Annotated in this window: 51 protein-coding genes and 1 pseudogene (1 of these 52 cut by a window edge); 24 read left to right on the top strand and 28 right to left on the bottom strand. The window is 61.5% G+C overall.

From position 1 onward, the window contains the following. Both OKW98_RS05060 and OKW98_RS05055 read right to left on the bottom strand, forming a co-directional pair. On the bottom strand, positions 1-16 hold the 5' portion of the coding sequence (locus OKW98_RS05060) for an NYN domain-containing protein (protein WP_108121635.1). The gene continues 464 nt to the left of window position 1, outside the view; 16 of the gene's 480 nt are visible here — the first part of the coding sequence; its start codon is at positions 14-16; its stop codon lies off the left edge, out of view. 290 nt (positions 17-306) lie between these two features. Further along, positions 307-1,116, bottom strand: coding sequence for a DUF2076 domain-containing protein (locus tag OKW98_RS05055; protein ID WP_265388205.1), 810 nt, complete (start codon positions 1,114-1,116; stop codon positions 307-309). 189 nt (positions 1,117-1,305) lie between these two features. Between OKW98_RS05055 and OKW98_RS05050 the strand changes: the two genes are divergently transcribed. Together OKW98_RS05050 and OKW98_RS05045 are read left to right on the top strand one after the other, a co-directional pair. Then, positions 1,306-1,959 (top strand): YciC family protein, encoded by a 654-nt coding sequence (locus OKW98_RS05050; protein ID WP_265388204.1) that lies wholly within the window; start codon positions 1,306-1,308, stop codon positions 1,957-1,959. Between the two features lie 4 nt (positions 1,960-1,963). Beyond that, positions 1,964-3,058: an endonuclease/exonuclease/phosphatase family protein gene (locus OKW98_RS05045; RefSeq protein ID WP_265388203.1), complete on the top strand. Its 1,095-nt coding sequence runs from the start codon at positions 1,964-1,966 to the stop codon at positions 3,056-3,058. 309 nt (positions 3,059-3,367) lie between these two features. Here the strand turns inward: OKW98_RS05045 and OKW98_RS05040 are convergent, their stop codons facing one another. Together OKW98_RS05040 and hrpB are read right to left on the bottom strand one after the other, a co-directional pair. Further along, a complete protein-coding gene (locus OKW98_RS05040) occupies positions 3,368-4,354 on the bottom strand; it encodes a hypothetical protein (protein ID WP_265388202.1) in 987 nt (328 codons plus the stop codon). 592 nt (positions 4,355-4,946) lie between these two features. Continuing rightward, a complete protein-coding gene (gene hrpB / locus OKW98_RS05035) occupies positions 4,947-7,478 on the bottom strand; it encodes an ATP-dependent helicase HrpB (protein WP_265388201.1) in 2,532 nt (843 codons plus the stop codon). A gap of 146 nt (positions 7,479-7,624) precedes the next feature. On the opposite strand from hrpB, the gene OKW98_RS05030 reads away from it, so the two are divergent. Further along, positions 7,625-8,050: a polyribonucleotide nucleotidyltransferase gene (locus OKW98_RS05030; protein ID WP_265388200.1), complete on the top strand. Its 426-nt coding sequence runs from the start codon at positions 7,625-7,627 to the stop codon at positions 8,048-8,050. Between the two features lie 24 nt (positions 8,051-8,074). Beyond that, positions 8,075-8,980 (top strand): cation diffusion facilitator family transporter, encoded by a 906-nt coding sequence (locus OKW98_RS05025; RefSeq protein WP_265388199.1) that lies wholly within the window; start codon positions 8,075-8,077, stop codon positions 8,978-8,980. A gap of 773 nt (positions 8,981-9,753) precedes the next feature. Here the strand turns inward: OKW98_RS05025 and OKW98_RS27315 are convergent. Further along, positions 9,754-10,437 carry a DUF6515 family protein gene (locus OKW98_RS27315; protein WP_322114166.1) on the bottom strand — a complete coding sequence of 228 codons (684 nt, stop codon included), beginning with the start codon at positions 10,435-10,437 and terminating at the stop codon, positions 9,754-9,756. 57 nt (positions 10,438-10,494) lie between these two features. Here OKW98_RS27315 and OKW98_RS27310 point away from each other — a divergent pair, with 57 nt between their 5' ends. Continuing rightward, positions 10,495-11,007: a hypothetical protein gene (locus tag OKW98_RS27310; protein ID WP_416148424.1), complete on the top strand. Its 513-nt coding sequence runs from the start codon at positions 10,495-10,497 to the stop codon at positions 11,005-11,007. A gap of 409 nt (positions 11,008-11,416) precedes the next feature. Further along, complete coding sequence (locus OKW98_RS05015) at positions 11,417-11,896, top strand: Lrp/AsnC family transcriptional regulator (protein ID WP_265388197.1); 480 nt, start codon at positions 11,417-11,419, stop codon at positions 11,894-11,896. Positions 11,897-12,062: 166 nt separating this feature from the next. Here the strand turns inward: OKW98_RS05015 and OKW98_RS05010 are convergent, their stop codons facing one another. The 4 genes from OKW98_RS05010 to OKW98_RS04995 form a co-directional block, all read right to left on the bottom strand. Next, positions 12,063-12,695, bottom strand: coding sequence for a pseudouridine synthase (locus OKW98_RS05010; RefSeq protein WP_265388196.1), 633 nt, complete (start codon positions 12,693-12,695; stop codon positions 12,063-12,065). Positions 12,696-12,783: 88 nt separating this feature from the next. Then, complete coding sequence (amn, locus tag OKW98_RS05005; protein ID WP_265388195.1) at positions 12,784-14,247, bottom strand: AMP nucleosidase; 1,464 nt, start codon at positions 14,245-14,247, stop codon at positions 12,784-12,786. A gap of 182 nt (positions 14,248-14,429) precedes the next feature. Further along, entirely contained in the window at positions 14,430-16,079 is a 1,650-nt protein-coding gene (locus OKW98_RS05000; protein WP_265389654.1) for an acyl-CoA dehydrogenase family protein, read from the bottom strand. A 1,202-nt stretch (positions 16,080-17,281) separates the two neighbouring features. Continuing rightward, positions 17,282-19,237, bottom strand: a complete 1,956-nt coding sequence (locus OKW98_RS04995; protein ID WP_416148040.1) for a 7TM diverse intracellular signaling domain-containing protein — start codon at positions 19,235-19,237, stop codon at positions 17,282-17,284. A gap of 434 nt (positions 19,238-19,671) precedes the next feature. Between OKW98_RS04995 and OKW98_RS04990 the strand changes: the two genes are divergently transcribed. From OKW98_RS04990 to OKW98_RS04975, 4 genes are all read left to right on the top strand, one after another. Next, positions 19,672-20,469 (top strand): hydroxymethylpyrimidine/phosphomethylpyrimidine kinase, encoded by a 798-nt coding sequence (locus OKW98_RS04990; RefSeq protein ID WP_265388194.1) that lies wholly within the window; start codon positions 19,672-19,674, stop codon positions 20,467-20,469. A gap of 23 nt (positions 20,470-20,492) precedes the next feature. Beyond that, positions 20,493-21,119, top strand: coding sequence for a thiamine phosphate synthase (thiE, locus tag OKW98_RS04985; protein ID WP_265388193.1), 627 nt, complete (start codon positions 20,493-20,495; stop codon positions 21,117-21,119). Between the two features lie 57 nt (positions 21,120-21,176). Further along, positions 21,177-22,460 carry a glutamate-1-semialdehyde 2,1-aminomutase gene (gene hemL, locus OKW98_RS04980; protein WP_265388192.1) on the top strand — a complete coding sequence of 428 codons (1,284 nt, stop codon included), beginning with the start codon at positions 21,177-21,179 and terminating at the stop codon, positions 22,458-22,460. 400 nt (positions 22,461-22,860) lie between these two features. Then, positions 22,861-23,427 carry a tetratricopeptide repeat protein gene (locus OKW98_RS04975; protein ID WP_265388191.1) on the top strand — a complete coding sequence of 189 codons (567 nt, stop codon included), beginning with the start codon at positions 22,861-22,863 and terminating at the stop codon, positions 23,425-23,427. A gap of 42 nt (positions 23,428-23,469) precedes the next feature. Here OKW98_RS04975 and OKW98_RS04970 read toward each other — a convergent pair whose 3' ends face one another. Then, complete coding sequence (locus tag OKW98_RS04970; protein WP_065988358.1) at positions 23,470-23,796, bottom strand: DUF1820 family protein; 327 nt, start codon at positions 23,794-23,796, stop codon at positions 23,470-23,472. Between the two features lie 131 nt (positions 23,797-23,927). On the opposite strand from OKW98_RS04970, the gene miaB reads away from it, so the two are divergent. The 5 genes from miaB to lnt all read left to right on the top strand — a co-directional run bounded on the left by miaB (position 23,928) and on the right by lnt (position 29,453). Continuing rightward, positions 23,928-25,256: a tRNA (N6-isopentenyl adenosine(37)-C2)-methylthiotransferase MiaB gene (miaB, locus tag OKW98_RS04965; protein ID WP_265388190.1), complete on the top strand. Its 1,329-nt coding sequence runs from the start codon at positions 23,928-23,930 to the stop codon at positions 25,254-25,256. A 262-nt stretch (positions 25,257-25,518) separates the two neighbouring features. Continuing rightward, positions 25,519-26,535, top strand: coding sequence for a PhoH family protein (locus tag OKW98_RS04960; RefSeq protein WP_265388189.1), 1,017 nt, complete (start codon positions 25,519-25,521; stop codon positions 26,533-26,535). Next, positions 26,528-27,058: an rRNA maturation RNase YbeY gene (gene ybeY / locus OKW98_RS04955; RefSeq protein WP_265388188.1), complete on the top strand. Its 531-nt coding sequence runs from the start codon at positions 26,528-26,530 to the stop codon at positions 27,056-27,058. The genes OKW98_RS04960 and ybeY overlap by 8 nt, the downstream gene beginning before the upstream one ends. Positions 27,059-27,063: 5 nt before the next feature. Then, positions 27,064-27,906, top strand: a complete 843-nt coding sequence (locus OKW98_RS04950) for an HlyC/CorC family transporter (RefSeq protein ID WP_265388187.1) — start codon at positions 27,064-27,066, stop codon at positions 27,904-27,906. A gap of 26 nt (positions 27,907-27,932) precedes the next feature. Then, positions 27,933-29,453 carry an apolipoprotein N-acyltransferase gene (gene lnt, locus OKW98_RS04945; protein ID WP_265388186.1) on the top strand — a complete coding sequence of 507 codons (1,521 nt, stop codon included), beginning with the start codon at positions 27,933-27,935 and terminating at the stop codon, positions 29,451-29,453. 129 nt (positions 29,454-29,582) lie between these two features. Here lnt and OKW98_RS04940 read toward each other — a convergent pair. From OKW98_RS04940 to OKW98_RS04930, 3 genes and pseudogenes are all read right to left on the bottom strand, one after another. Continuing rightward, positions 29,583-30,059: pseudogene (locus tag OKW98_RS04940) on the bottom strand (REP-associated tyrosine transposase). Between the two features lie 439 nt (positions 30,060-30,498). Then, positions 30,499-31,260, bottom strand: coding sequence for a YdcF family protein (locus OKW98_RS04935; RefSeq protein ID WP_265388185.1), 762 nt, complete (start codon positions 31,258-31,260; stop codon positions 30,499-30,501). A gap of 85 nt (positions 31,261-31,345) precedes the next feature. Then, positions 31,346-31,717, bottom strand: a complete 372-nt coding sequence (locus tag OKW98_RS04930) for a hypothetical protein (RefSeq protein WP_265389653.1) — start codon at positions 31,715-31,717, stop codon at positions 31,346-31,348. Between the two features lie 300 nt (positions 31,718-32,017). Between OKW98_RS04930 and leuS the strand changes: the two genes are divergently transcribed. The 5 genes from leuS to OKW98_RS04905 all read left to right on the top strand — a co-directional run bounded on the left by leuS (position 32,018) and on the right by OKW98_RS04905 (position 38,073). Next, positions 32,018-34,624 carry a leucine--tRNA ligase gene (gene leuS, locus OKW98_RS04925; RefSeq protein WP_265388184.1) on the top strand — a complete coding sequence of 869 codons (2,607 nt, stop codon included), beginning with the start codon at positions 32,018-32,020 and terminating at the stop codon, positions 34,622-34,624. A gap of 85 nt (positions 34,625-34,709) precedes the next feature. Beyond that, positions 34,710-35,315 (top strand): LPS assembly lipoprotein LptE, encoded by a 606-nt coding sequence (gene lptE / locus OKW98_RS04920; RefSeq protein WP_265388183.1) that lies wholly within the window; start codon positions 34,710-34,712, stop codon positions 35,313-35,315. Positions 35,316-35,357: 42 nt separating this feature from the next. Next, a complete protein-coding gene (holA, locus tag OKW98_RS04915; RefSeq protein WP_265388182.1) occupies positions 35,358-36,395 on the top strand; it encodes a DNA polymerase III subunit delta in 1,038 nt (345 codons plus the stop codon). Positions 36,396-36,490: 95 nt separating this feature from the next. Further along, complete coding sequence (arfA, locus tag OKW98_RS04910; protein ID WP_265388181.1) at positions 36,491-36,649, top strand: alternative ribosome rescue factor ArfA; 159 nt, start codon at positions 36,491-36,493, stop codon at positions 36,647-36,649. Positions 36,650-36,735: 86 nt separating this feature from the next. Continuing rightward, positions 36,736-38,073 carry a lytic murein transglycosylase gene (locus OKW98_RS04905; RefSeq protein WP_265388180.1) on the top strand — a complete coding sequence of 446 codons (1,338 nt, stop codon included), beginning with the start codon at positions 36,736-36,738 and terminating at the stop codon, positions 38,071-38,073. A gap of 255 nt (positions 38,074-38,328) precedes the next feature. On the opposite strand, the gene lipA is transcribed toward OKW98_RS04905, so the two are convergent. The 12 genes from lipA to OKW98_RS04845 form a co-directional block, all read right to left on the bottom strand. Then, entirely contained in the window at positions 38,329-39,390 is a 1,062-nt protein-coding gene (gene lipA / locus OKW98_RS04900; protein ID WP_265388179.1) for a lipoyl synthase, read from the bottom strand. A 1-nt stretch (position 39,391) separates the two neighbouring features. Further along, positions 39,392-40,039 carry a lipoyl(octanoyl) transferase LipB gene (gene lipB / locus OKW98_RS04895; protein WP_265388178.1) on the bottom strand — a complete coding sequence of 216 codons (648 nt, stop codon included), beginning with the start codon at positions 40,037-40,039 and terminating at the stop codon, positions 39,392-39,394. Continuing rightward, entirely contained in the window at positions 40,039-40,314 is a 276-nt protein-coding gene (locus OKW98_RS04890; protein ID WP_265388177.1) for a DUF493 domain-containing protein, read from the bottom strand. Before OKW98_RS04890 ends, lipB begins: the two co-directional genes overlap by 1 nt. 98 nt (positions 40,315-40,412) lie before the next feature. Beyond that, positions 40,413-41,573, bottom strand: a complete 1,161-nt coding sequence (locus OKW98_RS04885; RefSeq protein ID WP_265388176.1) for a D-alanyl-D-alanine carboxypeptidase family protein — start codon at positions 41,571-41,573, stop codon at positions 40,413-40,415. A 204-nt stretch (positions 41,574-41,777) separates the two neighbouring features. Further along, a complete protein-coding gene (locus OKW98_RS04880; protein ID WP_265388175.1) occupies positions 41,778-42,824 on the bottom strand; it encodes a septal ring lytic transglycosylase RlpA family protein in 1,047 nt (348 codons plus the stop codon). Beyond that, positions 42,824-43,834 carry a lytic murein transglycosylase B gene (gene mltB, locus OKW98_RS04875; RefSeq protein WP_265388174.1) on the bottom strand — a complete coding sequence of 337 codons (1,011 nt, stop codon included), beginning with the start codon at positions 43,832-43,834 and terminating at the stop codon, positions 42,824-42,826. Before mltB ends, OKW98_RS04880 begins: the two co-directional genes overlap by 1 nt. 17 nt (positions 43,835-43,851) lie before the next feature. Continuing rightward, complete coding sequence (gene rodA, locus OKW98_RS04870) at positions 43,852-44,955, bottom strand: rod shape-determining protein RodA (RefSeq protein ID WP_265389652.1); 1,104 nt, start codon at positions 44,953-44,955, stop codon at positions 43,852-43,854. 31 nt (positions 44,956-44,986) lie between these two features. Beyond that, positions 44,987-46,885, bottom strand: a complete 1,899-nt coding sequence (gene mrdA / locus OKW98_RS04865) for a penicillin-binding protein 2 (protein WP_265388173.1) — start codon at positions 46,883-46,885, stop codon at positions 44,987-44,989. A 31-nt stretch (positions 46,886-46,916) separates the two neighbouring features. Continuing rightward, on the bottom strand, positions 46,917-47,384 hold the full coding sequence (gene rlmH, locus OKW98_RS04860) for a 23S rRNA (pseudouridine(1915)-N(3))-methyltransferase RlmH (protein ID WP_037017961.1): 468 nt from the start codon (positions 47,382-47,384) through the stop codon (positions 46,917-46,919). Between the two features lie 9 nt (positions 47,385-47,393). Continuing rightward, positions 47,394-47,813, bottom strand: a complete 420-nt coding sequence (gene rsfS / locus OKW98_RS04855; protein ID WP_237255042.1) for a ribosome silencing factor — start codon at positions 47,811-47,813, stop codon at positions 47,394-47,396. Between the two features lie 66 nt (positions 47,814-47,879). After that, positions 47,880-48,524 carry a nicotinate-nucleotide adenylyltransferase gene (gene nadD / locus OKW98_RS04850; protein WP_265389651.1) on the bottom strand — a complete coding sequence of 215 codons (645 nt, stop codon included), beginning with the start codon at positions 48,522-48,524 and terminating at the stop codon, positions 47,880-47,882. An 82-nt stretch (positions 48,525-48,606) separates the two neighbouring features. Further along, positions 48,607-49,881, bottom strand: a complete 1,275-nt coding sequence (locus OKW98_RS04845; protein ID WP_265388172.1) for a glutamate-5-semialdehyde dehydrogenase — start codon at positions 49,879-49,881, stop codon at positions 48,607-48,609. 671 nt (positions 49,882-50,552) lie between these two features. On the opposite strand from OKW98_RS04845, the gene OKW98_RS04840 reads away from it, so the two are divergent. After that, a complete protein-coding gene (locus OKW98_RS04840; RefSeq protein WP_265388171.1) occupies positions 50,553-51,236 on the top strand; it encodes a DNA-3-methyladenine glycosylase in 684 nt (227 codons plus the stop codon). A 4-nt stretch (positions 51,237-51,240) separates the two neighbouring features. Continuing rightward, entirely contained in the window at positions 51,241-52,557 is a 1,317-nt protein-coding gene (locus OKW98_RS04835) for a bifunctional DedA family/phosphatase PAP2 family protein (RefSeq protein WP_265388170.1), read from the top strand. A 66-nt stretch (positions 52,558-52,623) separates the two neighbouring features. Here OKW98_RS04835 and OKW98_RS04830 read toward each other — a convergent pair whose 3' ends face one another. Genes OKW98_RS04830 through OKW98_RS04820 form a run of 3 tightly spaced genes read right to left on the bottom strand, consistent with a single transcriptional unit; the run spans position 52,624 to position 54,300 of the window. Then, positions 52,624-53,214 carry an LON peptidase substrate-binding domain-containing protein gene (locus OKW98_RS04830; RefSeq protein ID WP_265388169.1) on the bottom strand — a complete coding sequence of 197 codons (591 nt, stop codon included), beginning with the start codon at positions 53,212-53,214 and terminating at the stop codon, positions 52,624-52,626. Between the two features lie 10 nt (positions 53,215-53,224). Further along, positions 53,225-53,935, bottom strand: a complete 711-nt coding sequence (locus OKW98_RS04825) for an LrgB family protein (protein WP_265389650.1) — start codon at positions 53,933-53,935, stop codon at positions 53,225-53,227. 2 nt (positions 53,936-53,937) lie between these two features. After that, entirely contained in the window at positions 53,938-54,300 is a 363-nt protein-coding gene (locus OKW98_RS04820) for a CidA/LrgA family protein (RefSeq protein WP_065988384.1), read from the bottom strand. A gap of 196 nt (positions 54,301-54,496) precedes the next feature. Between OKW98_RS04820 and OKW98_RS04815 the strand changes: the two genes are divergently transcribed. Both OKW98_RS04815 and OKW98_RS04810 read left to right on the top strand, forming a co-directional pair. Beyond that, positions 54,497-54,952: a MaoC family dehydratase gene (locus tag OKW98_RS04815; RefSeq protein ID WP_265388168.1), complete on the top strand. Its 456-nt coding sequence runs from the start codon at positions 54,497-54,499 to the stop codon at positions 54,950-54,952. A 160-nt stretch (positions 54,953-55,112) separates the two neighbouring features. After that, on the top strand, positions 55,113-56,807 hold the full coding sequence (locus OKW98_RS04810) for a C13 family peptidase (protein ID WP_265388167.1): 1,695 nt from the start codon (positions 55,113-55,115) through the stop codon (positions 56,805-56,807). Positions 56,808-57,042: the final 235 nt, after the last annotated feature.

Genomic DNA, 57,042 nt, shown 5'->3' with positions numbered 1-57,042 from the left:
CCGCGATTCTTCTCACCCAAATTCCTCGATGCGCTGACAAGCGACAAGGGCCCGAAAACCGGACCGGCGCTCAGTATGCCAGTTTGGGGAGGGGATTGAAGGATTGGGTTGGAAGGCGATTGCGGGACGCGGTCTGTATTCCTGACACACCGCAGTCGCGACCCATCACACAACGGTGTAGGAGCGACCGGGGTGGCGCTCCACCTTGCCCGCGAAAAATAGTTCAGACGATAGAGATGTATCGTGTGTACCGACGTCTTCGCGGGCAAGCGCGCTCCTACAGGTATGAGGCTTGTACTTGCGATATCAGACGAACGAATCGTCATCGTCAAACATGCCGCCACCGGTGTCGCTGCCGTAATCGGTGTCGGCAAAGCCATTCGAATCACTGCCCCAGTTGTCATTGCCGGTACTGTCATTACCAGTGACGCGCTGCTGGTCATCACCCCAACCGCCGTTGCCGCCCTGATCATGTTCGGCGGCAGGCTGGGCCGGCTCCTCCTTGATGATCTCGACGACTTCCTGCGGCTGGCTGTTTTGGTGAAACAGGCTGCTGATGCCTTCCGCCAGCATCACGCCGCCGGCCACACCCGCTGCGGTTTTCAGCGCGCCGCCGAGGAAGCCACTGCCGACGGGTGCCGCCGGTGCCTGTTGCGGTTGGGCATAGTTCTGCTGTGGCTGAGCATAGTTTTGCTGCGGTGCGCTCGCAGGACCACTTTCACGCCAGCCGCCCGAGGAAGGCTGCGGATTGGAAGGACGGGAGAACGACGAAGCCGGCTGCTGAGCCTGTGGCTCGCGCGAACCGCCGCCGAAGATGCTCGACAGAAACCCGCCGCCGCTGCCGGACGGGGCAGGCGCCGCTGATTTGCCCCGCTCCAGTTCAGCCTGGAGCTGCTGAATCTGTTCGTCGCGCTGACGGCTCTGGGCCTCCAGCTGCTTGATCGCGACTTCCTGCACCAGGATCGACTGCGCCATGTAGTAAGGCGCAGCAGGCTGGCGAGTCAGGTGCTCCTTGATCAGCGCTTCGGCCTGCGCATCACGGGGGGCCGATTCGGTTTCTGCCTGCTTGAGTTTGCCAAACAAGCCGTCGATCAGGGTTTGTTCTTCGCTGTTCATGGCGACCTCGTTAGATTGCCGTAGGAATTCTGTTCTGAGCCATTGCTCGGACATATCCAGTAATGGGGCTGTTCAAGGGCGTTTCAATAGGATGTAAAAAAAGTTAAGAAGGCCGTTCTGCCGCCGCCGGTTGGCCGGTTCTGCGGCGCTACGTTACAGTGTCGGCCTGCTTATACCTGTGATCCGTTCATGAATCCGCTGACCCTTCTGCAAGACTCGTTTTACTTCTTCCGACGCAACTTCGGCAGCATTCTGACGCTTTGCCTGCCGCTGGTGGTGCTGGAGGCCCTGACCAAACAGCTCATCGGCCTCGGGCAAGGCACCGGGGTCTCGCAACTGTTGATCAGTCTGCTTTTCTACCCGCTGTACACCGGCGCGCTGATCCTTTTTATGGACGCCAAAACCCGGGGCGAAGAACCGGTCAAATCCAACCTGTGGACCGTCGCGTTGCGTATGTGGCCTACCTTTGCGGTGCTGACGGCGCTGAGCATGCTGCTGATCATGGCCGGCATGTCGCTGTTCATCCTGCCGGGCGTGTGGGTGATGATCAAACTGCAGCTGTCGGAATACTTGCTGGTGTTGCGCGGGATGGGGCCGCTGGAGGCGATGCGCGAAAGCTTCAGAATGACCCAGGGCCATGTGGTGCGGATATTCGTCTGCGTGGTGTGCGTTTATATCCCGCTCTCGCTGCTTGAGGCGCTGAGTTATTACGTGCTGCCAGACCAGCAAAGCCCAATGCTGTCGATCGCCGTGGACAGTGTATCCAGCTTCTTGCAGCTGCTTATCAGCGTGACGATGTTCCGGTTGTTCATGCTCATCGACCCACCCGCGCGGTCGGTCTAAGAAGATGACACGTCCGACGCGGTATCTGCTTTACCTCGCGGTAGGTGCCGGGCTGTTCGTGATACTGCTTTATGACATGACCTGGCACCCCGCCCGACACGAGAATGCGGCCGTGTCCTGCAATGCGATGGACGCAAAGCCACCGGTATTGGCGCCGGGTCAGACGCTCAAAGTGATGACCTGGAACATTCAGTACCTGGCCGGCAAACGCTATGTCTTCTGGTACGACCTGCCCGACGGCAGCGGCCCTGACGAGCGCCCGACCCCGGAAGACCTGGCGTACAACCTTGATGAAGTGGCGCGGGTCATTCGCGACGAGCAGCCAGACATCGTCTTGCTACAGGAAGTCGACGACGGCGCGAAGAACACCGACTACGGCAATCAACTCGCGCTGCTCCAGGCGCGCGTCGCCGATCTGTACCCCTGCAGCAGCGAGGCGTTTTACTGGAAGTCCGACTTCGTGCCGGATCGCCACATCTTCGGCAGCGTCGGCCGCAAACTGGCGACACTCAGCCGCTACCAAATGGACAGCGCCGAACGCCTGCACCTGCCCTCGCCGTCCGGCCATTTCATCAGCCGCCTGTTTCAACCTCAGCCGGCGCTGCTCGTCAGCTATCTGCCGCTAAAAGATGGCGGGCGCCTGGCAGTGACGAATACGCATCTAAGCGACGCTGAGTCGGGCAGCGACGTGCAACAGCGGCAAGTGACGGCGGTTCGTCAATTGCAACAAACCTTCGAACAGAACGGCACGCTGTGGATAAGTGGCGGCGATTTCAATCTGCTGCCGCAGGGGCAATATCAGCGGCTGCCCGCTGGACAGCGCGCGCCGTATTCGGCGCAGAGCGAGCTTCGGGGCTTGTGGGAAAGCTTCCCGATGATCCCGAGCAATGAAGACGTGACCGGTGAGGATCGTCGAAAGTGGTACACCCGTTTCCCCAATGACCCGAGCATCAGCGGTCCGGACCGGACGCAGGATTTTCTGTTCTACAGCCCAAAGCTGCAGCGGATCGAAGCGAGGGTGAGGCAGGCGGACACGTTGTTGATTTCTGATCACATGCCGGTGATAGCGCGGTTTTCGGTGCCGGTGCAGGGTAAGTGAGTCGCGCGTCAGTAGTGCTGGCAAATCTCCCAGACGCTATACCCGCTAAGGGCATGGATGCTGCGGAATGCGGAGTGCGGAGTGCGGTATCGGTAGGAGCGTGGCTTGTCCCGCGATCTGGCGCGAAGCGGCAGCCATTCGGTTGATGGTCGCGCGGGTTCTGAATGATGTCCCGATGCGGAGGTCGGTTGCTCCCGAGCGCAGATCGTCGGCAGGTTACACAATGGGCGACCGGGAATACGGCAGATACATCAATAGACTTCCATTGCGCCAAAGAACCCCGCCGGTACATCGGCGGGGTAAGGCATCTTAATGCTGGTAGATCGTGGCCACGTTGCCGCCGCCCGTCTGGCTGACGTTGGCGACCATGTTGTTACCGGCCTGAGTGACACCAACCAGGTTAGTGCTGCCTAACAAACCGCCGCCGACGCCGGTCTGGCTGACCACAGCGCGGTTGTTGTTGCCGGTCTGTAGCAGGGTTTCTTCGTTAAAGGCGCCGGTCTGGGTGCTGGACGAAAAGTTGTTGTTACCGCGCTGTTGGAATTCACCTTTCATCCCGTAGCCGGTCTGATACAGGGTGGCGGTGTTGAAGTCACCGCTCTGCAGCATGCTGGCGGAGCTCACTTGAGTGTTGGTTTGCTGAATGGAGCCGGTGTTGCTGTTGCCGTTCTGCTGCAGAATGGCCGACACCCGATTCGAGTTGTGCTGCTGCGAAACCGTACCGGTGTTGCCGTTGCCCGACTGTGTAACAGAGCCGGTCACCGTGTTGTTGTTGTTTTGTTGTGTAAGGTTGCCAACGTTATAGCTGCCCGACTGGGTAATGCCGCCCCCGACGATGGTGCTGTTACTTGCCTGGTAAAGACTCGCTGCGTTATAGCTCCCTCCGCCTTGAGTAATGCTGGCGCTTGTGCGGTTATTATTATCCTGGGCGATAGTGGCGGTACTGTAGCTGCCGGACTGGTCTAGCTCCGCGACTTGAGGCAGCGAACTACCGCCGCCCTTTTGCGTCACGGTTGCCGTATTGTTGTTTCCGGCCTGCTTGGCCGACGTGAAGTTGGAGAAACCATCCTGCTTGATTCTCAGAGTGCTGTAAGTCGCACTCTGAAGAGCGCCTGCGCCGTTCCGGGTTCCCGTCTGATTAATGTTGACCATCGACTGGGTCGCGCCTTGCTGCTCGGCATTCAGACTGTTACTTGTACCGTCCTGGGTGGTATTCACGGTGCTGGAGTCTGCCATGGCGGATCCAGACAGTGCAGCCAGGACTGCGAGGGACAGAAGTGCTTTACGTGCGTGCATGGAAAATCATCCTTTTTTAAAAGAACGGTGGGCATTGATCATCGAGAGTGGCCCGAAAACATTTGTGCTGCGGCATCAGATTCAATATCAGGGATGAATGTGCGGTACGTATGCCGTTGCAGCAACGAATGGTCGTCGGGCACTGCGGCCAAGGGCGCGAAGGCTGCCTTTTATTAGCCCCAACAGATTGGAGCCCTTGTTAGTTATATACGGGTTATCGCGCTTTGCCAGTCGACATGGGAAATAAACGTTCTCTTTTTATTGGCGCCAACTATCAACACCCATTCGTCCGACCGCCTTTAAAACAAACAACATGACCACCGACCTGAAACATGACGCCATTTTTCTGCCTGGAGCCATTGACCACATTCACAACGTTAATAGAGAAGCATCGAAAGCCTTTGCATCGGCGTCAGGAAATAAAACAATAAGTTATTGATCCGTTAATAAAGATGAGCTTTGTTGTTAACACGCTAAAGCATTAAACATTGATAAGGGCGGGCGACCCGCTGCTCGCTCCTGACTGAGAGTGAACAGCCGCCGGAGAAAATACCTCTTGGTGATAATCAATTCACGCAGCAGCGGGGCAGAATCACTTCCTCGGCTTCACACGCGCAGTCGGTTCAGCAATCAACGGATCGTCCGGCCAATAGTGCTTCGGGTACCGACCCTTCAAATCCTTCTTCACCTCGGCGTAGGTGCTGCGCCAGAAGTTGGCGAGGTCTTGGGTGACTTGCACCGGGCGGCGTGCGGGAGAAAGCAGGTGCAGCTTGACGATCTGCCGGCCGTTGGCGATGCGCGGGGTGTCGGCCAGGCCGAAGAGTTCCTGCAGGCGCACCGCCAGAATGGGTGGGGACTCGCTGTAATCCAGGCGTACCGATGAACCCGACGGCACGGTCAGGTGGTGCGGCGCCAACTCGTCCAGCCGCTGGGGCAAGGGCCATGGCAGCAGGTTGTGCAGGATCGATGACAGGTCCAGATTGCCGAAGTGGCTCAGTCGCGTGACCTTGCCCAGATACGGCAGCAGCCAGTGTTCCAGCGTCGCCAGCAACCCATCGTTGCTCACATCCGGCCACTCGCTTTCGCTGAGCTTTTGCAGATCCATCTGACGCAGCAGACCGACGCGCGCCTGCCACTGGCGCAGTTCCGGTGTCCAAGGCAGCAGCTCCAAGCCCTTGCGCCGGACCAGCGCCAGCAGCGCCTGCCCCCTTGCTGAATCGTCCAGCCCGGTGAGCGGCTCGCGGCTGATGATCAGCTCCCCGGCCTTACGCTGACGCTCCGCACGGAACACGCCCTCGCGCTCGTCCCAGTCCAGCTGATCGAACTGCGTCACCTGTTCGGCGAGCACTGTGTCGAACAGGTCGGGCTCGAACTCGGCGGCCAGATAGATGCGCTCCTCGCGCTGGCCCTGTCGGCTGCCCAGGTCGGCCACCACCAGCCACGGCTGTTTCATCAATGCGTCTGGCTCGGCGAACAAGGCGGCGCGGCCGTTGGCGAGTCGATACTCCGCGCCGCCGGCACGGCGTTGTTGTGCAACGCGATCGGGATAGGCCAGCGCCAGCAGCGCGCCAAGCCAGCGCGGGTGATCAGGATCGACGACCGACTTCCGCGCTGCGCCCCTCAGATACCCGCGATATTGCCGCGACAATTGCCGCGCTCGCTGCACGCCGCCCTGCGCGCCTTTCGCTGCGCGTTCTGCGCCCGCCAGCAACGTCAGCCGGCTGTGCAGATCGGCACCGCCGCCGCGCAGAATGTCGCGTTCCCCGAGCAACGCTGCGACGTCGCACGCCAGCGGCCCCAGGCCCAGTTCATGACCGCGCAGCAGCAAATGGGCGATGCGCGGGTGCGCGGGCACCTCCGCCATCGACTGGCCGTGGGTCGTGAGTGTCCAGTCTTCGCCCGGCTTGCGCGTCAGCGCGCCGAGCCGTGCCAGCAAGTCTTGCGCCTGGGCATAAGCGGCGGCAGGCGGCAGGTCCAGCCATGTGAGTTGCGCAGGTTCCACACCCCAGCGCGCCAGTTGCAATGCAAGGCCCGCAAGGTCGGCCTGAAGGATTTCCGCTGCCCCGTAGGCCGCCAACTGGTCGTGCTGCGCTTCGGACCACAGTCGATAACACACGCCCGGCTCAAGCCGCCCTGCCCGACCCGCCCGTTGAGTGGCGCTGGCCCGGGAGATGCGCTGCGTGTCGAGGCGGGTCATGCCGCTGCCGGGATCGAAACGCGGCACCCGCGCCAGCCCCGCGTCGATGACCACCCGCACGCCATCGATGGTCAGGCTGGTCTCGGCAATGTTGGTGGCCAGTACGACTTTGCGTTTGCCCTTGGGTGCTGGCTCGATCGCCGCACGCTGGGCGCTCAGGTCGAGCTCGCCATGCAACGGGCACAGCAGCACGTCGCTGCGATCGCCGACGGCCTCGGTCAGCTGTTGATTGACCCGACGAATTTCGGCCTGCCCCGGCAGGAATACCAGCACGCTGCCGGACTCGGTGCCCAGCGCGTCGAGCACGGTCTGCACCACCCGCGGCTCGATGAACTCCCCCGGCTGAAACGGCCGCCCCCACTGCATCGACACCGGGAACATGCGCCCTTCGCTGCTGATCACCGGCGCATCGTTGAGCAAGCTCGACAGCCGCGCGCCTTCAAGCGTCGCCGACATCAGCAAGATCTTCAGCGGCTGCTCGTCACGAAACAGCGCGCGACCGTTGAGGCTCAGGGCCAGTGCGAGGTCAGCGTCGAGGCTCCGTTCATGAAATTCGTCGAAGATCAGGAGACCGACACCTTCCAGCGAAGGGTCGTCCTGCAAGCGCCGGGTGAGGATGCCTTCGGTGACCACCTCGATGCGGGTGTTGGGGCCAACCTTGCTATCCAGGCGAATCCGGTAACCCACCGTCTCGCCGACGCCCTCGCCCAACTCCGACGCCAATCTTTCAGCAGCAGCACGAGCAGCCAGACGCCGGGGCTCCAGCATCAGGATCGTCTGCCCGGCCAACCACGACTCCCCCAAAAGCGCCAGCGGCACACGGGTGGTCTTGCCCGCGCCCGGCGGTGCTTCGAGCACGGCCTCGTCCCGGTCGGCAAGGGCCTGGCGCAAGGCGGGCAGAACGGCATCGATGGGCAAAGAATTCATGTGACCTCCAGAAACAGGGCGACGATTATACGGCGAGCCGATGCGGCTTTTGCTCATGCCTTCAACGAACTGTCTTCCCCCACGGATACTCTTATTGATTAGGCATTTGCCTTGTATAGTTGCGACTTCTTATGAGGAGATCCCCCATGCGCATTCCATCCCGATTGATTGGCGGTGTTCTGGTTGCCACGCTGCTGACGCAACTCACTGCATGCGGCAGTATTTTTTACCCGGATCGTCGCGGCCAGATTCAGGGCAGCGGCCGAATGGACCCGGCCATCGTGATACTCGACGCCATCGGCCTGTTGTTCTACATCATCCCGGGCGTGATCGCGTTCGGTGTGGACTTCGCCACTGGCGCAATCTACCTGCCAGGCGGCACTCACGCCCAGATCGATCCGCAAAAGCTCGAACCTGCCGTGCGCACTGACGGCACAATCGACAACGCCAAGCTGCAAGCCATCATTCAAACCGAGCTTGGCCGCACGCTGCCGCTGGATGACCCTCGTCTGATCCAGCACAAAGGCAGCACGCAGCAACTTGCCTCCCTGGGCCTTGTACCGTCCGCTTGAGCTTTATGATTTGAAGGAGGCGCCATGAGCACCAGTCCCGAGCACGCCCGCTTATTGCGTCTGGCAACCCGCGCCTCGCTTGCCGTGGCGAGCATTCTGATCGTCGCCAAAGCGGTGGCCTGGTGGTTCAGCGGCTCGGTCAGTCTGCTGGCCGGCCTCACGGACTCGATGCTCGATGGCGCCGCCTCATTCCTCAATCTACTGGCCGTGCATTACGCGTTGCGCCCGGCCGATGACGATCATCGGTATGGGCATGGCAAGGCAGAAGCGCTGTCGGGCATGGCTCAGGCGCTGTTCATCGCGGTGAGTGCGTTTTTGATCGGGTTTCAGGCGGTCGACCGCATCCAGCACCCGCAACCCCTCGGTGATCCGGGTTTGGGCTTGCTGGTGATGGTGTTGTCTATTGGCCTGACGATCGCGTTGCTGATGTTGCAGCACCGCGTGGTGAAGGCCACCGGTTCAGCGGCGATACGCGCGGACTCCCTGCACTATCGCTCTGACCTGCTGCTCAACTTCAGCATCATGCTGGCGCTGGGTCTGGCCTATTTCGGCTACTCCCAGCTGGACGCTTATTTTGGTCTGGCGATCTCTTTCTACATTTTGTGGAGCGCGATTTCCATTGCCCGGGAGACGGTGTCGGTGCTGATGGACGCTGAGCTGCCTGTGGATGTCAGCGCCAAAATGCTCGAACTGGCCGAGGCCGTGCCGGGCGTACTGGGCGCCCACGACCTACGCACGCGGATTTCGGGCAATCACTGGTTTGTGCAGTTGCACCTGGAGTTGCCGGGCACGCTGACGCTGTCGGTGGCGCACGATTTGTGCGAGCGGGTGGAAGCGGCGATTCAGGACGAATTCCCCAAAGCCGAAGTGCTGGTGCACGCGGATCCGCAGGAAGTGGTGGGTCGCGGGGATGGACCGGTTTTGAATTGAAGGCGTCAGGCGTCACACCTCGAATCTGATGGCGATCAAACCGGCCTCTTCCCGGCTGAAGCCGGTCCCACTGACTGACCGCATGCGCCTGGTGGGACCGGCTTTAGCCGGGAAGGCGTCAGGCTTCACACCACAAATCTGATGGCGATCAAACCGACCTCTTCCCGGCTGAAGCCGGTCCCACTGACTGACGGCGTTCACCTAGTGGGACTGGCTTTAGCCGGGAAGGCGTCGGGCGTCACGCCGCAAATCTGATGGCATTCACACCGGCCTCTTCCCGGCTGAAGCCGGTCCCACTGACTGACCGCGTCCACTTAGTGGGACTGGCTTTAGCCGGGAAGGCGTCGGGCGTCACGCCGCAAATCTGATGGCATTCACACCGGCCTCTTCCCGGCTGAAGCCGGTCCTACTTAAAAACCTCGCGCACGTGCTGGCGGACTGGCTTCACTGGCGATGTTCGGTCTTACGCGGGCTATTGTAGGAGCGCGCTTGCCCGCGAAACCGGTTAATCAGGCATTACAGTTGTCGCAGTTCAAACGCCTTCGCGGGCAAGCTCCTACAGGATGCGCGTCAGCCAGCATTATTTTGTCTCCCGCACTGCCCCTTAGGCTGGCCCCGCGGCAGTACTTAGTGGGACCGGCTTTAGCCGGGAAGGCGCCGGGCGTCACGCCGCAAATCTGATGGCATTCACACCGGCCTCTTCCCGGCTGAAGCCGGTCCTACAAAAACAGTGAGGCGCTGCGCATCCTGCATCCCAAGCTACAAGCCCGCATTCACTGCTGAATGCTATACCCCCGCTGTGCATAACAACTGGCCATCGCCTGTCGGTAAACGCCCAGCACTTCCGGTGCTGGTTGATAGGCTGCGCCCGCCGGGTCGAAGTTGCTTTGCTGCACAGCGTAGCGGTAGCAGTCGTAGCGGTCCTGTTCGATTTCCTGTTGCGGCTTGCCTTCAGGCGGATAGGCGACAACATCGTACGGGTTCGCTGCCTGCTGAACGGGCTGCGGCTGCTGAGGCGAATACACCGGCTCGACGTTCTGCGGAGGCTCGGCGACTACGTATTCCTGGGTGCTCTGCTCGTAGGTGTAATAGGTGCCGGCAGCGACGAAGAACAAGGCGCTGCCGAGCCAAACCTGTTGCGCGTAGTCCGGCAGGTAGCGCACGCGAACGCCGCGGGGAGGCTCGACGACCACATAGCGCGGACCTTGCGGGCGATACCAGTAACCGCCTGAGTAGAAGTAATCGCCACCGCGATACGGCACGCGGGAATACCCGCCCGGCATGCGGTCGATCTGGTAACCGGGGCGGTAACGCGGGCCCGATCCCCAGCCGTCCCCACGACCGCCGGGGCGGCCGGCCTGCCAGTTACCGTTGTCGGGGCGACGGTCGCCGCCGCGCCAGCGGTTGTCCTGGGGCTGATCGCGGTAGAAGCCCTGACGAGGCTCCTGGGTCTGCACTACCGTGTCCGGCCGTCCCTGAATCGAAAGGTTGCCCTGACGGTCCTGCAACTGACGCTGTTGTTGCTGCTGGTCTTGCTGGCGTCGTTGCTGATCCTGCTGTTGCTGGCGTTGTTGTTGTTGCTGCTGCTGCTGCTGCTGCTGGCGCTGATCGTCACGCTGCTGATTGCGTTCACGGTCCTGCTGCTGGCGCTGCTGATTGGCGCGCTCTTGCTGGTTCTGCTGAATCTGGCGCTGCTGCTGCACCTGTTCCTGCTGGCGCTGCTGTTGCTGTTGCTGTTGCTGCTGATTCTGCTGTTGCTGGCGTTGTTGCTGCTGCTCACGCTGCTGGTTGTCGCTGAAGCCGCGCTGGTTCTCCTGCTGCTGGCGCTGCATCTCGAAACCGCGCTGTTGCTGTTGGTGCTGCTGCTCGTTGCGCTGCTGCTGCTGCTGCTGTTGTTGCTGCTGTTGATTGTTGTCGTCGGCCAACACCTGAGCACTGATGCTCAAGGCCAAGAGACTGACACCTGCCAAACGCCAGATGCGCGTGTTCATGCTTTCCTCACTAAGGCGCGGATACCTATGGGATAGGACTGCGAGTCGGGTGCGCCGTTCGCCGCACTCTATCAGCGTGGCGGATGAAACTATAGAAGCGCGCGCTGCGGTCCAGGCCAAAAGCCGGGCACAAAAAAAGAGGGCTCGATGGCCCTCTCTGGAATGCTTCGTCCTGGCTCGACGCTTTTGACGTCGGCTCACCTCGCATCGTCTTCTGGACAGTGCGTAGCCCGGTGGCCTGGTCAACCCTGTCGGGCTGGAGGCCGCGGCTGGCCTGATTCGGCGGGCCGCGCTGGACGCTGTGTCCGGGCAGTGATTCTGGTTAAAAGAATAGGCTTTGGCGGACGGCACAGGATTGCGAATATTGCCGAGATAAACATCACTTGCGCAATAATTCACTTCAGATCAATAATCCTGCGCAATCCATTCAATAAAGGCGCTTATCGTGAGCAAGCTCGACAGATATGACTTGAGTATTTTGGCCGAACTGCAAAAGGATGCGCGCATCTCCAATCAGGAGCTGGCCGAGCGCATTGGCCTGTCGCCCTCGCCCTGCTCCCGTCGCGTCAAACAGCTGGAAGACGACGGTTATATCGTCGGCCAGGTCGCGCTGCTGGACCGCAAGAAGCTGGGCCTTAGCCTGACGGCCTACGTGCTGATCGGCATGGATCGCCACACGCCCGACCGCTTCGAGAACTTCGAGCAGCAAATCCGTAACCTGCCGCAGGTTCTGGAGTGCAGCCTGGTGACCGGTATCGACGCCGATTACCAACTGAAGGTGGTCGTCCCGGACATGGATCACTATCAGAAGTTTCTGCTTGGCCATCTGACACGCATCGACGGCGTGACGAGCGTGCGCTCCAGCTTCGTGCTCAATCAGGTACTGGCGAGCACCGAATTGCCGCTGGTGCATTTGCGCGGCTGAACCGCCAATGCAGATTGTAGGAGCGCGCTTGGTCCGGTCCGCATCCGGACGTAAGCGGTGGGTCAGCAACACATTGGCTGACTGACGGAACACATTCGCGGGCAAGCGCGCTCCTACAGTGGATTCAGGTGGCATTCCGAATGGTGTCTGGTAGCGAGCCCATCAACTAGAGCTTCGCCGGCACTTCCCGCCATTGCCCTTGATTCAGCCCTTCAAGGCTCCAGTCGCCGATCCGCACGCGCACCAGTCGCAACGTTGGCAGCCCGACCGCCGCGGTCATCCTGCGCACCTGCCGGTTGCGTCCTTCCTTGATGACCAGTTCCAGCCAACTGGTCGGCACGCTTTTGCGAAAGCGCACCGGCGGGTCGCGCGGCCACAGTTCCGGTTCGTCCAGCTGCCGGGCCTGTGCAGGAAGCGTCGGGCCGTCGTTCAGCTCGACGCCGTCACGCAGCGTCTGCAGCTGCTCTTCGGTCGGCTCGCCCTCCACCTGCACCCAATAGGTTTTCGCCAGTTTGTGCTTGGGGTCGGCGATACGCGCTTGCAGTTGGCCGTCGTTGGTCAGCAGCAGCAGGCCTTCGCTGTCGCGATCCAGACGGCCGGCCGGGTAGATGCCGGGGACGTCGATGAAATCCTTGAGCGTCGCCCGGCCTTCGCCATCACTGAACTGAGTCAGCACGTCGAAGGGTTTGTTAAACAGAATCAGCCGAGGTTCGGCGGGTGGTGCTTTGGCGACACGCCGGGGGGCGCCCGTGCGATCAGGCGAAGGACGGCGGGAATCGGGACGTTGGTTGCGGGGCATGGGGAACCGGTAAAAAATGACGGAAACGGAAAGGACCACGAAACAGAAAGGGCCACTTTAGTGGCCCTTTCGTTGAACGCCTAGCGCCTTAACGGAACGGCGGCTCATCGAAGCTACGCAGTTTGCGCGAATGCAGCGAGTTGAGCTGCGTGCGCATCAGGTCCAGCGCGGCGATGCCGATCTTCAAGTGCTGGGTGACCGCACGCTCATAAAACGCGTTGGCCGAGCCCGGCAGCTTGATCTCGCTGTGCAGCGGTTTGTCCGAGACGCAGAGCAAGGTCCCGTAAGGCACCCGCAGGCGATAACCCTGGGCCGCGATGGTGCCGCTTTCCATGTCCACCGCCACGGCGCGGGACAGGTTGATCAGCGGTCGTTCCTGGGCCCAGCGCAGCTCCCAGTTGCGATCGTCGTAGGTCAGGACCGTGCCGGTGCGCAGACGCTTCTTCAGGTCGTCGCCGCGTTCGCCTGTGACCTGGGCCGCCGACTCCTGCAACGCCATTTGCACCTCGGCCAGCGCCGGGATCGGGATGTTCGGCGGCAGCACGCGGTCAAGAATACCGTCGCGACGCATGTAGGCGTGGGCGAGCACATAGTCACCGATGGTCTGCGACTGACGCAGGCCGCCGCAGTGACCAATCATCAGCCAGCAATGCGGACGCAATACCGCGAGGTGGTCGGTGATGTTTTTGGCGTTGGACGGGCCGACGCCGATGTTGACCAATGTCACGCCATGGCCGTCTTCGGCGATCAGGTGGTACGCCGGCATCTGGTAACGGTGCCAGACCACGCCGGAGACGATGGCCTGGGCTTCGCCGTAATCCATGCTCTTGTCGACGATGACGTTGCCCGGCAAAACCATCTTCACGAAGCGCGGGTCGTCGCGCAGTTTTTCCAGGCCATGCACGATGAACTGGTCGACGTAGCGGTGGTAGTTGGTCAGCAGGATCCACGGCTGAACATGACGCCAGTCGCTGCCGGTGTAATGCACCAGACGGCGCAGCGAGAAATCCACACGGGCGGCGTCGAACAGCGCGAGCGGCAGCGGATCGGTGTTGGCCCAGTCGTACAGACCGTCAGCGATGCCATCGGTGGCCGCCGACAAATCGGTGCTCGGGAAGACGCGGGCCAGGGTCGCGGCGGTGACGCCGGTACCGGCCAGTTCATCGCCCTGCTCGACCACGTAGGGGTACGGAATGTTCTGTTCGCTGACGCCCACTTCCACCGTCACGGTGAAGTCGTTCATCAGCGGCACAAGCTGTTCGAGCAGGTATTTGCGGAACGCCGCCGGGTGGGTGACGGTGACGCTGTAGGTGCCGGGCAGCTGAACCTTGGCGTAGGCGCGCGTGGTCAACGGCACTTCGCCCTGGCAGTGGTAGGTCAGGCGCAGCTCGGGGTAGCGGAACGTCAGACGCTCGGCAGCAGTTGGTTCGACGCGGTCTTTCAGGTAGCGCTTGAGCGCCTGGCTCAAGGCGGTGGTTGCCCGTGCGTGCAGCTCAGCGAGCCGGTCAACGGCGTGTTCGGCAGTTTCTACGACAATGAAAGCTTCGGTCACGATGCATATCCTTCTGATCTTGCAAGCGCATATCTTGCCTGCAACAGATGACGAAGGCACGAGTTGTGTCAGAGAGGCCTGCTCCGGATATCCCGTGTGGGAGCGCGCTTGCCCGCGAAAAATGTGGCATTGACTGAATGTGTGCCTGACACACCCCATTTCACAGGCGGCGCACACACAGATCATCCGATTTGCGGCGATGACCTCGCGACCAACGCCTGAACATCCACCCCGCGTGGCAAGGCACCGTAGACGCGCCCCGGCCGTTCCAGGCGTCCGGCAATAAACCCGTCGCTGACCACGGCATTGCCCGCTTCCAGCAGCAATTTCGCCTGCAACGCCACGGCGATGTCTTCGGTCAGTTGCCGGGCGCGGTACTGGACGTCGCCGGTGTCCTGAAACGCTTCCTTCAAACCATGAATATGCGCGGCCAGACGCTTGTCACCATGACCGTCGCCAAGCTCATCGAACAGCGCATCCAGCACGCCGGGCTCTTTGGACAACGCGCGCAGGACGTCCAGGCACTGCACATTGCCGGAACCCTCCCACGTCGAATTGACCGGCGCCTCACGGTAAAGTCGCGGCAGAATGGTGTCCTCTACATACCCTGCACCGCCCATGCATTCCGCCGCTTCGTTGATCATTGCCGGCGCGCGTTTGCAGATCCAGTACTTGCCCACCGCCGTCACCAGCCTCGCGAAACGGGCTTCGTGGCCGCCATCCAGGCGCTCCAGCGAGCGTCCCATGCGCAGGGTCAGTGCGAGGGCCGCTTCGCTTTCCAGCGCCAGATCGGCGAGCACGTTTTGCATGAGCGGCTGCTCGCTGAGCACACGACCGCTGACGCTGCGGTGGGCGCAGTGGTGCGCGGCCTGGGTCAGGGCCTGACGCATCAGTGCGCTGGAACCGGTCATGCAGTCGAATCGGGTCATCGCCACCATTTCGATGATGGTCGGCACGCCACGCCCCTCTTCGCCCACCATCCAGGCCAGGGCGCCGCGCAATTCCACTTCGCTGGACGCGTTGGACCAGTTGCCCAGTTTGTTCTTCAGCCGCTGTATGTAGAACTGGTTGCGGGTGTCGTCCGGGCGATGGCGCGGCAGCAGGAAACAGGTCAGGCCTTTGTCGGTCTGCGCCAGGGTGAGAAAGGCGTCGCACATGGGCGCCGAGCAAAACCATTTGTGCCCGACCAGTTCATAGGCCTGACCGGGCCCGGGCTGGCCGACCGGATAGGCCCGCGTGGTGTTGGCGCGCACGTCGGTGCCACCCTGTTTCTCGGTCATGGCCATGCCGATGGTCGCGCCAGCCTTGTGCGCGATGCCTACGTTGCGCGGGTCGTAGTGGGTGGCGAGGATCTTCGGCAGCCAGGTCTCGGCCAGATCCGGTTGAAGGCGCAGGGCCGGCACGCTGGCGAAGGTCATGGTGAGCGGACAACCGCTGCCTGCCTCGGCCTGGGTGTGCAAATAGCTCATCGCCGCGCGGGCGACGTGGGCGCCTTCGCGGGGATCGGTCCACGGCAGCGACGGAATACCGTGCTCGACCGCCGTTTGCATCAGTTGGTGGTACGCGGGATGAAACTCCACGAGATCGATGCGATGGCCGTAGCGGTCATGGCTGGCGAATACCGGTTTGTTCTGATTGGCGAGGAAACCTGCTTCCATCAACGGGCCACCGGCCAGCGCGCCATAGGCGTGGATTCGGTCCTGCGCCCAACCCGCGCCGAAGCGCTGCGACCACTCTTGCAGCGGCAGGTCGATTCGATACAGGTTGGTGCCGTCCAGAGAAGGCGGCTGATTGGTGACCTCGTGGGTCTCGGCGAACTGATGCAGGTTGATGCGCTGGTCCATGAGGCGACTCCGGTCCGGGCAGCACGCGGCGGTCGTGCAGGTGACTCAGTGAATCACGCACCCCGCCCCGGCGACAGCGCCATAGAAGACGAAATCACGGCGGTTTTGCCTTGTCGATGGCTGGCAACAGAGTTGATGCACATCGCGCGGGATGCACGGCCCATGTAGGAGTGACCGGGGTGGCGCTCCACCTTGCTCGCGATTGCGGTGGGTCAATTGGCATACCCGTCACAGACACACCGCAATTCGCGGGCAAGCGCGCTCCTACACCGATCTATGTCAGGCGCGGGATGTCCGGCGTATGAAAATATCTGTAGGAGCGCGGCTTGTCCCGCGATCTGGCGCACAGCGGCAGCACACCTGCCATCGATTTCTCCCTGACCGCCGCATGCACCGATTCGACGACCGGTTCCCGGCCGATCGCGGGACAAGCCACGCTCCTACACTGGGGACGCGGCGATCTGTACGTCCAGGCTCAAGTCTGACGCACCGCCTTCGCGGGCAAGCGCGCTCCTACACCGATCTATGTCAGGCGCGGGACGTCCGGCGTATGAAAATACCTGTAGGAGCGTGGCTTGTCCCGCGATCTGGCGCGCAGCGGCAGCACACCTGCCATCGATTTCTCCCTGATCCACCGCATGCACCGATTCGACGACCGGTTCCCGGCCGATCGCGGGACAAGCCACGCTCCTACACTGGGGACGCGGCGATCTGTACGTCCAGGCTCAAGTCTGACGCACCGCCTTCGCGGGCAAGCGCGCTCCTACACCGATCTACGTCAGGCGCGGGATGTCCGGGGTATGAAAATATCTGTAGGAGCGTGGCTTGTCCCGCGATCTGGCGCGCAGCGGCAGCACACCTGCCATCGATTTCTGCCTGATCGACCGCATGCACCGATTCAACGACCGGTTCCCGGCCGATCGCGGGACAAGCCACGCTCCTACACTGGGGACGCGGCGATCTGTACGTCCAGGCTCAAGTCTGACGCACCGCCTTCGCGGGCAAGCGCGCTCCTACACCGATCTACGTCAGGCGCGGGACGTCCGGCGTATGAAAATATCTGTAGGAGCGTGGCTTGTCCCGCGATCTGGCGCGCAGCGGCAGCACACCTGCCATCGATTTCTGCCTAATCGACCGCATGCACCGATTCAACGACCGGTTCCCGGCCGATCGCGGGACAAGCCACGCTCCTACGCCGATTGCGTGGCGATCTTCACGTCCAGGCTCAAACGGAACTGGCTGCCATTGCCCGGTTCGGACTGATGGCTCAGGCGCCCGCCCTGCAATTCAATCAGCTGTCGGCAGATCGCAAGACCGATGCCCAGCCCGCCGTATTCCCGCGTCGTCGATCCATCCACCTGGAAGAAGTTGGCGTACAGCGTCTCCTCATCAAGGCGGCTGAAGCCGATGCCTGTGTCGATGACGTCGATCACCAGCCGCACGTGTTCGGCGTCTGCGCGCTGGCCGTTGACGCGGACTCTGATCGAACCGGTTTTGGTGAACTTGATCGCGTTGTCCAGCAGGCACTCCAGGCACTGACGCAACTTGACGCCGTCACCCTCGAGGCTGTCCGGCAGTGTCTCGTCCAGCCCCACACTCAGCGCCAGCGCCTTGCTACGGGCCAGCGGCTCGAAGCCACTGCGCAGTTGAAACAGCACATGACGCAGGCTGAACGGCTCGTTGCGCACGATGACCCGGCCGGCTTGCAGTTCGGTCAGCGTGAGGATGCCGTTGACGATGCCCATCATGTTTTGCGCCGAGTCGGCAGCGGTCTGGCGATACAGCTCGATCTCGCTGTCGGCCACGTCCATCTGCATCAGCTCCAGCGAACCGATGACGCCGTTCATGGGCGTGCGCAATTCATGGGTGAGCGTGGCCAGAAACTCATCCTTCAATCGATTACTAACCGCCAATTGCTGGTTGAGGGTTTCAAGCCCCTGCTGCGATTGCGCCATGATCTGCGCTTCGCGCTCGCGCATGGCGTTGATGCGGTCGGCCAGCGCAAGCGACAATAACGCCACTTCGATCACCGAACCGATCTGGCTGGCGTACATGGTCCAGAAGTTGTTGGGCAGATGCCCGAGGAGCATGGTCGCGTTGATCATCCCGCCGATCAGGAACGCCGACCAGCCGATGATGAAGTACCGCGCGACCCGCCGGCCCTTGAACCACGCTGCCAGCCCGATCACCAGCACCACGGGCGTAAACAGCAATACCAGCCCGGTCACCAGGCGCAGCGCAACGCCGTAATCCATGCTCAACGCGAGCGCCATGATCATCGCCGCGCAGACCATCATCAGCAGCAACGGCACGTCCACCCAGCGGCCCAGGGTTGCCGTCTGCAGGAATTTGCGGGTGAACTGGCTGGCAAACAGGATCGCCGCGGCGATAAGGAAGGTGGTTGAGGTATTGGCCCACCACGGGTTGTCCGGCCAGAAATACTCGATCGCCGCGCCGTTGACCGACACCTGATACAGGCCGAAGCAGGTGATGTAGAGGATGTAATACAGGTACGCGGTGTCGCGAACGCTGAGGTAGATGAACAGGTTGTAGACCAGCATTACCGCCAGCACGCCGTAGATCATGCCGAGGATGTACAGGCGCGACGGCTGCTCTTCGATATAGGCGTGACTGGCCCACAGATTGAGCGGCGCCTGCACCGAGCCGTGGCTGGCGACGCGCAGGTAAACGGTCTTGGTCTCGTGGGCGTTCAGGTTGAGATCGAATACGTAGTTGTTCTGCTTAATCTGCCGGCTGGCAAACGGCAGCATGTCGCCGGTTTGCCAGGCCAGACGGGGACGCGCGTCGCCGTCACCGAGGTACAGATCGACGTGGTCCATCGGCGGGTAGGCCAGTTCCAGCAACCAGTCGGCGGACGCCAGTGGGTTGGCCGGACGATAGGTCAGACGCACCTTCAGCCAGAAGGCGGAGCGCGAGTAGCCGGCGTTGAGCGACTGACCGACAAGCGGTTGAAAGCGTGTGGCGCCCTCGGGGGACGAGACTTGCTGGATGGTCGCATCGCCGGTGGGGTCTTCGAACACTTGGGTGTCGCGCCCCAACTCCAGGCTGCGGGTGTTCTCATCGAAATCGACGGCGCTGGCGATCATCGGCAACAGGCAGAGCAGAGCGATCAGAACCAGACGCATGGGACACCGCCTTGGCACTGATGACGGGCGCGAGCCGCCTTGGAGTCGTGGGACGACTTCGCATTTCTGCGAGCGATCGCTGTATCGGTCGAAGGGGTCAGCGGGCAACGCACTTGCATTCACTCTTGTGGCGGAACAGATGAAGCGCCACAGGATAGCGACTGATAGCTAGATGACACCATCTAAATCTCCGGTCCCATTGGATGTGCGCGATTTCACCGTAGGAGCCGGCTTGCTGGCGAACGCATTGTGTCAGGCGCTATAGCAGCGACAGGTCAACCGGGTTCGCCAGCAAGCCGGCTCCTGCAGACTGGTCAATGCTGCAAAATTGATGGTGTGTGAACTGGCCCCTTCCCGGCTGAAGCCGGTCCTACCAAAAGCACGGCGCGCACTCAGGGGGACCGGGAAAAACTTTAGTGGTAAGCTCGCGCACCATGAATATCTATAGCTCCCGCCCTGTTGTCCTCTGTCTCTCCGGCCACGACCCCAGTGGCGGCGCCGGCTTGCAGGCAGATATCGAAGCCCTGCTCGCTCAGGGTTGCCACGCCGCTCCCGCAGTCACCGCCCTGACCATTCAGGACACCGTGAACGTCACTGATTTTCGCGTGCTGGATCGCGAGTGGGTGCTGGCGCAAGCCAATGCCGTGCTCAACGATTCCACCTTGGCCGCAGTGAAGCTGGGCATGTTGGGTTCGCTGGAGATGGTCGACACGATTGTCGAACTGCTGGCCGCTCATCCGCATCTGCCTATGGTCTGCGATCCGGTATTGCGCGCGGGTGGCGGCGGTCGACTGGGCAAGGATGAGGTGGGTTATGCGATGCGCGAGCGTCTGCTGCCACTCGCCACCATTGCCACGCCGAACCTGCCGGAAGCACGCATCCTCGCCGAGCTGCCCGAAGGCACGGCCGATGAATGTGCCGAAAAGCTGCTGCCGTTTTGTGAGCACTTGCTGATCACCGGCGGCCATGGCGATGAGCACGAAGTTCACAACCGCCTGTACATCCGCGGCGGGCAGTCACGCACCTTTACCTGTCAGCGTCTGCCGGGCAGCTACCACGGCTCCGGCTGCACACTGGCCAGCGCCCTGGCGGGAAGACTGGCGCTGGGTCAGGACCTGATTGGCGCTGTGCAAATCGCGCTGGACTACACTTGGCGCACGCTGCGCGATGCCGAACAGCTGGGCCGGGGACAGTTTGTCCCGCGCCGCCTGCCGCTGGATTTCTGCTCGTAACGCCACGAAAAAGAGGCACCTTGATGAGATTACGTGGCTTGTATGCCGTGACCGACAGCCAGCTGTTGGCCGGCAAATTCCTGTCCTACGTCGAAGCCGCCCTCGATGGCGGCGTGACCCTTCTGCAATACCGCGACAAATCCGGTGACGAGAGCCGCCGCCTGCGCGAGGCCTCGGCGCTGCTCAAGCTCTGCGAGCGCTACAAGACCCGCCTGATCATCAACGACGACGCCGAAGTGGCCGCGCGTCTGGGCGTCGGCGTGCATCTGGGGCAAACCGACGGCTCGCTGCCGGATGCCCGCGCTCTGCTCGGTCACAAAGCCATTGTCGGGGCGACCTGCCACGCGCAGCTGGAGCTGGCCGACAAGGCCAAGGCCGACGGCGCCACCTACGTCGCCTTCGGACGCTTTTTCAATTCCCAGACCAAACCCGGCGCGCCGACCTGCAGCCTCGACCTGCTCAGCCAGGCGCGCAAACGCATCAAGCTGCCCATTGCGGTGATCGGCGGCATCACCCTGGAAAACGCCGCGCCGCTGGTGGCCCATGGCGCCGACTTGCTGGCCGTCGTGCACGGGCTGTTCGGCGCGGAAACCACCCAGGAAGTCACCCGCCGCGCCCGCGCCTTCAACGATTTGTTCAAGCCCGCCTGACTCTGCGTCAGGCCGGTTGCGTACTCCCTCATTCCTAATTCAAACAGAGACCTCATCATGTCCCGTTCTGAAACCCTGTTCGCCAACGCCCAGAAACACATCCCCGGCGGCGTCAACTCGCCGGTCCGCGCGTTCAAAAGCGTTGGTGGCACGCCGCTGTTTTTCAAACACGCGGTCGGCGCCTACGTCACCGATGAAGACGACAAGCGTTACGTCGATTACGTCGGTTCGTGGGGCCCGATGATTCTGGGCCACAGCCACCCGGACGTACTGGATGCCGTGCGCAAACAGCTTGAACACGGGCTGTCGTACGGCGCGCCGACTGCGATGGAAACCGAGATGGCCGATCTGGTCTGCGCGATCGTGCCGTCGATGGAAATGGTGCGCATGGTCAGCTCCGGCACCGAAGCGACCATGAGCGCGATCCGTCTGGCCCGCGGCTTTACCGGCCGGGACAGCATCATCAAATTCGAAGGCTGCTACCACGGCCACTCCGACAGCCTGCTGGTCAAAGCCGGCTCGGGCGCGCTGACCCTGGGCGTGCCGAGTTCGCCGGGGGTGCCGGCGGCATTCGCCAAACACACGCTGACCCTGCCGTTCAACGACATTGAAGCGGTCAAGACGATGCTCGCCGACGTCGGCCAGGAAGTGGCGTGCATCATCGTCGAGCCGGTGGCCGGCAACATGAATTGCGTGCCGCCCGCGCCGGGCTTCCTGCAAGGCCTGCGCGACGCCTGCGACGAGCACGGCGTGGTGCTGATTTTCGACGAAGTGATGACCGGTTTCCGCGTCGCCCTCGGTGGTGCGCAGGCGTACTACGGCGTCAAGCCGGACCTGAGCACGTTCGGCAAGATCATCGGCGGCGGCATGCCGGTGGGCTGTTTCGGCGGCACACGCGAAATCATGTCGCACATCGCCCCGCTGGGCCCTGTGTATCAGGCCGGTACGCTGTCAGGTAACCCGCTGGCGATGGCGGCGGGTCTGACCACCCTGCGCCTGATCAGCCGCCCGGGTTTCCACGACGAGTTGAGCGCGTTCACCACACGCCTGCTCGAAGGCCTGCAACAGCGCGCCGACGCTGCCGGTATCCCGTTCGTGACCACTCAGGCAGGCGGCATGTTCGGCCTGTACTTCAGCGACGCGAAGGAAATCGTCACCTTCGAGGACGTGATGACCAGCGACGCCAATCGCTTCAAGCAGTTCTTCCACTTGATGCTGGAAGGCGGCGTGTACCTGGCGCCGAGCGCGTTCGAAGCCGGCTTTACCTCGATCGCCCACGGCGACGCAGAGTTGCAGCAGACCCTGGATGCCGCAGAAAAGGCGTTCGCCCAGCTAAAATAACGGGCAGACCGGGCGGAACGGATTCCGCCCGGCATCGGCGCCGTCTGGTTTTACGACTGCTGCGCAGCCGATCGCGGGACAAGCCACGCTCCTACAAACCTTCCGTTGCCCAGCGTACGGATACAGCGCAGCAAACACGGTGGTGTAGGAGCGCGCTTGCCCGCGATTACGGTTTTCCAGATCCAAGTGTATGCACTGACCCACCGCAATCGCGGGCAAGCGCGCTCCTACAGGTTTGTTCGCCATCGGCTAACCGCCCTGAATTCAGGCCAATCAAGCCCGCGCAGCAGAAAATCAGTAAAGACTTTGTAAGGTTGCCCTCGCTTATTTCATAATGCGCAGCCAGCACGTTTCGCTGGACGGGCATGCCCGCACCTTTTTCAGAGGTAAGTCGACTTCCATGAATCGCACCGGCCGCACCCTTGCATTGGGCTGCCTGTTGCTTCTTCATCCCCTGCTGGCTAATGCAGGTGGCAACTCGTTGTTGATCCCGGCGGTGGGTCGTTGCACCCTCAATACCCAGCCAGACAACCTGCCAGCAGCGTTGTCCGCTTGTCAGCAGGCGGCTCAGGATGGGGATGCGCAGGCGCAATACGAGTTGGGGGAGTTCTATTACGAGGGCAAAAGTGCGCCACGTGACTTGCCCCAGGCACTCAATTACTTCGAAAAAGCTTCGTTGCAGGGGCATGCCCAGGCGCAGTACCAACTGGGCTTGATGTTCTTTCGTGGCGAAGGGGTGCAGGCCAACAACATTCAGGCGTATATCGTGCTGAAGATGGCCGCAGTCAATGGTTCGGAAGATGCGCTGGATCAGGCGGATGAAGTGTCCGCACAGATGAAGCGCGAAGATCTGGAAGTGGCCACGCAAGTGCTCGGGCAGATCTTCCGTAAATACCTGCTGGAGCTGCAGACCGCTGAAGGACGCACACCGTTTGCGCCCTTTCCGGACGACAGCGCCAAGCCCTGACTCGGATCATTTGGCCGTCGTCGGCTACTCACACGACGTCAGTTACTTGTCCGGCATCGGCATCGGAAACGGCATGACGTTGCCGGTGTGACGCGCCTCGGTGATCTTCGCTGTGCCCATCCGCTCCACTTCATCGATCCGCACGATCGAATGCATCGGCACAAAGCTGCGCACCACGCCATCGAACTGCGCTTTGAGCTTCTCTTCACTCGGGTCGACCACGACGGTGGTGCGCTCGCCGAAGACGAATTCTTCCACTTCCAGAAAACCCCACAGATCGCTCTGATAGATCTGTTTGGCGTACATCTCGAACACCTGTCCCTGGTTGAGAAAAATCACCTTGTAGATTGGAGCTTCGCGTTTGGTCATAACAGGCAGGCAGTGGTCAGCGTTTTGAAAAGGGCGCGAACTATAGCATGCCGCTGGTTAGACGACGCTAGGAAGCCGGGGCTCGCATCCTTATAATGCGCGGTTCTTTGAATCACCTGATGAACCCCCGCATGGCCAAGAAGCTTTACATCGAAACCCACGGCTGCCAGATGAACGAGTACGACAGCTCGCGCATGGTCGATCTGCTGGGCGAACATCAAGCACTGGAAGTCACCGCACGGGCGGAAGACGCTGACGTCATCCTGCTCAACACTTGCTCCATCCGCGAGCGAGCGCAGGATCGGGTCTACTCCCAGCTTGGCCGCTGGCGCGAATTGAAGCTGGCAAACCCGGACATGGTCATCGCAGTCGGTGGCTGCGTGGCGAGTCAGGAAGGCGCGGCCATCCGTGATCGCGCGCCGTACGTCGACGTGGTGTTCGGCCCGCAGACCCTGCACCGTCTGCCGGAAATGATCGACGCGGCGCGCATCACGCGCCTGCCCCAGGTCGACGTGTCGTTCCCCGAAATCGAAAAATTCGACCATTTGCCCGAGCCCCGTGTCGATGGCCCGAGCGCTTATGTGTCGGTGATGGAAGGCTGCAGCAAGTACTGCACGTTCTGCGTGGTGCCTTACACCCGAGGCGAAGAAGTCAGCCGGCCGTTCGACGACGTCATTAACGAGGTCCTTCATCTGGCCGAGAACGGCGTGCGTGAAGTGACCCTGCTGGGCCAGAACGTCAACGGCTATCGCGGCACGACCCATGACGGGCGTCTCGCTGATCTGGCCGAGCTGATCCGCGTCGTCGCGGCCATCGACGGCATTGATCGCATTCGCTACACCACCTCGCACCCGCTGGAATTCTCCGACAGCCTGATTCAGGCCCACGCCGAAGTGCCGGAACTGGTGAAGCATCTGCATTTGCCCGTGCAATCAGGTTCCGACCGGATTCTCGCGGCGATGAAACGCAATCACACGGTGCTCGAATACAAATCACGCCTGCGCAAGCTGCGCGCGGCGGTGCCGGACATCTGCATCAGCTCCGACTTCATCGTCGGCTTCCCGGGCGAAACCGAGAAGGATCACCTGCAAACCATGAAGCTGGTGGAAGACGTCGGCATGGATTTCTCCTACTCCTTCGTTTACAGCGCGCGCCCTGGCACACCCGCGGCCGATCTGCCCGACGACACGTCGGAAGAAGTGAAGAAGGAACGCCTCAAGCAGCTGCAGGACCTGATCAACCGTCAGGGCCAGGACATCAGCCGCAAGATGGCGGGCACCGTGCAGCGGATTCTGGTCACCGATTATTCGAAGAAGGACCCCGGCGAATTGCAGGGCCGTACCGAGAACAACCGGATCGTCAATTTCCGCTGCGACAACCCCCGGCTGATCGGCCAGTTCACCGACGTTTACATCGACAGCGCCCAACCCCACTCGCTGCGCGGTTCGTTGTTGCAATAGTCCAAAGCGCCCCAATGTAGACACTACGCATGATTTTTATGTGCAGGGCCGGGCGTTGAATCAGGCGTCGGACAGCCGCCATTTGTCGGCTGCACCCGCGCGCGATTTGGCTCGCGGGGCCGGCGGGCTGCCTGTTAAAGGGCGCCCTGCAGGGCGTCTGCGCAGCTCATTTATCCATTAGTGAGTGAACCCTTCCGGACACTGCCTGCAGGGGTTATCCTTCACGTCACTTCACATTGCCGTCGGGCGGCCCAAAACCACTTTGAACGCACCTATCGAACCACATCGCTTCAGCCTCGAACCTATCGAGGCTCACCGCTTCGCCAATCTGTGCGGGCAATTCGACGAGCATCTGCGCTTGATCGAACAGCGCCTGGACATCGAGATCCGCAATCGCGGAGGCCAGTTCGAGATGATCGGCGAGCGCAAACAAACCACCTCGGCAGAGAACCTGCTGCGCCGGCTGTATCGGGAAACGAAAGCGACCGAACTGTCCCCGGACATGGTTCATCTGTTCCTGCAGGAATCTGGCGTCGAAGAGCTGGACAACCACCCTGCTGCCGAAGTCGGCGTCGCTCTGCGTACCAAGAAAGGCATGATTCGCCCCCGTGGCTTGAATCAGCAGCGGTACGTGAAGGAAATCCTCGCCAACGACATTAACTTCGGCATCGGTCCGGCCGGTACCGGCAAGACCTATCTGGCAGTGGCCGCTGCGGTTGATGCGCTTGAGCGCGAGACCATCCGCCGCATCCTGTTGGTGCGTCCTGCCGTAGAAGCGGGCGAAAAGCTCGGCTTCCTGCCCGGTGACCTGTCACAGAAAATCGACCCGTACCTGCGCCCGCTGTATGACGCGCTGTACGAAATGCTCGGCTTCGAATACGTCGCCAAGCTGATCGAAAAGCAGGTCATCGAAGTCGCTCCGCTGGCTTACATGCGCGGTCGTACCCTTAATAACAGCTTCATCATTCTCGACGAGAGTCAAAACACCACCGTCGAGCAGATGAAAATGTTCCTGACCCGTATCGGCTTCGGCTCCACGGCCGTGATCACCGGTGACGTCACCCAGATCGACCTGCCCAAGGGCACGAAATCCGGTTTGAACCACGTCATCGAAGTGCTCAAGGACGTGCCGGGCATCAGCTTCACCCACTTCAAGCCCAAGGACGTCGTGCGCCATCCACTGGTGCAGCGCATCGTCGAAGCCTACGAGCGATACGAAGAACGCAACGACAACCTGGCCGTTCCCCAGGGTTCACGGGACACTCGCCGCGATGCTTGAGCTGGATCTGCAACTTGCGAGTCAGGCCAGCGCGCCGAGCGAAGCCCAGTTCCGCCTCTGGTGTGAAATGGGCCTGCGCCAGCGTTCGGCTGACTCGGAACTGACCATTCGCCTCGTCGACGAAGCCGAAGGCCGAGAGCTGAACAAGACGTGGCGGCACAAGGATTACGCCACCAACGTGTTGTCGTTTCCTGCCGACGTCCCCGACGAGATGCTGGACATTCCGCTGCTGGGCGATCTGGTCATCTGCGTGCCGGTCGTTGCCCGCGAAGCCGCCGAACAGGGCAAATCACCGGACGCGCATTGGGCGCATCTTGTGATTCATGGCTGTCTGCATCTGTTGGGCTACGATCACATTGATGACGACGAAGCCGAAGAGATGGAAGCGCTGGAACGGGAGTTGCTTGCAGAGCTTGGCTATCCGGATCCCTACGCCGACGACGAATCTGTCGACTCTCTCCATCCAGAAGCACCCAATTCCGACACACCCCATTTAGAAACATCAGCCAAGGATCACGAGTAAGGGCTATGAGCGAAGACCGATCGAGCAACGGGCAAAAGTCATGGTTGGGCAAACTGACCCAGGCATTTGCCCATGAGCCGAAAAACCGCCAGGAGCTCCTGGAGCTTTTGCGCGAAGCCCATCAGAACAAGCTGCTGGACAGCGAAGCGCTGGCCATCGTCGAAGGCGCCATTCAAGTCGCCGACCTGCAGGTCCGCGACATCATGGTGCCGCGTTCGCAGATGATCAGCATCAAGGCGAGCCAGACCCCACGCGAATTCCTGCCTGCCGTGATCGACTCGGCGCACTCGCGCTACCCGGTCATCGGCGAAAGCCACGATGACGTGCTGGGCGTATTGCTCGCCAAGGACCTGCTGCCGCTGATTCTCAAGGAAGACGGTGGCAGCGGCGACGTGAAAAGTCTTCTGCGCCCAGCGACCTTTGTCCCGGAATCCAAGCGCCTGAACGTGCTGTTGCGTGAATTCCGCGCCAACCACAATCACATGGCCATCGTCATCGACGAATACGGCGGCGTGGCGGGTCTGGTGACCATCGAAGACGTGCTCGAACAAATCGTTGGCGACATCGAAGACGAGCACGACGTCGAGGAAGACAGCTACATCAAGCCACTGCCCAGTGGCGACTTCCTGGTCAAGGCGCTGACCCCGATCGAGAGCTTTAACGAGTTCTTCGACAGCGGGTTCTCCGATGACGAATTCGACACCGTCGGCGGTCTGGTGATGAACGCGTTCGGGCATCTGCCCAAGCGTAATGAAATCACCGAAATCGGTGCGTACCGTTTCCGCATCCTGAGTGCCGACAGCCGTCGTATTCACTTGCTGCGCCTGAGCCCGATCAACCGCACGTAATGCCCTACCCGCTTTAAGGAATGTAAATGCGCTGGATCACCCGCCCCGGCTGGCCCGGTAACCTGCTGGCCATGGTGGCCGGCGCGTTGATTACCCTGGCCCTGGCACCCTTCGATATCTGGCCGCTGGCGATTGTCGCGCTGGTGGTTTTCTATCTTGGTCTGCGTGACCTCACACCGCGTCAGGCCCTCTGGCGCGGCTGGTCTTACGGGTTTGGCCTGTTCGGCGGTGGCACCAGCTGGATTTACGTCAGCATCCACACCTACGGCGAGGCGCCGGTCTGGCTGGCGGCTTTCCTGATGGTGCTGTTCTGCGCGGCGGTGGCGTTCTTCTTCGCACTGCCGGCGTGGATCTGGGCCCGCTGGATCCGCCGCAACGAAGCCCCGCTGGCCGATGCACTGGCATTCGCGGCTCTGTGGTTCGGCCAGGAGATGTTTCGCGGCTGGTTCCTCACCGGTTTCCCCTGGCTCTATTCCGGCTACAGCCAATTGGACGGTCCCCTCAAAGGGCTCGCGCCACTGGGCGGCATGTGGCTGATCTCCTTTGTGCTCGCGCTGAGTGCCGCGTTGCTGTGCAATCTGCCCCGTTTGCGCACGCGCGCGCCGAAGTTGGCGGCTGGCATTGTATTGCTGCTGGCGCCTTGGGTTGCCGGGATGGCGCTGAAGCATCACGCCTGGACCGAGCCTTCCGGCAAGCCGCTGACGGTCGCAGCGATGCAGGGCAACGTCGAGCAGAGCATGAAGTGGGACCCGGCGGCGCTCAACGCGCAACTCGCGCTGTACCGCGACATGACCTTCACCTCGAAGAAAGCTGACCTGATCATCTGGCCGGAAACCGCCGTGCCGGTGCTGAAGGAGTCGGTCGAAGGCTATCTGTCGGTGATGGGCAAGTTTGCGGCCGAGCGCGATTCGGCGCTGATCACCGGCGTGCCGCTGCGTGAGAAAGGCACCCACGGGGAATACCGTTACTACAACGCCATTACCGTAACGGGTGAAGGCGATGGCACTTACCTGAAACAGAAGCTGGTGCCGTTTGGTGAGTACGTGCCGTTGCAGGACCTGCTGCGTGGGCTGATTTCGTTCTTCAACCTGCCGATGTCCGATTTCGCCCGCGGGCCGTCCGGGCAAGCGCTGCTGCAAGCGAAGGGTTATGAGATCGCGCCGTTCATTTGTTACGAAGTGGTGTACCCGGAGTTCGCCGCAGGGCTGTCGGCGCAAAGCGATCTGCTGCTGACGGTGAGCAATGACACGTGGTTCGGCACCTCGATCGGCCCGCTGCAGCATTTGCAGATGGCGCAGATGCGCGCACTGGAAGCCGGGCGCTGGATGATCCGCGCCACCAACAACGGCGTCAGCGCGCTGATCAACCCGTTCGGCGAAATCACCACCACGGTGCCGCAATTCGAGCGCGCCGTGATGTACGGCGAAGTCACCCCGATGCAAAACCTCACGCCGTACCTGCACTGGCGCTCATGGCCGTTGATCGTGCTGTCGCTGTTGCTGATCGGCTGGGCGTTCTTTGCTGGCAGGATTGCGAAGGCTGTGTGATACCTGACGCCTTCCCGGCTAAAGCCGGTCCCACCATTTTGAACCGCAGCCAGCTCCGCTGACTGCGCTCGGTCCTACAACTGGCCTGCACCAGCCTGACTGAACGCACGCGGTCTATTAGTGGGACAGCTACAGGCCGTCCCACTCAAGCATCCATTCGCAGTCCCAGAGTGGATAGTCTCCCGGGCGCATCACTAGCCCTGCCCGGATTGGGTTGTTGATGACATAACGAGCCATTTCAACGAGGTCCTCATCGGACCTGACCCCATGATCGTGATAACCCTTCTGCCATGTCATTTTCTTTGCACCATGTGCCTTGTTCACTGCGAATGAGGTTCTGCCCTTAAGCGCTTACATCAGCGCAGGCAATGATCCTGACTTGAGTTCAAACAGCCAATGCAGATGATCAGGCATGATCACCCAGGCGATTGAGTACACGACGCCTGAATCGTGCAAACGTCTCAACTCCTGAACCACCACGCGGCCTATCTGAGCATCACTGAACAGAGGCGCGCGATCCTTCACCACTGAGGTTACGAGATAAACGTTTCCCTGCTGGGAATATCGACCGATACGCAAAGACCGTTCATGTTTGCTTCCATGCATTTCGCCGCACTCGCTCGTTGTGAAGGCGAACAGTAAAAGCAGTGAACCGCTTTACCTATAGCGACTGGGTATCGAGAGATTTCTGGAGGATGATGACATCCCACTGGGACTGGCTTCAGCCGGGAAGAGGTCCGCGTGAACACCATAAAATGTGCGGTGTGACATTCGACGCCTTCCCGGCTAAAGCCGGTCCCACAATTCAAACCGCAGCAGATCGCGCTGACTGCGCACGATCCACAATTGGGTCGCATCGGCCTGACTGGACGCATGCGGTCTATTAGTGGGACCGGCTTCAGCCGGGAAGAGGCCAGCATGAACACCATCAGAATGTGCAGTGTGACACTCGACGCTTTCCCGGCTAAAGCCGGTCCCACTAACAGCGCGCGCGGTGTCAGGGGTTACGCGCGTTGACAGCGGGTCCCGAAGCCTGCTGCTCAGGTCACCGGTAAAACAACCGATACCCCACCAACCCCGCGGCCTCATTGATCAATTGCCCGTTCTGCCACACCGCCCTCGCCTCCGGCGTCCAGCCACCGAATGGGCGGGCGTTGTCCACGCTCAGGAATCTGACAGGTGCCGGAACCACGCTGAATCCGGCCTTCTCGAAACTCCACACCGAACGCGGCATGTGCCATGCCTGGGTCACCACCACCACGCGCTTGATGCCCTGAGGCAATAAGATCGCGGCCGACATGTTGGCGTTTTCCCAGGTCGTGCGGCTTTCACCTTCCTGCCACCGGACGGTCACACCAAAGTCGTCGCGCAGGGAGTCGGCCATGATCGCCGCCTCGCTCGGCGGCTCGCCGTAATGCAGCCCGCCGGTGGTGAGGATCGGCAAACCGGACGCCTTCGACAGCCGTGCGGCGTACCTCATGCGTTCCAGGGCAACGCCCGTCGGGATGTCAGTGCCCCAGCTCGGGTCATTGCGTTCGCGGCCCGAGCCCAGAATCACGATCGCGTCCGCGCGTTGGGCCAGCGTTGCCCACTCGCTCTGCTGCAGCGGCGGGATGCTCTCGATGCCCTTCGCCGACCACTCCACCACAATCGGCAAACTCATCGCGGTCATCCCGCCAACGCCCATCACGAACAGCACCCGCGCCAACACCGGCCGGCGATTTCTCAACCACCAGGCCAGCACTAACAACAGCAGGAAAAGGCCCGGAGGCAGCAGGAGGTTTTTGATGAAATAACGAAAGGGCATCGGGCATCTCCAAAGATGCCCGAAGCCTAGAAGCAATGACGCTAAGCAGCAATGCCCGATTGGCCGGGGTCAGCCCCCGCAGAAGTTAACGCTTGAAATGTTTGGTGGAACTGTAGCGACTCAACTTTGCCGACACCTTGGCTCGGCGCTGATCCTTGAGCCAGATGACATTGGCGTGAGGATGGGGCGCTCGCATCGACTCGGAAGGCTCCCGTGAGGTGCTGGAACTTCGCCTCGTGACGATCTGAGAGTCTTCTTTGAAAACGACTTCGGTTCGGCCCAGATAAGCCTCGATCAACTGAAACTCGGCGTGACTCAGGCCGCGCAATTCAAGCTCGGCGGGGGATTCGTTTCGAAGCCGCACCGCTGTTTTTGCCGTGTCCAGAGCCAGGCCCAGACGATCGATCAAACGGTCATACACGTCAGGTTGCTCTACTTCATGCCGCAGCTCTGCCATCCGCTCACCCCACTGAAGATAAACACTTACCCCCGTCAGTGAGCTTAGCGCCACTGCAAAAACCGGTGCGGTGCCGCGACCAACGGCGGATGCCGCAGATAGCGAGTCTTGAGCACGCAATCAGGGTTTCCCTCGGCTTGGTAGCCTCATGTATGCTACGGCGCTTCCTGTAAATCCACTTCCGCCCAACCGGGCATGGATGCATCGCAATGCGGACGGCCTCGTCTGGCATGCGAAGGCCTCCTGATCCGGTCACGCAAAGAAGCGGTCAAGGGTCACTCATTTCAGCCAAAAGTAGCCATGCACGAACTCTACCAGCCCCGCGAAATCGAAGCCGCCGCCCAGACCTTCTGGGACGAGCAAAAGTCTTTTGAAGTCAGTGAACAGCCCGGCAAGGACACCTTCTACTGCCTGTCGATGTTCCCTTACCCCAGCGGCAAGCTACACATGGGTCACGTGCGCAACTACACCATCGGCGACGTGATCGCCCGCTATCAGCGCATGCAAGGCAAAAACGTGCTGCAGCCGATGGGCTGGGACGCGTTCGGCATGCCGGCGGAAAACGCCGCCATGAAGAACAACGTCGCCCCCGCCAAGTGGACCTACGAAAACATCGCCTACATGAAGAACCAGCTCAAGAGCCTGGGTCTGGCGATCGACTGGTCCCGCGAGATCACCACCTGCAAGCCCGATTACTACCGCTGGGAACAATGGCTGTTCACTCGCCTGTTCGAAAAAGGCGTGATCTACCGCAAGAACGGCACCGTGAACTGGGACCCGGTCGACCAGACCGTCCTGGCCAACGAGCAAGTCATCGACGGGCGCGGCTGGCGTTCGGGCGCGGTGATCGAAAAACGCGAAATCCCGATGTACTACTTCAAGATCACCGCCTACGCGGATGAGCTCCTGGAGAGCCTCGACGAGTTGCCGGGCTGGCCTGAACAGGTCAAGACCATGCAGCGCAACTGGATCGGCAAGTCCCGTGGCATGGAAGTGCAGTTCCCGTATGACCAGGCGTCCATCGGCGAAACCGGCACCCTGAAAGTCTTCACCACCCGCCCCGACACCCTGATGGGCGCGACCTACGTCGCCGTCGCCGCCGAGCACCCGCTGGCGACCCTGGCTGCGCAGAATAATCCCGAGCTGCAAGCGTTCATTCACGAATGCAAAAGCGGCAGCGTCGCTGAAGCCGACGTCGCCACCCAGGAAAAGAAAGGCCTGCCGACCTCGCTGTTCGTCGAGCACCCGCTGACCGGCGAGAAACTGCCGGTGTGGGTCGCCAACTACGTGCTGATGCATTACGGCGACGGCGCGGTCATGGCCGTTCCTGCACACGACGAACGTGATTTCGAGTTCGCGACCAAGTACAGCCTGCCGATCAAAGCCGTTGTACGCACCAGTGCGGGCGATGAAACCCCTGCGCCCTGGCAAGACGCGTACGGCGAGCACGGTCAGCTGATCAACTCCGGCGAGTTCGACGGGCTGGATTTCGCGGGTGCTTTCGACGCGATGGAAGCCGCGCTGCTGAAGAAAGAACTGGGCAACTCACGCACTCAGTTCCGCCTGCGCGACTGGGGCATAAGCCGTCAGCGCTACTGGGGCTGCCCGATCCCGATCATTCACTGCGACACGTGCGGCGACGTGCCTGTCCCGGAAGACCAACTGCCGGTCAAGCTGCCTGAAAACGTGGTACCGGACGGCGCCGGCTCACCGCTGGCACGCATGCCCGAGTTCTACGAGTGCAGCTGCCCGACCTGCGGCGCACCGGCCAAGCGTGAAACCGACACCATGGACACCTTCGTCGAGTCCTCGTGGTATTTCGCCCGCTACGCCTCGCCTCATTACGAAGGCGGCATGGTCGACCCGAAGGCTGCGAATCACTGGCTGCCGGTTGATCAGTACATCGGCGGTATCGAACACGCGATCCTGCACCTGCTGTACGCGCGCTTCTTCCACAAGCTGATGCGCGACGAAGGCCTGGTCAGCTCCAACGAGCCGTTCAAGAACCTGTTGACCCAGGGCATGGTCGTGGCCGAGACGTTCTACCGTCTGGAAGCCAACGGCAGCAAAACCTGGTTCAACCCGGCGGACGTCGAGTTCGAACGCGACAGCAAGGCCAAGATCATCGGCGCCAGGCTGATTGCCGATGGCCAGCCGGTTGAAATCGGCGGCATCGAAAAGATGGCGAAATCGAAGAACAACGGCGTCGACCCTCAGTCGATGATCGACCAGTACGGCGCAGACACCTGCCGCCTGTTCATGATGTTCGCCTCGCCGCCTGACATGAGCCTGGAATGGTCTGACTCTGGCGTGGAAGGCTCGCACCGCTTCCTCAAGCGCGTCTGGCGTCTGGCTCAGTCTCACGTGACGGCGGGCGCTGCAAGCGCACTCGACAAAACCGCCCTGAACGACGACCAGAAAGTCATTCGCCGCTCGATTCACCTGGCCATCAAGCAGGCCGGTCAGGACGTTGGGCAGCATCACAAATTCAATACCGCCATCGCGCAAGTGATGACGCTGATGAACGTGCTGGAAAAAGCGCCGCAGGTTTCAGCTCAGGACCGCGCGCTGTTGCAGGAAGGTCTGGAGACTGTTGCGCTGTTGCTGGCGCCGATCACCCCGCACATCAGCCACGAACTGTGGGCGGCGCTGGGTCACTCCGGTCCGATCATCGACGCCGGCTGGCCCGTGGTCGATGACTCGGCACTGGTGCAGGACACCTTGCAGCTGGTGATTCAGGTCAACGGCAAGCTGCGTGGCCAAATCGAGATGCCGGCCAGCGCCACCCGCGAGGAAGTCGAGGCTGCCGCACGGATCAACGAAAACGTTCTGCGCTTCATCGACGGCCTGACGATCCGCAAAGTGATCGTGGTACCGGGCAAACTGGTTAACATCGTCGCCAGCTGACGCAATCGGGCGCCTGCCTGCAGGCGCCGCATAAATTTCAAGAACCCGGGATGCCGGGTTCTAACGGATTCAAGGGAGCAACAAGATGATCAAACGCAATCTGCTGGTAATGGGACTCGCGGTTCTGCTGAGCGCCTGCGGTTTCCAGCTGCGCGGCACCGGCGCCAATTCACTGTCGATCAAGGAACTGGACGTGAGCGCGCGCGACGCTTACGGCGACGTCGTCACCCAGCTGCGTCAGACCCTGACCAGCAGCGGCGTACACGTCTACACCGGCGCGCAGTACAAACTGTTCATCGCCCGTGAAGACGAAACCCAGCGCACGGCGAGCTACGCCGGCTCCGGCCGTTCCGCCGAATACGAGCTGACCACCGTACTGAAATACGAAATTCACGGCAGCAAAGATGTTCTGCTGCTGGATGACTCCGTGCAGTCGCAGAAGGTCTTTGTCCATGATGGCAACAACCTGATCGGCTCTGACCAGGAAGCCGATCAGATCCGTAAGGAAATGCGCTCTGACCTCGTGCAGAAAGTGCTGGGCCGCCTGCAGCAACTGACACCTCAGCGCCTTGACGAGCTGCAAGCCAAAGCCGACGCCGCTGCCCGCGCTCAGGCTGACGCCGAAGCCGCTGCTCAGCGCATTCGCGACGAGACGCCACAACAGTCGCCTATCGAAATCCCGTCCAAGTGACGGCATCGGGGCCGGTTCGCCGGCCCTGATCTTTTCTGACCCATGAAACTCGCCCCCGCCCAGCTTTCCAAACACCTGCAAGGCACGCTTGCGCCCGTCTACATCGTCAGCGGCGATGACCCGCTGCAATGTCAGGAGGCGTGCGACGCCATCCGTGCGGCTGCGCGTCAGCAAGGCTATGACGAACGCCAGGTGTTCAGCGCCGATTCGAGCTTCGACTGGGGCACCCTGCTTCAGGCGGGCGCGAGCATGTCGCTGTTCGCCGAGCGCCGGCTGCTGGAGTTGCGCCTGCCGTCCGGCAAACCCGGCGACAAAGGCGCCGCCGCGCTGCTGGAATACTGCGGACGTCCTGCCGAAGACACGCTGCTGTTGATCAGCCTGCCCAAGCTCGACGGCTCGGCGCAGAAAACCAAGTGGGGCAAGGCGCTCGTTGAAGGCCCGCAGACCCAGTTCGTGCAGATCTGGCCGGTAGACGCCAGCCAATTGCCGCAATGGATTCGTCAGCGCCTTTCACAGGCCGGACTCGCAGCAACCCCAGACGCCATCGAGCTGATTGCCGCGCGGGTAGAAGGCAATCTGCTGGCGGCTGCTCAGGAAATCGAAAAGCTCAAGCTCATGGCCGACGAAGGCCAGATCACCGTCGAGACGGTACAGGCGGCGGTGGCCGACAGCGCGCGCTTCGATGTTTTCGGTCTGACTGACGCCATCCTCAACGGCGAAGCGGCCCACGCGCTGCGCATGCTCGAAGGGCTGCGCGGCGAAGGCGTCGAGCCTCCGGTCATTCTCTGGGCGCTTTCCCGCGAGCTGCGTGTGCTGGCCAATCTGGCGTTGCAGTTCAGTCAGGGCATCCCGCTGGACAAAGCGTTCAGTCAGGCGCGTCCGCCGATCTGGGACAAGCGCAAGCCGCTGATGAGCAAAGCCCTGCAACGTTACTCCGCGCGACGCTGGGGTCAGCTGTTGATGGACGCGCAACACATCGACGCGCAAATCAAAGGCCAGGCGCAAGGCTCGGTCTGGAGCAGCCTGAGTCGGCTGACGCTGCTGATGGCGGGACAACGCCTGGCCTTGCCGGCGGAATAATCTGTAACGTTTTGATAGCTCAGGTCAATTGGACAGCGGCGCCGAACTGGCAGAATATTCCCCGCTGCTCCACCCACCACTTGAGCGAGAACGCCATGAGCAAAGCCAAAAAGCGGCCGAACAAGGCCAAATCCATCGTCGCCCAGCCACTGTTCCGCAGCCGTCAGGAACAACCCGGCAAGGGCAAAGGCAGCTACCGCCGCGAAGCCTTCCAGTCTAAAAGCTGGGAGGCTTCTTCCGTTATGGCGGCGTGAAAACTTCAGGTTACTGACTGACGCCCCACCAGCAGGGCCGGCATGTTAAGGTCTGCACCTTCCGGTTTAGCACTGTGGACCCCAGAATGCCCCCAAGCTTTCCCCGTCACTGGCACCTTCGCCAGTTGATCGCCGCCTCCAGCCTCTTCGCGCTGGTCGCCTGTGCCGAGCAGCCTACCGCTGCCGTTGCCACCCCGCTTCAAACCGCGCCCGCCGCGCAAGTCGTCAAGAGTCTGCCCACGCCTTCAGGCGCAGTTGCGCAGCCTGACGACGGCAACTTTGAAATCCAGCCTGCGATGAGCTTCAGCGAGTGGCAGAGCCAGTTCCGTGCGCTGGCACTGAACGCCGGCGTGCGCCCCGATGTTTTCGACAACGCGTTTGCCGGCGTCACCCCGGACATGAGCGTGGTCAAGGCCGATCGCAGCCAGCCAGAGTTCAGTCGCCCGGTGTGGGAATACCTCGACGGCGCCATGTCGGCCGTGCGCGTGCGCAAGGGTCAGGCCCTGCTGAATCAATACGCTGACGCGCTGAGCGCCATCGAGCAGCGTTATGGCGTTGATCGCCAGGCACTGGTTGCCGTGTGGGGCATGGAGAGCAGCTTCGGCCAGTTCCAGGGCACTCAGTCAGTGATTCGCTCATTGGCGACGCTGGCCTATGAAGGCCGCCGACCGCAGTTTGCGCAGGATCAACTGATCGCAGCGCTGCAGATTATCCAGCACGGCGATATCGATGCACCGAGCATGCTCGGCTCGTGGGCCGGCGCCATGGGCCAGACGCAGTTCATACCGACGACCTACAACACCCACGCGGTCGATTTCGACGGCAACGGCCGCCGTGATATCTGGAACTCCCCCACCGACGCCCTCGCCTCCACCGCCCATTACCTGCAAAGCTCGGGCTGGCAGAAGGGCCAGCCGTGGGGCTTTGAAGTGCAACTGGCTCAGGGGTTCGACTACGCGCTGGCCGACGCTTCAACCCGTAAATCCATCAGTGAATGGCAACAGCTGGGTCTGAAACTGCCGAACGGGAATGCGCTTCCCGCCAATCTGCTGCAACAGCAGGCGGCGTTGCTGCTGCCCGCCGGCTACAAAGGCCCGGCGTTTCTGGTGATGGACAACTTCCGCGCCATCCTGAAGTACAACAACTCCTCGTCCTATGCACTGGCAATCGGTTTGCTGTCCGAGCGCTTCAATGGCGGCGGTTATGTACAGGGCAGCTGGCCGCGCGGCGATCGTCCTTTGAGCCGCTCCGAGCGTATAGAGCTGCAGACGCTGCTCTCGGCCCGACAGTACGACGCAGGCGCGCCGGACGGGATCATCGGCGCCAACACGCGTAAGGCGATTCGCAGCGCGCAGCAATCCTTTGGCTGGCCGGCGGACGGGTACCCGACGCAGGAATTGCTGGAGCAGTTACGCAAACCGTAACTGCTGCAGACATCATCCTCAGGCGAGCACACAACCTGTAGGAGCTGCCGGAGGTTACGACGGTGGCGAACGCGGTACGTCAGGCGACAGAAGCTTGTCGGGGCAACCGGGGTTCGCCAGCAAGCCGGCTTCTACAGAATGCGTATGCCGTTATAGCGATGCATGCTAGCCACACCGCCGTGAACGTCACGCATAAAAAACGGGCCGGATATGTCTATCCGGCCCGTTTTGCTTTCTGCATCAACGACGCTGTAATCAACCTGCAGTGAGCAGCGACTTGACCAGCTTGGCTTGCTCGTCCGCGTGATACGAGGAACGGACCAGCGGGCCGGAGGCGACGTTCTTGAAGCCCATCTTGTAACCTTCTTCGGCGAACCAGGCGAAGACGTCCGGGTGCACGAAGCGTTGCACCGGCAGGTGGTTGCGCGACGGTTGCAGGTACTGACCCAGGGTCAGCATGTCGATGTCGTGCTCGCGCATACGCTGCATGACTTCGATGACTTCTTCGTCAGTCTCGCCCAGACCCAGCATAAGGCCGGATTTGGTGGGCACGTGGGGGAGCATTTCCTTGAAGCGCTTGAGCAGAGTCAGCGACCACTGGTAATCCGAACCCGGACGCGCGGCCTTGTACAGCCGTGGCACGGTTTCCAGGTTGTGGTTGAAGACGTCCGGCGGCGTCGCAGCGGTGATTTCCAGAGCGATGTCCATGCGGCCACGGTAATCCGGAACCAGGGTCTCCAGCTGCACGTTCGGCGACAGCAAGCGGATCTCGCGGATGCAGTCGGCAAAGTGCTGGGCACCGCCGTCGCGCAGGTCGTCGCGGTCCACGGAAGTGATCACCACGTACTTGAGTTTCAGGTCAGCGATGGCGATGGCCAGACTCTTCGGTTCATCGAGATCCAGCGCTTTCGGACGGCCATGGCCGACGTCGCAGAACGGACAGCGACGGGTGCAGATGTCGCCCATGATCATGAAGGTCGCGGTACCGCCGGAGAAGCACTCGCCCAGGTTCGGGCAGGACGCCTCTTCGCACACGCTGTGCAGCTTGTGCTTGCGCAGCAGCGCCTTGATGCGGTCGACTTCCGGCGAGACCGGGATGCGCACGCGAATCCAGTCCGGCTTCTTCGGCAGATCGACCGTCGGAATGATCTTCACCGGGATGCGCGCGACTTTTTCCGCGCCGCGCAGCTTCACGCCGGCTTCCACTTTCGGACGAGCCACACGCTCAGGCGTGGCCACGCTCACTGTCGGGATCAGGGTTTGTACGGCATTCTCTGTATTCACGACAGTGTCAGCTGCCTCATACGCGGTAGTCATATCAATCGATTCCGCCCGTTAGGGTCGTCTGCTCAGCGTAGTCGAGGTGGTTGACGAGCTGCGCACGCAGCCGGGCACTAACCTCGGCAAATTCAATCGGCCCTGCCTGTTCACGCAGCTGGGTCATCGCCAGCCCCGCATACCCACAGGGATTAATCCGTTTAAAAGGGTCCAGATCCATATCGACGTTCAACGCGAGGCCATGAAACGAACAGCCGTTGCGGATGCGCAGCCCCAGTGAGGCGATCTTGGCGCCGTCGACGTAAACCCCCGGCGCGTCAGGCTTGGCAGCGGCGTTTACACCGTAACCGGCCAGCAGATCGATCAGGCTGCGCTCGATCCGGGTGACCAGTTCGCGAACGCCAAAGCCCAGACGGCGAACGTCCAGCAACAAATAAGCGACCAGTTGGCCGGGGCCATGATAAGTCACTTGGCCGCCACGATCGACCTGCACCACGGGGATATCCCCCGGCAGCAGCAAATGCTCGGGTTTGCCGGACTGGCCCTGGGTGAAGACGGGCGGATGCTGCACAAGCCAGACCTCGTCGGCGGTTTCGCGGTCGCGACCGTCGGTGAAGCGTTTCATGGCCTGCCAGGTGGGCTCGTAGTCGGTCAGCCCGAGTTCACGAAAGCCCAGAACCGCACCCATCACAGCACCATGTGCACGAAGCCGGTGGCCCGCAATTCGCTGTTGATGTCGTAAAGCTGGTCTTGACCGGTAGCAATGATATGCAGCTGAACGGTGGTGTATTTGCCGTTGCTGCTCTGGCGCTCGGCCAGGGTATTCATATCAACGGTGGCGTGCTTCTCGAGGATCTCGATGACCCTGTCTTTGAAGCCCACACCCGTGTCACCGATGATCTTGATCGGATAGTCGGCGCAGGGAAATTCGATTTTTGGCGCTTTAACGTCGGAATCTGTCATGGCAGTAACGGCCTCGTAAGCCGGAAAACGGACAGGCCCCCGTCGCGTTCGGCGACGGGGGCGTACGGAGCAACGGTCAGCTTTTGATCAATCGGTGATCAGTTGAACAGACCGTAGAAGAACAAGCGGATGCTATCCCACAGGCGGCGGAAGATACCACCTTCGTCAACGGCGTCCAGGGCGATCAGGTTGGCGCTGTGCACGACCTTGTCGTCCAGTTTGACCTCAACCTTGCCGATGACGTCGCCTTTGGCGATCGGTGCAACCAGCTGTGGATTCATGGTCATGCTGGCAGCCAGCTTCTTCAGCTCGCCTTTTGGCATGGTCATGGTCAGGTCGTCAGCCAGACCGGCTTTGACCAGACGCTCTGTGCCTTTCCAGACCGGCGCCTGAGCCAGCTCGGTGCCCTTCTGATAGAAGGTCTGGGTTTCGAAGAAGCGGAAACCGTAGGTCAGCAGCTTCTGGGTCTCGGCAGCACGAGCTTGCTCGCTGTTGGTGCCGAACACCACCGCAATCAGACGCATGCCATCGCGAACGGCCGAGGACACCATGCAGTAGCCGGCTTCTTCGGTGTGACCGGTTTTCAGACCGTCGACGGTCTTGTCACGCCACAGCAGCAGGTTGCGGTTTGGCTGTTTGATGCCGTTCCAGAAGAACTCTTTCTGCGAGTAGATCGCGTAGTGAGCCGGGTCTTCGTGGATGATCGCGCGCGCCAGCAGGGCCATGTCATGGGCGGTGGCGTAGTGATCAGGGTTCGGCAGGCCGGTCGGGTTCATGAAGTGGCTGTTGACCATGCCCAGGTCGGCAGCAGTCTTGTTCATCAGGTCGGCGAAGGCGTCTTCGCTGCCGGCGATGTGCTCGGAAAGCGCAACGCTGGCGTCGTTACCCGACTGAATGATGATGCCGTGCAGCAGGTCGCTCACGGTGACCTGGCTGCCCACTTTGATGAACATCCGCGAGCCGCCGGTGCGCCAGGCGTTTTCGCTGACGGTCACAGGGTCGTTTTCGCCGATCTGACCGCGACGGATTTCCAGCGTGGCGATGTAGGCGGTCATCAGCTTGGTCAGACTGGCCGGTGGCAGGCGCTGGTCGCCATTGTTTTCGACCAGAACGTTGCCGCTGTTGGCGTCCATCAGCACATAAGCCTTGGCAGCCAGTTGCGGTGGCGATGGCGTCATCTGTTCTGCCGCAAACACGGCAGGCGCGGTGAATAGCGGGATTAGCAGGCAAAGGCGTTTTGCAAAGCTGGTGATGTTCATCCGTCTCTCGAAAATGCTAATGGGCAAACATGCCCTTGCGGGCAAAGCGGGTGCCGGGCTACCCCGGCAAACGGGCTCACATTCTACAGAACGTGCCGTGAAAAGCTGCTGACAACGACAAACCCGGCTGGCAGGTCGTCGGTCAGGCCGCGAAAACCGCCTCCGTTACCGGGGCGGGTATCGCTGATAAAGCATATGGAAGCGTTACTGGTCCGAGGTGACGACGCTTGGCGAGCCGAGATTGGCCGACCTTACGCTGTTTTGCAGTTGCTGGGCTTCACCCGGCGTGTCGACCGGTCCCATCCGCACGCGATAGAGCGTCTGTTGATTGCGTGCGATCGAACTCACGAACACCGGCGCCCGCACCATCCCGCTCAATTTCGACCTCAGGAGTTCCGCAGCGTCCGGGTTGGCGAAGGCTCCCACTTGGAGAAATAGCCCAGACGCTTGTCCGGAAGCGTTTTTTTTTGCGTCGATCGGCACGGGTGTGACCGGGGCGGCGTGTTGCTGGGGCGGCGGCGTCCATTGCTCGATGGTACCCGCTGAGGCGGTGATCACCGGAGCGCCCGGTTGCGGCTGACGCGCTGGCGTGTTGCTCGCCACTTGTGGCTGATCCAGCATCAGTGGTGCCGGTTTGCCGCGCTGCGCCCAATACTGCGAAGGGTCGATGCCTTCGACTTTTACCCGCGCCGTGCCGTTTTCGGCATAACCGAGCTTCTTCGCCGCGGCGTAAGACAGGTCGATGATGCGATCGGAGTAGAACGGGCCGCGATCGTTGACCCGCAGGATCACCGTGCGGTTGTTGTCCAGGTTGGTCACGCGAACGTAGCTGGGCAGCGGCAGGGTCTTGTGCGCCGCGCTCATGCCATACAGGTCATAGACCTCGCCGTTGGCGGTGTTCTGGCCGTGGAATTTGGTGCCGTACCACGAGGCCGTTCCCGTCTGGGAATAGGTCTTGGCATCGCTGAGCGGGAAATAGGTCTTGCCCAGCACGGTGTACGGGTTGGCCTTGTAGGGGCCGGTGTGCAGGGTCGGAATGGCGTCGGGGATGCGCGAAACGTCAACGTCCCACCAGGGCGCGCCGTCTTTGTGCGCCCGGTTGATGTCCAGCCCGGGCTGCGAACGGATCACATTGCCCTGCTGCCGCTGCGTCGTGGTCGTCGGTCGGCTGGTTGAGCAGCTGACGATCAGCAGAGTCAGCGCCGCGAAGGCCATCAGTTTCAATGGTTGTTGCATCGGCAGTGACCGCATTACTTGACGTCCCGGGCTTGAACAAGCATTTCAGACAGCTGATGCACGGCCATGGCGTACATCACGCTGCGGTTGTACCGCGTGATTGCGTAAAAATTCTTCAGACCCATCCAGTATTCAGGGCCTTTGTCGCCATCGAGGCGAAACGCCGTGACCGGCATGTCGTCGCGCAGCGCATCATGACTCGCCCAGCCCAACGCTCGCAACTCCCCAACGTTCTTCACCGGATCAATGCCAGGGCTCAAGCCCTCGTCGACGCGGTCACCGCGCACGTCCGCGCGACTGACAACCGGCTGACCGGCCACCCAGCCGTGACGCTGGAAGTAGCTGGCAACGCTGCCGATTGCATCGTCCGGGTCGTTCCAGATATTGATGTGGCCGTCGCCGTCAAAATCCACTGCATAGGCGCGGAAGCTGCTCGGCATGAACTGGGGCAAACCCATGGCGCCGGCGTAGGAGCCTTTGAGCGTCAGTGGATCGACCTGTTGTTCGCGGGACAGCAGCAGAAACTCGCGCAGCTCCTTGCGAAAGAAGTCGGCGCGCTGGGGATAGTCGAATGCCAGCGTCGACAACGCGTCCATCACCCGGTAATTCCCGGTATTGCGGCCGAAAAACGTCTCGACGCCGATAATCGAAACGATCACCTGAGCGGGCACCCCGTATTCTTGCTCGGCGCGCGCCAGGGCGGCCTCGTGCTGACGCCAGAAGTCGACGCCCCGGGCAACGCGCGCGTCGGTGAGGAACATCGGGCGATAGTCTTTCCACGGTTTGACGCGTTCGGCGGGCTTCGAAATGGCATCGAGGATCGCCTGCTTGCGCTGCACATCACGGAACACCTCAATCAATTGCTCGCCCGCAAACCCATAATCGCGGGTCATTTCGCTGACGAACTGGGCGACTTGAGGGGAGCCGTCATAGTCACCGGCAAGTGATTCCTGCACTGAGCCGAAGATGCCCATCAGACCGACCAGCGGCGCATATCGAGCAGCCCAGCCACGCACTACTTGCATTGAGTTCTTCACCTTAATCAAACCTGAGCGATCCATTTGCGATGCGTGTGGATCGACATCAAAACACCAAACGCTGACAGCAGCGTCACCAGCGAAGTTCCGCCGTAGCTAATGAAGGGCAACGGCACGCCTACGACCGGCAACAGACCGCTGACCATACCGATATTGACGAAAACGTAAACAAAAAAGGTCATGGTCAGGCTGCCCGCGAGCAGCTTGCCGTAGAGCGTCTGCGCCTGGGCGGTGATCACCAGCCCGCGGCCGATCAGCAACAGGTAGATCAGCAGCAGCGCGCAAATCCCCACCAGGCCGAATTCTTCGCCGAGCACCGCAATAATGAAGTCGGTATGGCTTTCAGGCAAAAAGTCCAGGTGCGACTGCGTGCCCATGAGCCAGCCTTTGCCGAACACGCCGCCCGATCCGATGGCTGCCTTCGACTGAATGATGTTCCAGCCGGTGCCGAGCGGATCGCTCTCCGGGTCGAGGAAGGTCAGGATCCGCTGCTTCTGGTAGTCGTGCATAAAGAAGAACCACATGCCGACCGCCACCGGAACTGCGGCCGCGATCACGCTGATGATCCAGCGCCAGCGCAGGCCGGCCATGAACAGCACAAAGGTGCCGGACGCCAGAATCAGCAGCGAGGTGCCGAGGTCCGGCTGGCGCACGATCAGAATGAACGGCAGGCCAATCAGCCCGAGGCTCACCGCGACGTGCTTGAGGTGTGGCGGCAGCGTGCGCTTGGACAGGTACCAGGCGATGGTCGCCGGCATGATGATCTTCATGAATTCCGAGGGCTGGAAGCGGATGACCCCGGGAATGTTGATCCAGCGCGTGGCGCCCATGGCGTTGTGACCCATGACGTCCACCGCCACCAGCAGCAACACGCCGATCACATAGGCGGCGGGCACCCAGCGGGCCATGAATCGGGGTTCAAGCTGCGCAATGACGAACATCGACACCAGGCCGATACCGAAGGAGGTCGCTTGCTTGATCAGCAGGTCCCAACTCTTGCCGCTGGCCGAATACAGCACGAACAGGCTGCCCGCCGCCAACGTCAGCAGTAGGATCAGCAGCGGGCCGTCGACGTGGATTTTCTGCAGGAAGGTGGCGCGACGGCGCATCACATCTTCGCTGGACAGGATGCGGTCGAAATTACTCTTCACGGGCCGCGGTCTCCGGAGGCTGTGCATTGCTGGCGTATTCGGGTTTCAGATGGCCCTGGGGATCAAGCAGCCAGGCGTCCATGACCTGCCGCACCACCGGCGCGGCAACGCCCGATCCCGACTCACCGTTTTCGATCATCACCGCGACGACGATCTTCGGGCTGTCGGCCGGTGCGAAGCCGACGAACAAGGCGTGGTCGCGGTGGCGTTCCTGGACTTTCGAGCGGTCGTACTTCTCGCCCTGCCGAATGGCCACGACCTGGGCCGTACCACTCTTGCCGGCGATGCGGTACTGCGCACCAATCGCGGCTTTGCGCGCGGTGCCGCGAGCGCCGTGCATCACTTGCTGCATGCCGTGGTTGACCTTGGCCCAGTCCGACGGGTCGCGCAGGACGATGTCCGGCATCGGGTTTTCGTCCACCGGCTTCTGCCCTTCGACGGTCCTGGCCAGGTGCGGACGGTTCCACTTGCCTTTGTTCGCCACCAGCGCGGTGGCCTGGGCCAATTGCAGCGGGGTGGCCTGCATGTAGCCTTGACCGATCCCCAGAATGAGTGTCTCGCCCGGGAACCACGCCTGCCGCCGGGTGACGCGCTTCCAGTCACGGGACGGCATCAGGCCGGGGGATTCTTCGAACATGTCCAGCGAGACTTTCTGGCCGATGCCGAACTTGTTCAGGTACGCGGACAGCCGATCGATCCCGACCTTGTGGGCCAGATCGTAAAAGTAGGTGTCATTGGAACGCATAATCGCCGTGTCCAGATCCACCCAGCCATCGCCGGTGCGGTTCCAGTTGCGGTATTTGTGGTCGTAGTTCGGCAGCATGTAATAGCCGGGGTCGAAGACCCGCGTGCTGGCGGTGATCACGCCGGTGTCGAGGCCGGCAATCGCCACGGCCGGCTTGATGGTCGAACCCGGTGGATACAGGCCTCGCAGAATGCGGTTGAACAGCGGACGGTCGACCGAATCGCGCAGCTCGGAGTACGCCTTGAAGCTGATGCCGGTGACGAACAGGTTCGGGTCGAAGCTCGGCTGGCTGACCATCGCCAGCACCTCGCCCGTGCTTGGGTCCAGCGCCACTACCGCGCCGCGACGCCCGGCCAGCGCAGCTTCGGCGGCTTGCTGCAGCTGGATGTCGAGGCTCAGGACGATGTCCTTGCCGGGCACCGGATCGGTCCGTTTGAGCACGCGCAAGACGCGGCCGCGGGCGTTGGTTTCGACTTCTTCGTAGCCGACCTGACCGTGCAGCTCGGGCTCATAGAAACGCTCGATGCCGGTTTTGCCCATGTGATGGGTGCCGCTGTAATTCACGGGATCGAGGCTTTTCAGCTCTTTCTCGTTGATCCGGCCCATGTAACCCACCGAGTGCGCGAAGTGCTCGCCCTGTGGATAGTGACGAACCAGCTGCGCCACCACCTCAACGCCCGGCAGGCGGAACTGGTTGACGGCGATGCGGGCGATCTGTTCTTCGGACAACTCGAACAGAATGGGCACCGGTTCAAACGGCCGACGCCCCTGCTTCATGCGTTTTTCGAAGATGATCCGATCATCCGGCGTCAGCTCAAGGATCTGGACGATGGTGTCCAGCACTTGCGTCCAGTCACCGGAACGTTCGCGGGTCATGCTCAGGCTGAAGCTGGGCCGGTTGTCGGCAATGACCACGCCGTTACGGTCGTAGATCAGGCCACGACTCGGCGGGATCGGCTGCACGTGAACGCGATTGTTCTCGGACAGCGTCGAGTGATACTCGTACTGGATGACCTGCAGAAAATAAAGCCGCGCGACCAACACGCAGATCAGCACGACAACCGCGACTGCGCCGACCACGACTCGGCTGCGCACAAGGCGTGCGTCCTTTTCGTGGTCTTTCAGGCGGATCGGCTGAGACATTTAGGGCAGGTTCACAGTAAAGGCAGCGGCGCTACTTGTGATAAGGGTGACCGGACAGCACGGTCCAGGCACGATAGATCTGTTCACCGATGAGGATGCGCACCAGCGGGTGCGGCAACGTCAGCGGCGACAACGACCAGCGCTGCTCGGCCCGGGCACAGACTTCCGGCGCCAGCCCTTCCGGACCGCCGACCATCAGGTTGACCGTGCGCGAATCCAGACGCCAGCGATCGAGCTCGCCCGCCAGTTGCTCGGTACTCCATGGCTTGCCATGCACTTCAAGCGTGACGATCCGCTCGCCCGGCTGCACTTTCGCCAGCATGGCCTCGCCTTCCTGACGGATGAGGCGTGCCACGTCGGCGTTCTTGCCACGGGTGTTGAGCGGAATTTCCACCAGTTCCAGCGCCAGTTCGGATGGCAGACGCTTGGCATATTCATGCCAACCCTCTTCCACCCACTTGGGCATGCGGGAACCGACAGCGATCAGACGCAGACGCACGACGAAGCCTTAGGCCTGGTCTTTGTTCAGCTTGTCGAAATGCTCGTGAGCGTTTTCCGGGCTGTGGTGTGCAGCGCTGGCCGAACGGCTCTGCTCGGCACCGGCCCACAGACGCTCGAGGTCGTAAAACTGGCGAGCGGAAGCGGTCATCATGTGGACGATGGCGATGTCCAGGTCCAGCAGCACCCAGTCGCTGTTGCCCTTGCCTTCTTCGCCCAACGGCTTGAGGCCCTGCTTTTTGACTTCTTCGCGGACCTTGTCGAGCATCGCGTTGATCTGGCGACTGGAGGTACCGGTCGCGATGACCATGTAGTCGGTGATGCTCTGCTTGTCACGGACGTCCAGCACCTGGATGTCCACGGCCTTGACGTCTTCCAGTGCAGCTTTGATCACGTCGATGATTGGATTTACAGCGCGTTTGTCAGTCATAAAAAACTCTTTCAACTCGTATGTTTGGGCGTTTCTTCGCGCACTTGGCTGCGTTGAAACGCTCCTTCAGTTCGACGCACGGTAAAGCCCGTGCGTATCGATATAGGCCAGTACCGCGTCTGGCACCAGAAAACGTACCGACTTACCGCTGGCCAGCAGTTGACGGATCTGGGTGGCAGACACCGAAAGCGGCGTCTGCCAGACGAACGTAATTTTACCGCCGGGCCCTTTCAGGGCCTTTGGATCACTGACGGCACGTCCCGCGAGCAGATTTCGCATCGCATCCGGGGACTCGCTGTCGGCGTCCGGGCGTTGCAGCACCACGATATGGCAGTGCTCCAGCAACTCTTCCCACCGATGCCAGGAAGGCAGCCCGCAAAAGGCGTCCCAACCCAGCAATAAAAATAGCTGATCATCGGCGGCGAGTTCCGCGCGCATCGATTCCAGCGTGTCGATCGTGTACGACGGCTTGTCGCGCAACAGCTCGCGATCATCCACCGTCAATGGCGGCACCCCGGCGACCGCGCACTGGACCATCGCCAGACGGTCCTGCGCCGAAACGCTCGGCGTATCGCGATGAGGCGGTCGGGCGCTGGGCGTCAGACGCAACTCATCGAGTTTCAGCAGCTCGGCGACTTCCAGTGCGCCACGCAAATGGCCAATGTGCACCGGGTCGAACGTGCCGCCGAGTATGCCGATGCGCTTGGCCACCCGTGCAGTGTTCAGCGGGACTGCAATCGGATCGGCCACTGCCTGCGCGCCGCTGCCTGAAGGCTGACCGACGTCGGCCAAGTCAGACTGGCCCCTGCCCGCGCAATTGTGTGCCATCGCCGACGACGATGTATTTCTCGCAGGTCAGGCCTTCAAGCCCCACGGGACCGCGCGCGTGAATCTTATCGGTCGAAATGCCGATTTCCGCACCCAGGCCGTATTCGAAACCGTCGGCAAAGCTGGTGGGCGCGTTGACCATCACCGAACTCGAGTCGACTTCAGCCATGAAGCGGCGAGTCTGGGCTTGCGAGTCGGAGATGATGGCGTCGCTGTGATGCGAGCCATAGTGATTGATGTGTTCGATGGCCTGGTCCAGACCGGTAACGATGCGGATCGACAGGATCGGCGCAAGGTACTCGGTGTGCCAGTCTTCTTCGGTGGCGGGCAAAACGTCGATGAGGTCGCGGGTGCGCTCGCAACCGCGCAGTTCGACGCCTTTTTCACGGAACTGGGCGGCCATGGGCGGCAGGAAGTCTGCGGCGACGGTTTGATCGACGAGCAGGGTTTCCATCGCGCCGCAGATGCCGTAACGGTAGGTCTTGGCGTTGAAGCTGATGCGCTGGGCAGCGGCCAGGTCGGCATGGGCGCTGACGTAGACGTGGCAGATGCCGTCCAGGTGTTTGATGACCGGGACTTTGGCGTCACGGCTGACGCGTTCGATCAGACCTTTGCCGCCACGGGGAACGATGACGTCCACGTACTCCGGCATGGTGATCAAGGCACCCACGGCGGCGCGGTCGGTGGTTTCGACGACTTGCACGACGGCGGCGGGCAAACCTGCGTCATCGAGGCCACGCTGGATGCAGGCGGCGATGGCGCGGTTGGAATGTATGGCTTCGGAGCCGCCACGCAGGATGGTGGCGTTACCGGATTTGAGGCAGAGGCTGGCGGCGTCGATGGTGACGTTGGGGCGCGACTCATAGATGATGCCGACGACGCCGAGTGGCACGCGCATTTTGCCGACCTGGATGCCGGACGGCTGGAAGTTCATGTCGCGCAGGGTGCCGATGGGGTCTGGCAGGCTGGCGACCTGGCGCAGGCCGGCGATCATGCTGTCGATGCGGGCCGGGGTCAGGGAGAGGCGTTCGAGCAGAGCGGGTTCGAGTCCATTGGCGCGGCCGGCAGCGAGGTCTTGTTCGTTGGCGGCGGTCAGCTCGGCACGGGAAGCGTCCAGCGCGGCAGCGGTGGCTGCAAGGGCGCGGTTCTTCTGTGCGGTGCTGGCACGGCCGATCACGCGGGAGGCTTCGCGGGCGGCGCGACCCAGGCGGGTCATGTAGTCAAGAACGGACTCAGTCATGGTCTCGGGGGTCTTGGCAAATGGGAAAGCGGCGGATTATAGCTGTCGGGCGTGCTGAACGACAGCGGCGACGGGCGGATGGTCGGAATAAGGCCGTTTTGTTGTTCTCAAGGCGGAGCGGCGGTAGTGCAACCGAGGGTATATCCGTTATCTCCAGCGTCACGAATTATGGTTCCGCCCTTACGGCGGGTCACTTTTTCCAACAGCCGAAAAAGTAACCAAAAAGGCCGTGCTCCTGGTTGGGCCCGACTTCGTCGGGTTCCTTCACTCCGGTCTCGCTCCGTGGGCCCGCGCCGAACGGACATCCATGTCCTGACGGCGCTCTCGCCGCATCCATGCGGCTCGGCCCACTACGCGAGACCTGCGTTCAGCCTGCACCCAAGTCGCGATTGGCGGTGTTTGAGCCTTTTGCGTATGAAGATCAAAAGCAGATCAGAAGCACAGCAAAAGCAAATCTAGTGCAGATCAAAAGCTTCCAGGCTAAAGCCGGTCCTACAGGGGTCGCAGCCGGTCCCACTGGCGGGATGCGATGCTTTTAGTGGGACCGGCTTTAGCCGGGAAGGCGCCAGTTCAGGCGCTGGTATTGGCGGCCCCGTGCTTACACACCCATTCAGCTCCAATTAAGGCCGATGTTGATATGATCGCGGTCCATTCTCTGACTGCACTCATCCATGCCTGACCCATCGCCACGCGCCCTGCCGGACAGTTTCTTTAATCGCGACGCTCAGACGCTTGCCCGAGATTTGCTCGGCAAGGTGATCCGTCACAAGGTCGACGGGTTGTGGTTGTCGGCGCGGATTATTGAGACGGAGGCGTATTACGTGGCCGAGAAAGGCAGTCATGCGTCCCTCGGTTACACGGAAAAACGTAAGGCTTTGTTTCTGGAAGGCGGGCACATTTATATGTATTACGCCCGTGGCGGTGACTCGCTGAACTTCAGTGCGGAAGGTCCGGGCAATGCCGTATTGATCAAATCGGCCTATCCCTGGGTCGACGCGGTCTCCGATGAGAACGCCCTCGCCCGCATGCTGCTCAACAATCCCGACACCAGCGGAAACGTGCGTACGCCAGAGCGGCTGTGTGCCGGGCAGACGTTGCTGTGCAAGGCGCTGGGCCTGAAAGTGCCGATGTGGGACGCCAAACGCTTCGATGAAGAACAGCTGTTTGTCGAGGACGTGGGCCAGCGACCGCCGCGAATCATTCAAACGACGCGCCTGGGCATCCCCGCCGGACGCGACGAGCACCTGATGTACCGGTTCGTTGACGCCGCCTATGCCCGGTTCTGCACACGGAACCCGGTCAGACGCGGGCAAGTCGAAGGACGCGACTATATTTTCATCGAGCAAGGAAACTAAACCCATGGGCGCGTGGCTCGACAGCATCACCTCTTGGCTAAGCGCCAACCCTTCCTGGCTCGGCGCGGCGATATTCATTGTCGCGTTCATCGAGTGCCTGGCCATCGCCGGCATTGTTGTCCCCGGCACCGTGGTGCTGTTCGCGATCGCCGCACTGGCCGGCAGCGGCGTGCTGCCCTTGGGTGAAGCGCTTTTGCTGGGCTTCCTCGGTGGGATATTGGGCGACCTGGTCTCGTATTTCCTCGGCCGGCGTTTCCATCAGAAAATTCGTCAATTGCCCGGTCTTCGCAATCACCCGGAGTGGATCGGCGGCGCCGAGACGTACTTCCAGCGCTACGGCATCGCCAGCCTGCTGGTCGGCCGCTTCATCGGCCCGCTGCGCCCGATGCTGCCGATGGTGGCCGGGATGTGCGACATGCCGTTCGTGCGTTTTGCCGGTGTCAGCTTGATTGCCGCCGCGGGCTGGTCCGTGGCCTATATTCTGCCGGGTTGGGCGACCGGTGCGGCCATCCGCTTGCCGCTGCCGGAAAACTTCTGGCCCCAAGCAGCAGTGGTCGGTGCCGGCCTGGCGATTCTGCTGGGCATCAGCGTGCAGAGCAGCCTGCGGCAAAAGCCTTACGCGACCAAGGTTATCGCCCTGACGTGCTTCATTCTGTTGGGGAGTGTGTTTCTAGGCTGGCCGTATCTGGCCGATTTCGATCAAGGCATCATGACCGTGGTGCAGGCCGGACGAAGCGCTGCGGCCGAGAGTTTCGTGGTGATGGTGACGGGGCTGGGAGATTTCCGCACTCAGTTCTGTGCCGCCGCCCTGCTGACAATCCTGCTGATCGTCACGCGTCAGTGGCGCCATGCGATCTTCGTGGTTGGCACCACTCTCGGCGCTGCGCTGATCAATCAGAGCATGAAATACACCTTCGCCCGCGCACGGCCTGAGGTACTGACGGAGGCCCTGGGGACTTACAGCATGCCGAGCGGGCATGCATCGGCATCGTTTGCGCTGTTCATGTCGCTGGCGGTGCTTGCCGGCCGGGGTCAGCCGGTGAGACTGCGATTGACCTGGCTGCTGCTGGGCGGGATACCGGCGCTGGCGATCGCGATGTCACGGGTGTATCTGGGCGTGCACTGGCCGACGGATGTCACGGCAGGGATGCTGCTGGCGTTTTTCACGTGCGCGGCGAGTCTTGCGTTCGTGCAGAACAAGAAGCCGTTGGAGGCGCTGCCAATCAAGGTGTGGTGGCTGTTGCTGCCAGCGATGGTGGCGCTGTTCGGTGGCTTTGGACTGCACTCGTTCTCGCACGGCTTGATCCGCTATCAGTACTGACGCGGCCTGGATGCGGCCCGACGGGTTAACCATCCGGGCCGCGCTACCGCGAGCAGAACACTGCAATCACGGCTGCATGTCGCCCTGCATCTCGTCGAGCAGGTCCTGAATCGCGTCGAGCCTTTGTTCGGCGTCTTCAATTTCCAGCAGCTCGATCTTGTCTTCTTCGGCGAACGGCAGCAGGTAGGCCAGTTGGTTGGCCAATGAATGCTGACCGCTGGCGGTGAGGCCCATGTTCAGCGCGGCCACCATCGGGTGTTCGGCCAGTGCGGCGAGTAACGCGACAAGATCGTCGTCCTCCTCCTGCAGCGGTTGCTCTTGGGGATCGTCCAGCCACTCGACCTCGCCGACCAACAGGTTGTCGCGCTGGGTGCTGTAGTCCTTCACCCGAAAGCGTCGAGCACCCACTACCCGAATGCCGAGCAGGCCGTTGTCCTGCTTCTGGAAATCGGTCACCCGTGCTTCGCAGCCGATCAGCGAGAAACCGTCCGGCACGTCGCCCGTCTCACTGCCTTCAGTGATGCAGACCACACCAAAGCCTTCGCCCTGCTTCATGCAGCGGCCAATCATGTCGAGGTAGCGCGCCTCGAATAGCTGGAGATCGAGCACGCACCCCGGGAACAGCACGGCATTTAGTGGAAACAACGGCAACGACATAAACCTATCCTCAAGCAACCAGAGACACCGCCAACGGCAGGAACAAGGCCGTGGCGACACCCATCAAACTCATCGCCAACGCCGCGAAGGCGCCGCATTCCTCACTTTCCTGCAGGGCCGCCGACGTACCCACCGCGTGAGCCGTCAGCCCAAGGGCCATGCCTCGGGCTTCCGGGCTGTTTACCCGCGCCAGGGTCAGCAGGCCGGGGCCGAATATGCCGCCGATCACCCCGGTTATCAACACAAACACCGCGGCCAGCGCCGCCACACCGCCAATCTGCTCGGCGACCAGCATGGCAATCGGCGAAGTCACGGACTTGGGCGCCATGGTCATCAGGATCATGTGATCCGCGCCGAGCATCCAGCCCAGGCCCACGCACAGCCCGGTGGCCAGTACGCCGCCCACCACCAGCGTAGTCAATACCGGCCAGAACAGTTGCCGGATCCGCCGCAGATTCAGAAAAAGCGGCACTGCCAGCGCAACCGTCGCCGGGCCAAGCAGGATGCTGAGGATTTCAGTGCTTTTGCGGTATTCGACGTAGGACAGTCCGCAGCTCACCAATACGCCAATCACCACCAGCATCGAAATGAGCACCGGCTGCAAAAACACCCATCGGGTTTTCTCGTAGCCGGCCAGCACCAGTTGATAAGCGCCCAGCGTGATGGCGATGCCGAACAAGGGGTGATGAATCACCGACAGCCAGGCGCCGTGCCAGTCCAGGCTCATGATGGCTCCCGGCGATTGGCCTGACGGTCGATGAGTTTCTGCATCAGCCAGCCGGCGAAGGTCAGCGAGACCATAAGGGAAATAACCAGCGAGCCGACAATCGCCCAGAAGTCCTCGGCGATCTGGTCGGCATACACCATCACGCCCACGGCGGGCGGCACCAGCAGCAACGGCAGATATCGCAGCAGGCTGCTGGCGGCCAGGCTGATGGGTTCGCTGACTTCGCCGCGGGTCATCAGGTAGATCATCAACAGCACGAGCCCGATGATCGGGCCGGGCAGTATCGACAGAAACAGGTGATTGAGCGCGGTTCCGATCAGTTGGAACAGCACAAGCCAGGTCAGGCCTCTTAGCAACATAGAAAACTCCAGCAGATTCACGGCGACATTATAGGCACGCCACCCGCGCTGCCTATGGGGTGGTATTCGCCAGTTGAGGGCACATTGACCCGCGCAGTGCAGCGTGCTGATCTTCAATGCCAAGCAATAACAGCGCCGACGTCACCGTGCCTGTGAAGATCGCGCGCGAAAACAATAACTGGCAAGGAGAGTAGCGATGCCCCACGTACCCGATGCAGAACTCAAAAGCTATGAAGGCAAGGACCTGGGATGCTCCGACTGGCTGACCATCGATCAGGCGCGCATCAATCTGTTCGCCGAGGCCACCGGCGACTTTCAGTTCATCCACGTCGATCCGGTCAAAGCAGCGCAAACCCCGTTCGGTTCGACCATCGCACATGGGTTTCTGTCGCTTTCGCTCATGCCCAAACTGATGGAGTCCTTGATGGTCGTGCCTGAAGGCATGCAAATGGCGATCAACTATGGCCTGGACAGCGTGCGTTTCATTCAGCCGGTGAAAGTGAATTCGCGCGTTCGTCTAAAAGTCACGCTGGCGCAGGTCACCGAAAAGAAGCCCGGCCAATGGCTGCTCAAAGCCACGGCAACGCTTGAAATCGAAGGCCAGGACAAGCCTGCGTTCGTTGCTGAACCGCTTTCGCTGTGCTTTGTGTAACCCTGCTATCCCTCCCGGAACCCTCCCGAAACATGAAACAGTCGTAACAGACTGTTTCATGAGCGTTCCTCGCTGCGGCATACTCGCTGCGGCTGTGTGAGCGACTCGATACACGTACGCGATCAGATCACGCCGAAACATCTTATTTTCGGGATTTACCATGCGCGCGTTTGCTCCTTTGGCCCTGACCCTCCTTCTTACCGCTTGCGGCGACGGCGAATCGCTGTTGCCCCCGGACGCTCGCCTGCCCGACGGCGGACGCTATCGCGGCGACGTGATCAATGGCGTGCTGCAAGGCAAGGGCCGGATCGATTACCCCAACGGCAGCTGGTACGCCGGGGAGTTCAAGAGCGGGCAGTGGAACGGCCAGGGTGAGTGGCACGCCAGCAATGGCGACGTTTACCGGGGCGGTTTTCAGGACGGGCTATTCCATGGCCAGGGCTCGCTGACGACCAGCGCCGGCAGTTACGTCGGCGGCTACAAGCTGGGGCGACGCGATGGCGAAGGCACGCTCAAAGAGCACGGCATGAGTTACCGCGGCGAGTTCAAGGCCGATCTGTATGACGGCGCCGGGCATCTGGAGCTGGACGACGGCAGCGAGTATCAGGGCCAGTTCGCCCATGGCAAACCCAACGGTGAAGGCCAGCGCAACGATTCGGCGGGCAACCAGTTCAGCGGCAAGTTCGTCGACGGCCAGCTTGAAGGCACGGGCAACTTCAACAGCGCCGATGGCGATCAGTACGTCGGCGGTTTCCATAACAATCAGCTCAATGGCCGCGGTCGCTACGAAAACGCCGATGGCGATGTCTGGTCGGGCCAGTTCAAGGATGGCGCGTTCACCGGCGAGGGCGAGCTGATCGGCTCCGACGGCACGCGCTATCAAGGTGACTTCAAGAACTGGCGCTTCGCAGGCTCAGGCAGCCTGAAGCTCCCAGACGGCAGCGTGTACATCGGCCAGTTCGAGAACGACAACTATCAAGGCGGCGGCGTGCTAACCACGGCGGACGGCGAAGTCCAGAGCGGCACTTGGTCCAACGGCCAGCGCGTGCGCGACGCGGCCGGCAAGCTGCTCCCGGACCCACTGGAAATCGGCCTGCTCGCCCAGGGCGCCCTGGTCGAGAAAGCCCTCGCCGCCGTGCCCGCCTCCACGCCGGCCATCGAGCTTTACAGCCTTGTCGTGGGTGGCGATGGCAAGCAGAGCGTCTTTCTGCGCGAGGCCGATTACGTAAACAAGCTGTTGGCCACGCGCTTCGGTGCTTCGGGTCAGATCACGTTGGTCAACCATCGCGATCACATGGCCGATCGCCCGATGGCAACCCGCGAGACCATCAGCCGCGCCGTGCAAACGCTGGCCAAGCGCAGCGGTCCGGAAGATTTGATCTTCATTTACCTGACCAGCCACGGCACCCATGAACACGAGCTGGTGCTGGATCAGCCGCGTCTGGAGCTGTCAGACCTGCCCGCCAACGAGATGGCCGGCGTGCTGGCGCCGCTGAAGAATCGCGACAAGGTGGTGGTGATTTCCGCGTGCTATTCGGGCGGTTTCATTCCGGCGATCAAGGACGAGCGGACGATGGTGATCACTGCCTCCCGTGAGGATCGGGTGTCATTTGGCTGTTCTGAGGAGGCCGATTTCACCTACTTCGGCGAGGCGCTGTTCGGCAAGGCGCTGGTGGAAACCGACGATCTGGTGCAAGCGTTCAACGAAGCGCGAGACATCGTCGCCCAGCGTGAGACGGACGAAAGCTTCGAAGCCTCCGAGCCGCAGATGTGGGCGCCGAAAGGCGTGGTCGCCCATTGGCGGCAACTGCGCAAAAGTCAGGCGGAGCGCGCGCTGAATACGGTGCGCCGCTGAGTGCCTCCGATGACGCGGAACCTGTGGGGGCCGGCTTGCTGGCGAACGCATGTGTCCAGACGCGAAGAGGGTGAATGTCGGATCGGGTTCGCCAGCAAGCCGGCTCCTACGGAGTGATGCCCCTCAAATGCGGGATGCGCCAAGATTTCATGTGTTTTTGTGAAACCCTCCCGCTTCGCCCGCAGTCTGTTCCGGTACAGCGCCTATGCTTGTGGCGTATCAAGGGAGAAAGATC

The organism is Pseudomonas sp. KU26590 (genome assembly GCF_026153515.1).
Classification (GTDB): Bacteria; Pseudomonadota; Gammaproteobacteria; order Pseudomonadales; family Pseudomonadaceae; genus Aquipseudomonas.
Note: the sequence above shows the minus strand (reverse complement) of the source record. Positions and strands in the feature narration are given on the sequence as shown.

Excerpts from the sequence above, each read along its gene's own strand:
- lipA (WP_265388179.1), bottom strand. The coding sequence starts at position 39,390 with ATGACTACCGCGTATGAGGCAGCTGACACTGTCGTGAATACAGAGAAT.
- OKW98_RS05055 (WP_265388205.1), bottom strand. The coding sequence starts at position 1,116 with ATGAACAGCGAAGAACAAACCCTGATCGACGGCTTGTTTGGCAAACTC.
- arfA (WP_265388181.1), top strand. The coding sequence starts at position 36,491 with ATGAGCAAAGCCAAAAAGCGGCCGAACAAGGCCAAATCCATCGTCGCC.
- OKW98_RS04840 (WP_265388171.1), top strand. The coding sequence starts at position 50,553 with ATGCCTGACCCATCGCCACGCGCCCTGCCGGACAGTTTCTTTAATCGC.
- OKW98_RS04905 (WP_265388180.1), top strand. The coding sequence starts at position 36,736 with ATGCCCCCAAGCTTTCCCCGTCACTGGCACCTTCGCCAGTTGATCGCC.
- OKW98_RS04885 (WP_265388176.1), bottom strand. The coding sequence starts at position 41,573 with ATGAACATCACCAGCTTTGCAAAACGCCTTTGCCTGCTAATCCCGCTA.
- OKW98_RS04990 (WP_265388194.1), top strand. The coding sequence starts at position 19,672 with ATGAATATCTATAGCTCCCGCCCTGTTGTCCTCTGTCTCTCCGGCCAC.
- OKW98_RS04815 (WP_265388168.1), top strand. The coding sequence starts at position 54,497 with ATGCCCCACGTACCCGATGCAGAACTCAAAAGCTATGAAGGCAAGGAC.
- mrdA (WP_265388173.1), bottom strand. The coding sequence starts at position 46,885 with ATGTCTCAGCCGATCCGCCTGAAAGACCACGAAAAGGACGCACGCCTT.
- OKW98_RS04810 (WP_265388167.1), top strand. The coding sequence starts at position 55,113 with ATGCGCGCGTTTGCTCCTTTGGCCCTGACCCTCCTTCTTACCGCTTGC.
- rodA (WP_265389652.1), bottom strand. The coding sequence starts at position 44,955 with ATGCGCCGTCGCGCCACCTTCCTGCAGAAAATCCACGTCGACGGCCCG.
- OKW98_RS05045 (WP_265388203.1), top strand. The coding sequence starts at position 1,964 with ATGACACGTCCGACGCGGTATCTGCTTTACCTCGCGGTAGGTGCCGGG.
- OKW98_RS05030 (WP_265388200.1), top strand. The coding sequence starts at position 7,625 with ATGCGCATTCCATCCCGATTGATTGGCGGTGTTCTGGTTGCCACGCTG.
- miaB (WP_265388190.1), top strand. The coding sequence starts at position 23,928 with ATGGCCAAGAAGCTTTACATCGAAACCCACGGCTGCCAGATGAACGAG.
- OKW98_RS05025 (WP_265388199.1), top strand. The coding sequence starts at position 8,075 with ATGAGCACCAGTCCCGAGCACGCCCGCTTATTGCGTCTGGCAACCCGC.
- OKW98_RS04880 (WP_265388175.1), bottom strand. The coding sequence starts at position 42,824 with ATGCGGTCACTGCCGATGCAACAACCATTGAAACTGATGGCCTTCGCG.
- ybeY (WP_265388188.1), top strand. The coding sequence starts at position 26,528 with ATGCTTGAGCTGGATCTGCAACTTGCGAGTCAGGCCAGCGCGCCGAGC.
- OKW98_RS04820 (WP_065988384.1), bottom strand. The coding sequence starts at position 54,300 with ATGTTGCTAAGAGGCCTGACCTGGCTTGTGCTGTTCCAACTGATCGGA.
- OKW98_RS05050 (WP_265388204.1), top strand. The coding sequence starts at position 1,306 with ATGAATCCGCTGACCCTTCTGCAAGACTCGTTTTACTTCTTCCGACGC.
- OKW98_RS04995 (WP_416148040.1), bottom strand. The coding sequence starts at position 19,237 with ATGCGTCTGGTTCTGATCGCTCTGCTCTGCCTGTTGCCGATGATCGCC.
- OKW98_RS04935 (WP_265388185.1), bottom strand. The coding sequence starts at position 31,260 with ATGCCCTTTCGTTATTTCATCAAAAACCTCCTGCTGCCTCCGGGCCTT.
- OKW98_RS04975 (WP_265388191.1), top strand. The coding sequence starts at position 22,861 with ATGAATCGCACCGGCCGCACCCTTGCATTGGGCTGCCTGTTGCTTCTT.
- rsfS (WP_237255042.1), bottom strand. The coding sequence starts at position 47,813 with ATGACTGACAAACGCGCTGTAAATCCAATCATCGACGTGATCAAAGCT.
- lptE (WP_265388183.1), top strand. The coding sequence starts at position 34,710 with ATGATCAAACGCAATCTGCTGGTAATGGGACTCGCGGTTCTGCTGAGC.
- OKW98_RS05010 (WP_265388196.1), bottom strand. The coding sequence starts at position 12,695 with ATGCCCCGCAACCAACGTCCCGATTCCCGCCGTCCTTCGCCTGATCGC.
- OKW98_RS04930 (WP_265389653.1), bottom strand. The coding sequence starts at position 31,717 with ATGGCAGAGCTGCGGCATGAAGTAGAGCAACCTGACGTGTATGACCGT.
- OKW98_RS05040 (WP_265388202.1), bottom strand. The coding sequence starts at position 4,354 with ATGCACGCACGTAAAGCACTTCTGTCCCTCGCAGTCCTGGCTGCACTG.
- lipB (WP_265388178.1), bottom strand. The coding sequence starts at position 40,039 with ATGGGTGCGGTTCTGGGCTTTCGTGAACTCGGGCTGACCGACTACGAG.
- hemL (WP_265388192.1), top strand. The coding sequence starts at position 21,177 with ATGTCCCGTTCTGAAACCCTGTTCGCCAACGCCCAGAAACACATCCCC.
- OKW98_RS04890 (WP_265388177.1), bottom strand. The coding sequence starts at position 40,314 with ATGACAGATTCCGACGTTAAAGCGCCAAAAATCGAATTTCCCTGCGCC.
- OKW98_RS04835 (WP_265388170.1), top strand. The coding sequence starts at position 51,241 with ATGGGCGCGTGGCTCGACAGCATCACCTCTTGGCTAAGCGCCAACCCT.
- mltB (WP_265388174.1), bottom strand. The coding sequence starts at position 43,834 with ATGCAAGTAGTGCGTGGCTGGGCTGCTCGATATGCGCCGCTGGTCGGT.
- lnt (WP_265388186.1), top strand. The coding sequence starts at position 27,933 with ATGCGCTGGATCACCCGCCCCGGCTGGCCCGGTAACCTGCTGGCCATG.
- holA (WP_265388182.1), top strand. The coding sequence starts at position 35,358 with ATGAAACTCGCCCCCGCCCAGCTTTCCAAACACCTGCAAGGCACGCTT.
- OKW98_RS04830 (WP_265388169.1), bottom strand. The coding sequence starts at position 53,214 with ATGTCGTTGCCGTTGTTTCCACTAAATGCCGTGCTGTTCCCGGGGTGC.
- leuS (WP_265388184.1), top strand. The coding sequence starts at position 32,018 with ATGCACGAACTCTACCAGCCCCGCGAAATCGAAGCCGCCGCCCAGACC.
- OKW98_RS04950 (WP_265388187.1), top strand. The coding sequence starts at position 27,064 with ATGAGCGAAGACCGATCGAGCAACGGGCAAAAGTCATGGTTGGGCAAA.
- thiE (WP_265388193.1), top strand. The coding sequence starts at position 20,493 with ATGAGATTACGTGGCTTGTATGCCGTGACCGACAGCCAGCTGTTGGCC.
- OKW98_RS04970 (WP_065988358.1), bottom strand. The coding sequence starts at position 23,796 with ATGACCAAACGCGAAGCTCCAATCTACAAGGTGATTTTTCTCAACCAG.
- OKW98_RS04845 (WP_265388172.1), bottom strand. The coding sequence starts at position 49,881 with ATGACTGAGTCCGTTCTTGACTACATGACCCGCCTGGGTCGCGCCGCC.
- hrpB (WP_265388201.1), bottom strand. The coding sequence starts at position 7,478 with ATGAATTCTTTGCCCATCGATGCCGTTCTGCCCGCCTTGCGCCAGGCC.